Source organism: Corallibacter vietnamensis, from assembly GCF_039537875.1.
Taxonomy (GTDB): domain Bacteria; phylum Bacteroidota; class Bacteroidia; order Flavobacteriales; family Flavobacteriaceae; genus Corallibacter; species Corallibacter vietnamensis.
The window spans coordinates 1,755,313-1,812,469 of the sequence record NZ_BAABBI010000001.1 but is presented as its reverse complement, the minus strand read 5'-3'; the positions used below and the strand labels follow the sequence as shown (position 1 = coordinate 1,812,469).

The 57,157-nt window shown below is 32.1% G+C and carries 57 protein-coding genes and 2 tRNA genes (1 of these 59 cut by a window edge); 23 read left to right on the top strand and 36 right to left on the bottom strand.

Features of this window, described 5'->3' with window-relative positions; translation table 11 throughout:
• Positions 1-275 precede the first annotated feature (275 nt).
• The 4 genes from thrS to rplT all read left to right on the top strand — a co-directional run bounded on the left by thrS (position 276) and on the right by rplT (position 3,488).
• On the top strand, positions 276-2,213 hold the full coding sequence (gene thrS / locus ABD690_RS08395; RefSeq protein ID WP_344729257.1) for a threonine--tRNA ligase: 1,938 nt from the start codon (positions 276-278) through the stop codon (positions 2,211-2,213).
• A gap of 34 nt (positions 2,214-2,247) precedes the next feature.
• On the top strand, positions 2,248-2,796 hold the full coding sequence (gene infC / locus ABD690_RS08390) for a translation initiation factor IF-3 (protein ID WP_344729324.1): 549 nt from the start codon (positions 2,248-2,250) through the stop codon (positions 2,794-2,796).
• 60 nt (positions 2,797-2,856) lie between these two features.
• On the top strand, positions 2,857-3,054 hold the full coding sequence (gene rpmI, locus ABD690_RS08385; protein WP_344729255.1) for a 50S ribosomal protein L35: 198 nt from the start codon (positions 2,857-2,859) through the stop codon (positions 3,052-3,054).
• Between the two features lie 89 nt (positions 3,055-3,143).
• Positions 3,144-3,488 carry a 50S ribosomal protein L20 gene (gene rplT, locus ABD690_RS08380; protein WP_344729253.1) on the top strand — a complete coding sequence of 115 codons (345 nt, stop codon included), beginning with the start codon at positions 3,144-3,146 and terminating at the stop codon, positions 3,486-3,488.
• A 71-nt stretch (positions 3,489-3,559) separates the two neighbouring features.
• Here rplT and ABD690_RS08375 read toward each other — a convergent pair whose 3' ends face one another.
• The 9 genes from ABD690_RS08375 to tgt all read right to left on the bottom strand — a co-directional run bounded on the left by ABD690_RS08375 (position 3,560) and on the right by tgt (position 13,549).
• Positions 3,560-4,816 (bottom strand): asparagine synthetase B, encoded by a 1,257-nt coding sequence (locus ABD690_RS08375; RefSeq protein ID WP_344729251.1) that lies wholly within the window; start codon positions 4,814-4,816, stop codon positions 3,560-3,562.
• Between the two features lie 51 nt (positions 4,817-4,867).
• A complete protein-coding gene (locus tag ABD690_RS08370) occupies positions 4,868-5,605 on the bottom strand; it encodes a sulfotransferase-like domain-containing protein (protein ID WP_344729249.1) in 738 nt (245 codons plus the stop codon).
• On the bottom strand, positions 5,589-6,515 hold the full coding sequence (locus ABD690_RS08365) for an aminotransferase class IV (protein WP_344729247.1): 927 nt from the start codon (positions 6,513-6,515) through the stop codon (positions 5,589-5,591). Before ABD690_RS08365 ends, ABD690_RS08370 begins: the two co-directional genes overlap by 17 nt.
• 44 nt (positions 6,516-6,559) lie before the next feature.
• Positions 6,560-7,582: an AI-2E family transporter gene (locus ABD690_RS08360; protein WP_344729245.1), complete on the bottom strand. Its 1,023-nt coding sequence runs from the start codon at positions 7,580-7,582 to the stop codon at positions 6,560-6,562.
• Between the two features lie 51 nt (positions 7,583-7,633).
• Positions 7,634-9,175 (bottom strand): replicative DNA helicase, encoded by a 1,542-nt coding sequence (gene dnaB, locus ABD690_RS08355; protein ID WP_344729243.1) that lies wholly within the window; start codon positions 9,173-9,175, stop codon positions 7,634-7,636.
• A gap of 168 nt (positions 9,176-9,343) precedes the next feature.
• Entirely contained in the window at positions 9,344-10,297 is a 954-nt protein-coding gene (locus ABD690_RS08350) for an acetyl-CoA carboxylase carboxyltransferase subunit alpha (protein ID WP_344729241.1), read from the bottom strand.
• A 149-nt stretch (positions 10,298-10,446) separates the two neighbouring features.
• Positions 10,447-11,352 (bottom strand): DMT family transporter, encoded by a 906-nt coding sequence (locus ABD690_RS08345; RefSeq protein WP_344729239.1) that lies wholly within the window; start codon positions 11,350-11,352, stop codon positions 10,447-10,449.
• Positions 11,339-12,415 carry an LptF/LptG family permease gene (locus ABD690_RS08340; protein WP_344729237.1) on the bottom strand — a complete coding sequence of 359 codons (1,077 nt, stop codon included), beginning with the start codon at positions 12,413-12,415 and terminating at the stop codon, positions 11,339-11,341. The genes ABD690_RS08345 and ABD690_RS08340 overlap by 14 nt, the downstream gene beginning before the upstream one ends.
• A gap of 3 nt (positions 12,416-12,418) precedes the next feature.
• Complete coding sequence (gene tgt / locus ABD690_RS08335) at positions 12,419-13,549, bottom strand: tRNA guanosine(34) transglycosylase Tgt (protein WP_344729235.1); 1,131 nt, start codon at positions 13,547-13,549, stop codon at positions 12,419-12,421.
• A gap of 168 nt (positions 13,550-13,717) precedes the next feature.
• Between tgt and ABD690_RS08330 the strand changes: the two genes are divergently transcribed.
• From ABD690_RS08330 to ABD690_RS08315, 4 genes are read left to right on the top strand one after another with little or no spacing between them, the layout of a single operon-like run.
• Complete coding sequence (locus ABD690_RS08330) at positions 13,718-14,563, top strand: transketolase (protein ID WP_344729233.1); 846 nt, start codon at positions 13,718-13,720, stop codon at positions 14,561-14,563.
• Positions 14,564-15,253, top strand: a complete 690-nt coding sequence (locus tag ABD690_RS08325) for a hypothetical protein (protein ID WP_344729231.1) — start codon at positions 14,564-14,566, stop codon at positions 15,251-15,253.
• 27 nt (positions 15,254-15,280) lie between these two features.
• Positions 15,281-16,234, top strand: coding sequence for a transketolase family protein (locus tag ABD690_RS08320; RefSeq protein ID WP_344729229.1), 954 nt, complete (start codon positions 15,281-15,283; stop codon positions 16,232-16,234).
• Between the two features lie 47 nt (positions 16,235-16,281).
• A complete protein-coding gene (locus tag ABD690_RS08315) occupies positions 16,282-16,869 on the top strand; it encodes an outer membrane beta-barrel protein (RefSeq protein ID WP_344729227.1) in 588 nt (195 codons plus the stop codon).
• A 55-nt stretch (positions 16,870-16,924) separates the two neighbouring features.
• On the opposite strand, the gene ABD690_RS08310 is transcribed toward ABD690_RS08315, so the two are convergent.
• On the bottom strand, positions 16,925-17,989 hold the full coding sequence (locus ABD690_RS08310; protein WP_344729225.1) for an FKBP-type peptidyl-prolyl cis-trans isomerase: 1,065 nt from the start codon (positions 17,987-17,989) through the stop codon (positions 16,925-16,927).
• 82 nt (positions 17,990-18,071) lie between these two features.
• Here ABD690_RS08310 and ABD690_RS08305 point away from each other — a divergent pair, with 82 nt between their 5' ends.
• On the top strand, positions 18,072-18,443 hold the full coding sequence (locus ABD690_RS08305; protein ID WP_344729223.1) for an RNA-binding S4 domain-containing protein: 372 nt from the start codon (positions 18,072-18,074) through the stop codon (positions 18,441-18,443).
• 44 nt (positions 18,444-18,487) lie between these two features.
• Positions 18,488-18,991 (top strand): phosphoribosyltransferase family protein, encoded by a 504-nt coding sequence (locus tag ABD690_RS08300; protein ID WP_344729221.1) that lies wholly within the window; start codon positions 18,488-18,490, stop codon positions 18,989-18,991.
• On the opposite strand, the gene ABD690_RS08295 is transcribed toward ABD690_RS08300, so the two are convergent.
• Complete coding sequence (locus tag ABD690_RS08295; protein WP_344729219.1) at positions 18,983-19,501, bottom strand: shikimate kinase; 519 nt, start codon at positions 19,499-19,501, stop codon at positions 18,983-18,985. The two genes, ABD690_RS08300 and ABD690_RS08295, sit on opposite strands and share 9 nt — an antisense overlap.
• 195 nt (positions 19,502-19,696) lie before the next feature.
• Between ABD690_RS08295 and ABD690_RS08290 the strand changes: the two genes are divergently transcribed.
• The 5 genes from ABD690_RS08290 to ABD690_RS08270 all read left to right on the top strand — a co-directional run bounded on the left by ABD690_RS08290 (position 19,697) and on the right by ABD690_RS08270 (position 22,984).
• Positions 19,697-19,769, top strand: a tRNA-Lys gene (locus ABD690_RS08290).
• Between the two features lie 77 nt (positions 19,770-19,846).
• A tRNA-Leu gene (locus ABD690_RS08285) sits at positions 19,847-19,931 on the top strand.
• A 79-nt stretch (positions 19,932-20,010) separates the two neighbouring features.
• Entirely contained in the window at positions 20,011-20,643 is a 633-nt protein-coding gene (locus ABD690_RS08280) for a Crp/Fnr family transcriptional regulator (protein ID WP_344729217.1), read from the top strand.
• A gap of 73 nt (positions 20,644-20,716) precedes the next feature.
• Positions 20,717-21,508 carry a sulfite exporter TauE/SafE family protein gene (locus ABD690_RS08275; protein ID WP_344729214.1) on the top strand — a complete coding sequence of 264 codons (792 nt, stop codon included), beginning with the start codon at positions 20,717-20,719 and terminating at the stop codon, positions 21,506-21,508.
• 66 nt (positions 21,509-21,574) lie between these two features.
• Entirely contained in the window at positions 21,575-22,984 is a 1,410-nt protein-coding gene (locus ABD690_RS08270) for an MBL fold metallo-hydrolase (RefSeq protein WP_344729212.1), read from the top strand.
• A gap of 22 nt (positions 22,985-23,006) precedes the next feature.
• On the opposite strand, the gene ABD690_RS08265 is transcribed toward ABD690_RS08270, so the two are convergent.
• The 9 genes from ABD690_RS08265 to ABD690_RS08225 form a co-directional block, all read right to left on the bottom strand.
• Positions 23,007-23,561 (bottom strand): TlpA family protein disulfide reductase, encoded by a 555-nt coding sequence (locus tag ABD690_RS08265; RefSeq protein WP_344729210.1) that lies wholly within the window; start codon positions 23,559-23,561, stop codon positions 23,007-23,009.
• Positions 23,562-23,628: 67 nt separating this feature from the next.
• A complete protein-coding gene (locus ABD690_RS08260; RefSeq protein ID WP_344729208.1) occupies positions 23,629-24,507 on the bottom strand; it encodes an anti-sigma factor in 879 nt (292 codons plus the stop codon).
• Between the two features lie 61 nt (positions 24,508-24,568).
• Complete coding sequence (locus ABD690_RS08255; RefSeq protein WP_344729206.1) at positions 24,569-25,249, bottom strand: Crp/Fnr family transcriptional regulator; 681 nt, start codon at positions 25,247-25,249, stop codon at positions 24,569-24,571.
• Between the two features lie 124 nt (positions 25,250-25,373).
• Positions 25,374-27,635 carry an aconitate hydratase gene (locus ABD690_RS08250; RefSeq protein WP_344729204.1) on the bottom strand — a complete coding sequence of 754 codons (2,262 nt, stop codon included), beginning with the start codon at positions 27,633-27,635 and terminating at the stop codon, positions 25,374-25,376.
• A gap of 194 nt (positions 27,636-27,829) precedes the next feature.
• Positions 27,830-30,610 (bottom strand): bifunctional aconitate hydratase 2/2-methylisocitrate dehydratase, encoded by a 2,781-nt coding sequence (locus ABD690_RS08245; RefSeq protein ID WP_344729202.1) that lies wholly within the window; start codon positions 30,608-30,610, stop codon positions 27,830-27,832.
• A gap of 237 nt (positions 30,611-30,847) precedes the next feature.
• Positions 30,848-31,801, bottom strand: a complete 954-nt coding sequence (locus ABD690_RS08240) for an AAA family ATPase (RefSeq protein ID WP_344729200.1) — start codon at positions 31,799-31,801, stop codon at positions 30,848-30,850.
• An 8-nt stretch (positions 31,802-31,809) separates the two neighbouring features.
• Positions 31,810-33,264 carry a peptidylprolyl isomerase gene (locus tag ABD690_RS08235; RefSeq protein WP_344729198.1) on the bottom strand — a complete coding sequence of 485 codons (1,455 nt, stop codon included), beginning with the start codon at positions 33,262-33,264 and terminating at the stop codon, positions 31,810-31,812.
• Positions 33,227-34,084, bottom strand: coding sequence for a peptidyl-prolyl cis-trans isomerase (locus ABD690_RS08230; protein ID WP_344729196.1), 858 nt, complete (start codon positions 34,082-34,084; stop codon positions 33,227-33,229). The genes ABD690_RS08235 and ABD690_RS08230 overlap by 38 nt, the downstream gene beginning before the upstream one ends.
• Before the next feature lies 1 nt (position 34,085).
• The gene (locus tag ABD690_RS08225; protein WP_344729194.1) at positions 34,086-36,038 is read right to left on the bottom strand and encodes a peptidylprolyl isomerase; all 1,953 of its coding nucleotides are present in this window, start codon (positions 36,036-36,038) and stop codon (positions 34,086-34,088) included.
• A gap of 142 nt (positions 36,039-36,180) precedes the next feature.
• Here ABD690_RS08225 and ABD690_RS08220 point away from each other — a divergent pair, with 142 nt between their 5' ends.
• Genes ABD690_RS08220 through ABD690_RS08210 form a run of 3 tightly spaced genes read left to right on the top strand, consistent with a single transcriptional unit; the run spans position 36,181 to position 37,178 of the window.
• Positions 36,181-36,636, top strand: a complete 456-nt coding sequence (locus tag ABD690_RS08220; RefSeq protein WP_344729192.1) for an SRPBCC family protein — start codon at positions 36,181-36,183, stop codon at positions 36,634-36,636.
• A complete protein-coding gene (locus tag ABD690_RS08215; RefSeq protein WP_344729190.1) occupies positions 36,629-36,871 on the top strand; it encodes a hypothetical protein in 243 nt (80 codons plus the stop codon). The genes ABD690_RS08220 and ABD690_RS08215 overlap by 8 nt, the downstream gene beginning before the upstream one ends.
• Before the next feature lie 4 nt (positions 36,872-36,875).
• Positions 36,876-37,178 carry a DUF3784 domain-containing protein gene (locus ABD690_RS08210; RefSeq protein ID WP_344729188.1) on the top strand — a complete coding sequence of 101 codons (303 nt, stop codon included), beginning with the start codon at positions 36,876-36,878 and terminating at the stop codon, positions 37,176-37,178.
• On the opposite strand, the gene guaB is transcribed toward ABD690_RS08210, so the two are convergent.
• The 5 genes from guaB to ABD690_RS08185 all read right to left on the bottom strand — a co-directional run bounded on the left by guaB (position 37,179) and on the right by ABD690_RS08185 (position 41,993).
• Positions 37,179-38,651, bottom strand: coding sequence for an IMP dehydrogenase (gene guaB / locus ABD690_RS08205; protein ID WP_344729186.1), 1,473 nt, complete (start codon positions 38,649-38,651; stop codon positions 37,179-37,181).
• 73 nt (positions 38,652-38,724) lie between these two features.
• Positions 38,725-39,426 (bottom strand): Insecticidal toxin complex protein, encoded by a 702-nt coding sequence (locus ABD690_RS08200; RefSeq protein WP_344729184.1) that lies wholly within the window; start codon positions 39,424-39,426, stop codon positions 38,725-38,727.
• A 15-nt stretch (positions 39,427-39,441) separates the two neighbouring features.
• Positions 39,442-40,305, bottom strand: coding sequence for a hydroxymethylglutaryl-CoA lyase (locus ABD690_RS08195; RefSeq protein WP_344729182.1), 864 nt, complete (start codon positions 40,303-40,305; stop codon positions 39,442-39,444).
• Between the two features lie 51 nt (positions 40,306-40,356).
• Positions 40,357-40,974, bottom strand: coding sequence for a LysE family translocator (locus tag ABD690_RS08190; protein ID WP_344729322.1), 618 nt, complete (start codon positions 40,972-40,974; stop codon positions 40,357-40,359).
• A gap of 2 nt (positions 40,975-40,976) precedes the next feature.
• On the bottom strand, positions 40,977-41,993 hold the full coding sequence (locus tag ABD690_RS08185; protein WP_344729320.1) for a quinone-dependent dihydroorotate dehydrogenase: 1,017 nt from the start codon (positions 41,991-41,993) through the stop codon (positions 40,977-40,979).
• Positions 41,994-42,115: 122 nt separating this feature from the next.
• Between ABD690_RS08185 and pepT the strand changes: the two genes are divergently transcribed.
• Positions 42,116-43,360: a peptidase T gene (pepT, locus tag ABD690_RS08180; RefSeq protein ID WP_344729180.1), complete on the top strand. Its 1,245-nt coding sequence runs from the start codon at positions 42,116-42,118 to the stop codon at positions 43,358-43,360.
• Between the two features lie 66 nt (positions 43,361-43,426).
• Here pepT and ABD690_RS08175 read toward each other — a convergent pair whose 3' ends face one another.
• Complete coding sequence (locus tag ABD690_RS08175; protein ID WP_344729178.1) at positions 43,427-45,814, bottom strand: TonB-dependent siderophore receptor; 2,388 nt, start codon at positions 45,812-45,814, stop codon at positions 43,427-43,429.
• A 196-nt stretch (positions 45,815-46,010) separates the two neighbouring features.
• Here ABD690_RS08175 and ABD690_RS08170 point away from each other — a divergent pair, with 196 nt between their 5' ends.
• On the top strand, positions 46,011-46,595 hold the full coding sequence (locus ABD690_RS08170) for a YdeI/OmpD-associated family protein (RefSeq protein WP_344729176.1): 585 nt from the start codon (positions 46,011-46,013) through the stop codon (positions 46,593-46,595).
• A 57-nt stretch (positions 46,596-46,652) separates the two neighbouring features.
• Here the strand turns inward: ABD690_RS08170 and yajC are convergent, their stop codons facing one another.
• From yajC to ABD690_RS08150, 4 genes are all read right to left on the bottom strand, one after another.
• Positions 46,653-46,946 (bottom strand): preprotein translocase subunit YajC, encoded by a 294-nt coding sequence (gene yajC, locus ABD690_RS08165; RefSeq protein ID WP_344729174.1) that lies wholly within the window; start codon positions 46,944-46,946, stop codon positions 46,653-46,655.
• 4 nt (positions 46,947-46,950) lie between these two features.
• Positions 46,951-47,436, bottom strand: coding sequence for a DUF1573 domain-containing protein (locus ABD690_RS08160; protein WP_344729172.1), 486 nt, complete (start codon positions 47,434-47,436; stop codon positions 46,951-46,953).
• A 56-nt stretch (positions 47,437-47,492) separates the two neighbouring features.
• On the bottom strand, positions 47,493-48,437 hold the full coding sequence (gene nusB, locus ABD690_RS08155; RefSeq protein ID WP_344729170.1) for a transcription antitermination factor NusB: 945 nt from the start codon (positions 48,435-48,437) through the stop codon (positions 47,493-47,495).
• Between the two features lie 85 nt (positions 48,438-48,522).
• Positions 48,523-49,626, bottom strand: a complete 1,104-nt coding sequence (locus ABD690_RS08150) for a Leu/Phe/Val dehydrogenase (protein WP_344729168.1) — start codon at positions 49,624-49,626, stop codon at positions 48,523-48,525.
• A gap of 143 nt (positions 49,627-49,769) precedes the next feature.
• On the opposite strand from ABD690_RS08150, the gene ABD690_RS08145 reads away from it, so the two are divergent.
• Both ABD690_RS08145 and ABD690_RS08140 read left to right on the top strand, forming a co-directional pair.
• Positions 49,770-51,533 carry an ABC transporter ATP-binding protein gene (locus ABD690_RS08145; RefSeq protein WP_344729166.1) on the top strand — a complete coding sequence of 588 codons (1,764 nt, stop codon included), beginning with the start codon at positions 49,770-49,772 and terminating at the stop codon, positions 51,531-51,533.
• Positions 51,534-51,644: 111 nt separating this feature from the next.
• Complete coding sequence (locus tag ABD690_RS08140; RefSeq protein ID WP_344729164.1) at positions 51,645-52,031, top strand: PUR family DNA/RNA-binding protein; 387 nt, start codon at positions 51,645-51,647, stop codon at positions 52,029-52,031.
• A 73-nt stretch (positions 52,032-52,104) separates the two neighbouring features.
• Here ABD690_RS08140 and ABD690_RS08135 read toward each other — a convergent pair whose 3' ends face one another.
• From ABD690_RS08135 to ABD690_RS08125, 3 genes are read right to left on the bottom strand one after another with little or no spacing between them, the layout of a single operon-like run.
• Positions 52,105-53,139, bottom strand: coding sequence for a 1-acyl-sn-glycerol-3-phosphate acyltransferase (locus tag ABD690_RS08135; RefSeq protein WP_344729162.1), 1,035 nt, complete (start codon positions 53,137-53,139; stop codon positions 52,105-52,107).
• Entirely contained in the window at positions 53,139-54,047 is a 909-nt protein-coding gene (locus ABD690_RS08130) for a bile acid:sodium symporter family protein (RefSeq protein WP_344729160.1), read from the bottom strand. Before ABD690_RS08130 ends, ABD690_RS08135 begins: the two co-directional genes overlap by 1 nt.
• Positions 54,048-54,050: 3 nt before the next feature.
• A complete protein-coding gene (locus ABD690_RS08125) occupies positions 54,051-54,386 on the bottom strand; it encodes a tRNA-binding protein (protein WP_344729158.1) in 336 nt (111 codons plus the stop codon).
• 48 nt (positions 54,387-54,434) lie between these two features.
• Between ABD690_RS08125 and ABD690_RS08120 the strand changes: the two genes are divergently transcribed.
• Complete coding sequence (locus ABD690_RS08120; RefSeq protein WP_344729156.1) at positions 54,435-54,989, top strand: thioredoxin family protein; 555 nt, start codon at positions 54,435-54,437, stop codon at positions 54,987-54,989.
• A 34-nt stretch (positions 54,990-55,023) separates the two neighbouring features.
• Here the strand turns inward: ABD690_RS08120 and ABD690_RS08115 are convergent, their stop codons facing one another.
• The 3 genes from ABD690_RS08115 to recQ form a co-directional block, all read right to left on the bottom strand.
• The gene (locus ABD690_RS08115) at positions 55,024-55,749 is read right to left on the bottom strand and encodes a tetratricopeptide repeat protein (protein WP_344729154.1); all 726 of its coding nucleotides are present in this window, start codon (positions 55,747-55,749) and stop codon (positions 55,024-55,026) included.
• A 92-nt stretch (positions 55,750-55,841) separates the two neighbouring features.
• On the bottom strand, positions 55,842-56,774 hold the full coding sequence (locus tag ABD690_RS08110) for a peptidylprolyl isomerase (RefSeq protein ID WP_344729151.1): 933 nt from the start codon (positions 56,772-56,774) through the stop codon (positions 55,842-55,844).
• 74 nt (positions 56,775-56,848) lie between these two features.
• Positions 56,849-57,157: the 3' end of a DNA helicase RecQ gene (recQ, locus tag ABD690_RS08105; protein ID WP_344729149.1), read on the bottom strand. It continues 1,893 nt past the right edge of the window; 309 of the gene's 2,202 nt are visible here — the last part of the coding sequence; its start codon lies off the right edge, out of view; the stop codon is at positions 56,849-56,851.

The following is a 57,157-nucleotide window of genomic DNA, read 5'->3' as shown; positions in this document are numbered from 1 at the left end:
TTTAACCTTGACCATTAAAAACCTTGTTTACAACATGTTAATGATAAAGTTTTTTTAATCCTTTTTATATAGACCATAAACTATACTCCTTAAATCAACAAAAATCTTATACTACACTTTAAATCTATACCTCTATATATAGTAAACTACAAAACTAAAATGTTATAGGATGACATAAAATAACCTCTCTATTAAACAATTTATACATATATATATATTGTAGGTATGTAATTAACCTATTATCTTTGCGTCTTTATTAATACATATAATATATAATGGTAAACATCACATTGCCTGACGGCAGTATAAAATCGTTTGAAGGAGCTACATCTCCTATAGAGGTCGCTAAAAGTATTAGCGAAGGTTTAGCTAGAAATGTTATTTCAGCAAAATTTAATGATACAATAGTAGAAACAACAACTCCTTTAACGACCGATGGCGCTTTAACTTTATATACATGGAATGATGATGAAGGAAAGAAAGCTTTTTGGCACTCATCTGCTCATATCCTTGCACAAGCTATAGAATCACTTTATCCAGATGCAAAGTTATGGGTTGGTCCTGCAATTGAAAACGGCTTTTATTATGATATTGATTTAGGAGATGATGTAATCTCTGAAAAAGATTTTAAACGTATCGAGGATAAAATGCTAGAAATAGCTAGAGGGAAACATGATTTTAATATGCGTTCGGTTTCTAAAGAAGAAGCTCTTACATATTATAAAGGTAAAAATGACTATAAAGTTGATTTAATAGAGAACCTTGAAGATGGCACTATTACATTTTGCGATCATGATACTTTTACTGATTTATGTAGAGGCGGACACATTCCTAATACAGGTATTGTAAAAGCTGTAAAAATATTAAGTGTTGCTGGAGCTTATTGGAAAGGTAACGAAAATAACAAACAACTTACTCGTGTTTATGGTATTTCATTTCCAAAACAGAAAGAATTAACCCAATACCTAGAATTACTAGAAGAAGCAAAAAAACGTGACCATAGAAAACTTGGTAAAGAACTTGAATTATTTACTTTCTCTCAAAAGGTAGGTCAAGGTCTTCCGTTATGGTTACCAAAAGGAGCTGCTTTAAGAGAACGTTTAGAAAGTTTTTTAAAAACTGCACAAAAAAAAGCAGGTTATGAAATGGTTGTAACACCTCATATTGGACAAAAAGAACTTTATGTTACTTCCGGACACTACGCAAAGTATGGTGAAGATAGTTTTCAACCTATTCATACACCTAAAGAAGGAGAAGAGTTCCTTTTAAAACCAATGAACTGCCCGCACCATTGTGAAATTTATAACAACAGCCAATGGTCATATAAAGATTTACCAAAACGCTATGCCGAATTTGGTACAGTATATAGATATGAACAAAGTGGTGAACTACATGGATTAACTCGTGTAAGAGGCTTCACTCAAGATGATGCTCATATATTTTGTACACCAGATCAATTAGATAAAGAGTTTAAAGATGTTATTGATTTAGTACTTTATGTTTTTGGCTCTCTAGGATTTGAAAACTTCACAGCTCAAGTATCATTGCGTGATCCTGAAAACCCAGACAAATATATAGGTAGTCTAGAAAACTGGGAAAAAGCAGAACAAGCAATTATAAGTGCTGCAAAAGATAAAAACCTTAACTATGTAATTGAAACAGGTGAAGCAGCCTTTTACGGACCTAAATTAGATTTTATGGTAAAAGATGCTTTAGGTAGACAATGGCAACTTGGTACTATTCAAGTTGACTACAATTTACCAGAGCGTTTTGACCTAACCTATAAAGGTAGTGATAATGAACTTCACAGACCAGTAATGATTCATAGAGCGCCTTTTGGAAGTATGGAACGCTTTATCGCAATTTTACTAGAACACACTGGAGGAAATTTCCCACTTTGGTTAATGCCTGAACAAGTTATCGTGCTATCTATTAGTGAGAAATATGAAAAATACGCGAAAAAAGTTTTAAATTTGTTAGAAAATAACGAAATTCGCGCCCTAATTGACAATAGAAACGAAACTATGGGTAAAAAGATTCGGGAAGCCGAAATGAAAAAAATCCCATATATGATTATTGTCGGAGAAAACGAAGAACAAGAAGATAAAGTATCTGTTCGTCAGCACGGTGGAGAAGATCTTGGCATGATTAGTGTACAAGAATTCACAAACATTGTAAACGAAGAAGTAAAAAAATCTTTAAAACAATTTTAATAAGAAAAATAAGTTTAACTAAAATTTTATAGCCATAGCAATACGTAGAAGAAAACAAACCTCTAGAAGAGTCATTAAAGAGGATCAACACAGAATAAACTCTAAAATTAGAGTAGAAAAAGTCAGATTAGTAGGTGACAATGTAGAAGTTGGTATTTACCCAACCAAGCAAGCATTATCTATAGCAGATGAACAAGGATTAGATCTTGTGGAAATTTCTCCTAAAGCTGATCCTCCTGTATGTAAAGTTATGGACTACAAAAAGTTTCTTTATGAACAAAAGAAACGAGAAAAAGCTTTAAAAGCAAAAGCTAGTAAAGTTGTGGTTAAAGAAATTCGTTTTGGTCCTCAAACCGATGATCATGATTACGAATTTAAAAAGAAACACGCCGAGAAGTTTTTAAAAGATGGTGCAAAGTTAAAAGCATTTGTATTTTTTAAAGGACGCTCAATAGTGTTTAAAGAGCAAGGTCAAATTTTATTATTACGTTTAGCTCAAGATTTAGAAGAAATTGGTAAAGTAGAACAAATGCCAAAACTTGAAGGAAAACGAATGACAATGTTTATTGCTCCTAAAAAATAAATGAAACCTGAAAACCAGGTATACAATAATAAGCGAAATTAATAAACTAGGAAGAACAAGATGCCTAAAATGAAAACTAAATCTAGTGCCAAAAAACGTTTTAAGTTAACAGGTACTGGTAAGATTAAAAGAAAGCATGCGTTTAAAAGTCACATCTTAACAAAGAAGTCTAAAAAACGTAAGCTTGCATTAACTCATAGTACAACAGTACATGAGCATGATGAAAATAGTATCAAAGAACAATTACGTTTAAAGTAATTACGTTCGGTTAAAATTAATTACAAACCCTGGAGTTAGGCTCAATAAAGTATCGGTAACGATCGCCTACTACAAAAAAATTTAAAATTATGCCAAGATCAGTAAATTCTGTAGCAAAAAGAGCCCGAAGAAAAAAGGTTCTTAAACAAGCAAAAGGTTACTTTGGACGTCGTAAAAACGTTTGGACAGTAGCAAAAAATGCGGTTGATAAAGCGATGCAATACTCGTATAGAGACCGTAGAAACAAAAAGAGAACATTCCGTGCTTTATGGATTCAACGTATTAACGCTGGAGCTAGACAACATGGTATGTCTTATTCAAAGTTTATGGGTGCATTAAAAGCTAACAATATCGAATTAAACCGTAAGGTTTTAGCAGATTTAGCTATGAACAACCCTGAAGCTTTTGAAGCCATAGTAAACAAAGTAAAATAAGGCGTTTCGCCTATTGTATAACATATTTCGCTTATAAAAAATCCGACTCTTTCGAGTCGGATTTTTTTATTTTATGTTTTTTGCTTTTTCTTTTTTGCAGCAGGAAACAAAACATTATTAAGTATAAGGCGATATCCTGGTGATGTAGGATGTAGATCTAATTCTGTTCTTGGGTCTCCTACTCTATGTGTATAATCTTCTGGATCATGTCCTCCATAAAAAGTAAAAAAGCCTTTTCCTTTTATTCCGTGTATATATCTAGCCTCGCCATTTGTTTTGTTTTCTCCCATAACAAGCACGTTACTTTTTATTTCATCTCGTGTAAACGCCGTTGTTTGCCCCATAAACCCTTTTACTAAAGCTGTATGATTTTGGCATAACATTGTAGGAACAGGATCCCATTTTGCTGAAAAATCCATTAAAGTAAAATAATCTGTCTCTTTAGGAATTTGACGTTTCTGTGTCATATCAATAGAAGAAAACTCATAAACATTTGGGTTTCTTTCTAACGTATAATTTTTAAAAGCAAAAGTATGACTATAATCTATCTTACTTTGATAGTTTGGGCTACTTGCATCACCATCAAACATAGGTTCGCAAATATCAACACCATCTGCAGATAATGCAATATCAAAACTATCTGTTGCACTACACATAGCAAACATAAAACCACCTCCTATAACATAATCTCGTATTTTTTTTGCTACGTCAAGTTTTTCTAGAGACACTTTACTATAGCCTAATTTGGAGGCCAAAGCTTCTGCTTCCTTTTTTTCTTCTATATACCAAGCTGCTGTTTTATAATTTCTATAAAACTTACCATATTGTCCTGTAAAATCTTCATGATGTAAATGCAACCAATCATAAAGTAATAACGCATCATTTAGCACTTCTTCATCGTAAACAGTTTCATACGGTATTTCTGCATACGTTAATACCATAGTTACTGCATCATCCCAAGGCAGTTTTCCTTTTGGTGTATAAACAGCTATTTTAGGAGCTTTTTCTAAAACGACTGCTTCCATGTTTTTGCTAGGACTGCTTATTTCCTGAAGAATAGATTCGGTTTTAGAATCTGAAATAACTTCAAATGACACACCTCTAATCTGACATTCTCTTTGTATGTCTTCTGTATCTGGAAGTAAAAATGAACCGCCACGGTAATTAAGCAGCCACTTTACTTTTAATTGTTTTTCTAATGTCCAATAGGTAATTCCATACGCTTTCAAGTGGTTTTTTTGAGATTCGGCATCCATAGGAATAAGTATGTAAGATGCAAAACTGGGTAATGAAATTAATAAGAGTAATAATATAAGGGTCTTTTTCATAGTTGAAAGATACTCAAATTTTGTGCCTTTGATTTATGCTTTTAAACAATTTTAACCTATTGCATAAGGCAATAATCTGTTATAGTGAGGTAAACACTCTTGCAGTAATGGCTTTAAATATTCAGGAAATGGTTCAGTTTTGGGTTTATACTTTGAAAATCCTGTAGATTTATGTACATTATCATACCAATATTTTGCCCATATACCATCTTCTGGTCTTGCTCCTGCTTGCCATTGTAACATAGAATCATAAAATTGTATTTGCGCTTTTTCACATAATTTTCTTAATGTATTATCAGGATTTAATAACAATTTAGTAGAATCTAAAACTATAGGTGTAATTGCTTCCTTTTCAAAAAAATCTAACAAATTGCTATGATCTGCATAACCTATATCTTGAATTGTTGGGTTTGTAATAACTTTTGCAAAAGAAGGAATCATCTCTTTTGGGTGCCTTGTTAAGATAACATTTACTACATTTTTCATGAAATCACGGTTTAAATCTAATAAATGATGTGTCATGTTTTTAAAAAACAATATAGGCTTTCTGTCTTCATGCATCATTTTGTTTACTACATTTTCACCGTTATTGTCTAATGAATCTAAAATATCTTTTGCTCCAGGGTGATATTCTTTTGCTTTGGTATTTTTTAAATAATAACCATATAATGGTTCATCAAACACCAAAGTATCCTCTCGCTGGGCAAATGAATACATTAAAGCTGTTGAAATATTTCTAGGGCCAGACCACAGGCAAATTCTTGTGATGTTGTTATTTTTTGAGTTCATTATTTACACTTGCAATAATTAAATCTTGATATAAACCGCTTACTTTTCTAGTAAAATCACCATAAGATTTTGTACCAATGGTTCTTCCATCAATTTTTGTTACTGGAGTTAATCCGCCAAAAGTTCCTGTTACAAAAGCCTCATCGGCACCATAAACATCAAATAGTGAAAAGTTCTTTTGCTTACACACAATATTATTTTGTTTACAAACCTCTATCACCTTTGCTCTGGTAATACCATTCATACAATATTGACCTGTTGAAGTCCAAACTTCATTATTTTTAACAATAAAAAAATTAGTAGCATTACATGTAGAAACAAAACCGTTGACATCAAGCATTAATGCTTCGTCTGCTCCTGCTTCAATTGCTTGAATTAATGCTTGTACTTCGTGAAGCTTACTATGGCAGTTTAGCCTTGGATCTAAATAATCTGGAGAACCACGTCTGATAGTACTTGTAAAAAGTGTGATACCTTTTTCTTTACTTTCTTCTGATGCTTTTTTGTATTCTGGAATTATAACAACATTAGGCCCCGAAATAGTAAGCCTTGGGTCTTGTGAAGGTGTTTTTTTTATTCCTCTAGTAATCATAATACGCACATGAACATCATCATGCATATTATTATTTTGCAGTGTTTTTTTTATGTTTTGTACTAGCTCTTCTTTAGAAAAACCAAATGTCATGCCTACAGTTGCCGCGGATTCCCATAATCGGTTAAGGTGATCTTCTAGAAAAACTAGCACTCCTTTGTGAAGCCTTAAAGCTTCCCAAATGCCATCTCCTACTAAATAGCCACTGTCAAAAACAGAAATTTTGGCATCATTACGAGAAAAAAATTCCCCGTTTATGTAAATTTTAATATCATTATTACGCGCATCATCTAGCGCGTTATGGGTACCATGAACCATATCTTAATTAAGGTTTATAAATAAAACCGTAAGATACTTAAATTTTAGTTCTGGTTTGCAGAGAGTAATTTAGAAATTACTTTAGTATTAGGGAACTGTTCTAAAATTATTTTAACAAATACGGTAATAGGAATTGCCATAATTAAACCTGGAACACCCCAAATGTATCCCCATAGCATAAGCATAACTAAAACGGTGATAACATTTAAAGAAAAAGATTTCCCCATAAATATAGGCTCTAAAATAGATCCAAATAACACTTGAACTCCAGTAATTGACATAATAAAGAAGAATAATGTACTTGTAGGATCAAGCTCTATAATAGCAAAAACAGATAGCATCACTACAGTAATTATAGATCCAACCATTTGAACAAAATTTATCACAAAAGCGAACAATCCCCAAAAAATAGGAAAGCTTACATCAAAAAATAAGCAAGCTAAACCTGTTCCTATTCCTGTTGCTAGACTTACTAGAAATTTTACTTTAATAAATTTTATAAGATCTTTTTCTATTTTTCTGAAGGTTTTAACCGACGCATGTTTTCCTTTAAGTATTGTACTATTTAATACTTTTTGAAAGTTTATAGACTCTGCCAACCATAAGACAACAAAAAAAGCGGTCATTAAAATTGCCGTTAAAAATTTCCTGATAAAATCAAAAGTTGACCCTATATTATCTTTATGAATAACTTGAGATAATATATTTTTATCTGTGTCAATTTTTACTCCAAAATTATCTTGAAGTGATTTTGAAATAATCTCAAATTTTTCTTCAGCCTTAACAAAAAATTCAGAATCTGAACCTAAAATTTGTTTACTAGATAGCTCTATTAATTCAAAACCAACTTTAAGACCTCCAATAATTAGCAAAATAACAATAAGAATACTTACTGGTTTTGGTACTTTCTTTTTCCCTAACCAACGCATTAATGGTAAAAACAATAATGCTATAAACATTGAAAAAACTAATGGTACAAATATAAAAGACAGTTGTTTTAGTAAGTAAAACACTAAAGGTATAACTATTACTAGTAGTAATATATTTGTGGTTCTTCTTTGGTCCATAAACTAGATTAAGTACTTAAAAATATTTGGGAGTATATTTTTTAATTAAAACTAAAAAGGTACATCATTATCATCTGGCATTTCAGGAGCATCAAAAGCGTCTGAAGCCGATGGGAAATTACTTGACTTGAATGTATCGTCATTTGCAGCTGCATTCATTTTAGAATGAAACTCATTATCAAATGGTGAATCAAAATCATCAAGGTTGTCAAACTTACCTAAATGCCCTAAGAATTTAAGGCGAATGTTTTCAAGACCACCATTACGGTGTTTTGCAATAATAAACTCGGCTTGACCCTCTGTAGGAGAACGCTCTTCATCATCCCATTCATCAATTTTATAGTATTCTGGTCTATAAATAAATGATACAATATCTGCGTCCTGCTCAATAGCTCCAGATTCACGTAAATCTGAAAGTAAAGGTCTTTTACTACCACCACGTGTTTCTACCGCACGAGATAACTGTGATAAAGCTATAACAGGAACATTTAATTCTTTTGCTAATGCCTTTAAGTTTCTGGAAATCATAGAAATTTCCTGTTCACGGTTACCGCCATGACTATTACCTCCTGTCATTAACTGCAAGTAGTCTATCATGATAAGCTTTATGCCATGTTGTGATGATAAACGTCTGGCTTTTGCTCTTAAGTCAAAAATAGAAAGTGATGGTGTATCATCAATAAATAAAGGTGCTTTTTCTAAATCTTTTACTTTTACATTAAGTTGCTCCCATTCATGCTTTTCTAGTTTCCCTGTACGCAACTTTTCAGAAGATAATCCTGTTTCACTAGATATTAAACGCGTAATAAGCTGTACAGACGCCATCTCTAACGAGAAAAATGCTACAGGCATATTTTGATCTACAGCTATATTTCTTGCCATAGATAAGGTTAAGGCTGTTTTACCCATACCAGGACGAGCAGCAACAATAATTAAATCTGATGGTTGCCAACCTGATGTTAACTTATCTAATTTTGTAAATCCTGTTGGAATACCACTCAAGCCTTCTTTGTTAGATATTTCTTCAATTTTCTTTTTGGCTTGAATAACTAACTCTTGAGCTGTTTCACTAGATTTTTTTATGTTACCTTGTGTAACTTCGTATAGTTTTGATTCGGCTTTGTCTAATAAATCAAATACATCTTTTGTTTCATCGTAAGAGTCTTCAATAATTTCATTTGAAATTTTAATAAGACTTCGCTGAATATATTTTTGTAAAATAATACGTGCATGAAACTCAATATGCGCTGAAGACGATACCTTTTGCGTTAAAGAAATAAGGTAAAAATCACCACCTGCTAAATCTAACTTTCCGTTTTTCTTTAATTGGCTAGAAACGGTTAATAAGTCAATAGGTTCACTATTTTCAAACAATTGAAAAATGGCTTCAAATATATACTTGTGCGCATCTTTATAAAAAGCATCTGTGTTTAAAATATCAATAACCTCATCAACACCTTTTTTATCAATCATCATAGCGCCAATCACAACCTCCTCTAAATCAATTGCTTGAGGTGGTATTTTCCCTTTTTCTAAAGCGATAATTTTATTTTTATCTACTTGGTATCCCTGTATTTGGTTTGGTTGTTTCATTGTCACGAAAGTAAATAAAACAATGTTTACTTTTTACTTTTTTTAATGGTTCATTGTTAACCGTAAGTTAACAATCTAACTGTTAATAACTTAATTTTATTGTTAATAAGCATAAAAAAACTGAAGGTTATCCTTCAGTTTTTTATTAGAGTTGTTTGTTTAAAAGGATTACCCTTTATAAACTCCCATTTCAGTATATTTCTCCATACGTGTATTTACTAAATCTTTTGGTGATAAGTTTTTTAATTCATCGTAAGATTTAATAATTGCATCACGAACTGCTTTAAATGTAGTTTCTCTATCACTATGAGCGCCACCAAGTGGTTCTTTGATAATATCATCAATTACTTTGATACGCTTACTGTCTTTTGCGGTAAGTTTTAATGCATCTGCAGCTAGTTCTTTATGCTCCCAACTTCTCCAAAGTATAGAGGAACAGTTTTCAGGAGATATTACAGAAAACCAAGCGTTTTCTAACATTAAAAACTTATCACCTACACCAATACCTAAAGCTCCACCAGAGGCTCCTTCTCCTATTACAATACATATAACTGGTACTTGTAACCTAGACATTTCCAAAATGTTTCTAGCTATGGCTTCTCCTTGTCCACGTTCTTCAGCTTCTAACCCGGGATATGCACCAGGTGTATCAATGAAAGTTACTACAGGAACTCCAAATTTTTCAGCCGATTTCATTAAGCGTAGTGCTTTTCTATATCCTTCAGGATTTGCCATACCAAAATTTCTGTATTGTCTTGTTTTGGTATTATAGCCTTTTTGTTGCCCTATAAACATAAAGGTTTGGTCACCTATTTTTCCTAAACCGCCAATCATGGCTTTATCATCTTTTACATTTCTATCTCCATGAAGCTCTAAAAAAGAATCTCCACAAAGTGCTTTTATGTAATCTAATGTATATGGTCTATTAGGATGACGTGATAATTGTACACGCTGCCAAGGTGTTAGGTTTTTATATATTTCCTTTTTTGTTGCTTGAAGTTTTTTCTCTATTTGCTTACAAGTTTCAGATACATCAACATCACTCTCTTCTCCAATAACTTGACATTTTGTTAATTGTTCTTCAAGTTCTTTTATAGGTAATTCAAATTCTAAATATTCCATCGGAATTGATAGTTTTTAATTTCAGTTAGCTCACAAAATTACATATTTTATTTCGTTTAGAATTTAGTTTCAAATTGAAAAAAAATATAATTTCTAAAAAGGTTATTAACATTCTCTACTTAAGGTGGTAAATATAAAAACTTTATAAACTAATTAGCCATAAGCTTTTCGTTTTTCATTTTATTCATGTTTTTTATTATACCATTCATTAACACAACACCAATAATAATAAAGGCTCCCACATAAAAAGATGTACTCATATGTTCCTCTTCAGGAAAGATTATTAAAGCTAATATGATACCATAAATTGGCTCTAAATTATAAGTAAGCACTACGGTATAAGGACTAATATGTTTCATGACATGAACAGAAGCAATAAATGCATAAGCGGTACAAATAGATGCTAAAATGAATAGATATGAAAAATCAGATATGCTTAATGAAAAGAAATTTTCTGGGATTCCTGAATTCATTACACCTATAAATAATGTTATAAAAATGACTCCGTATATAAACTCATAAAACGATATAACTGTTGCTGTGTGAGTTTGCAAAAACTTGCCATTTAACACAGAAAATAACGATGATAAAAAGGCAGAAACGATACCTAAAATGATTCCGTATAAATAGTGTATTTCACTTTGGGTTATGATGAAAACTCCTATTATAACAATAATTCCAAAAATGATTTCATAAGGGATAATTTTGCGTTTATATATAATAGGTTCTATTATAGAGGCAAAAAAAGCTCCTGTAGAAAACATGGATAAAGCAATAGATATATTTGCTGCTTTTATTGAGCCAAAAAACGTAATCCAATGCAAAGCAATAATTATACCTGCTATTGCAAATTTAAGTAGTGTTTGTTTGGTTACTTTTATATTTATTTTGGAAAACACAATGTAAAGTCCCATCAAGATGGTAGCCATGAGCATTCTAAACCATACCAATGAAACAGCTTCTATAGATATTAATTCTCCTAAAATTGCAGTAAATCCGGCAATAAAAACTAATAAATGAAGATGTAAGTAGTTCTTAAACTTATCGTTTTGCATTGTATAAAAGATATATGGCTAATATACCAAATATAACATTTGGAAACCATACAGCAACCAACGGAGAAAAGTCTGACTGTGAAGCCATAACACCAAATATTTTATCAAAAAACACAAAAACCATAGCAATACAGATACCAAAGGCTAAATTTACACCCATTCCACCACGACGTTTTATAGATGATACTGCCACCGCTATAATGGTTAAAATAAAAACAGATACAGGCAAACTCCACTTTCTGTATTTTACCAGCTTATACCTTCCTATATTTGATGACCCTCTTTTCTCTTCTTTCTTTATAAACTTATTTAGTTCATTATAAGATAATGTTTCTGCAATATATTCTACAGGTGTTAAATCCTCTAAATCAAAAGGAAAAATGGTATCTTTTCTTCTTGTCATCTCTAAAATATCGTCGCGTTCTCCAACTTTTCGTTTTACATAAGATAGTAACCTATATGTAGAATCTTTCTCATTATATCTTATGGTATTGGCACTTATTTTATAAACCATTTTATTGTTTTCAAAATGTTCTATAGTAAAGTTTGTACCTCGCTTTTGTTTTATATCAAAATTACTTACATAAATATAATCGTTATCATTTATTTGTCTGTAAACGTTTTTTGTATCTACAGCAGTTTGACCTTTCTTTAAATATTTATAAGTAAAATCATTAAAACCTTTACTTGCTTCTGGAGCTAAATACATACCTAAAGCTAATGCTAATAAGGATACTATAAAAGCACCTATTAGGTAGGGTCTTAAAAACCTTGTGAATGACACACCAGAACTTAAAAAAGCAACTATTTCTGTATTGTTAGCTAACTTTGAGGTAAACCATATAACTGAAAGAAATAAGAATAAAGGAAATAGCAAATGAGCAAAGTAGATTGTAAAATCTAGAAAATACAATAAAACCGCATCAAGAGGCGCATTGTTTTCTAGTATTTTTCCTATTTTTTCTGCTAAATGAACTGTAATTCCTATAGGTATAAACAGTAGAAGCATTACAAAAAATGTAAACAAGTAACGCTTAAGTATGTACCAATCTAATATTTTCACAGTTTATAAACGCTTATCCATTTGTTTTACCATCATATCTTTCCAGGTTCTAAAATCTCCTGCTAATATATGCTTTCTTGCTTCTCTAACCAACCATAAATAAAACCCTAAATTATGAATGGTTGCTATTTGTGCACCTAAACGTTCGTTTACACTAAATAAGTGTCTTAAGTAGGCTTTAGTATAATCTGTATCAACATAGGTAATTCCCATATCATCTATAGGAGAAAAATCTGCTTCCCACTTTTTATTTTTGATATTAATTGTACCATGAGCAGTAAACAGCATACCATTTCTAGCATTTCTAGTTGGCATAACACAATCAAACATATCTACACCCAGTGCTATATTCTCTAAAATATTAATTGGTGTACCAACACCCATTAAATATCTTGGCTTATCTTCAGGTAAAATCTCACACACAACATCTGTCATGGCATACATTTCTTCTGCAGGTTCTCCTACTGATAAACCTCCTATAGCATTACCTACAGCGCCAGCATTTGCAATATACTCGGCAGATTGTTTTCTTAAGTCTTTGTATGTACTTCCTTGAACTATAGGAAAAAAGGCCTGACTGTAGCCATACTTAAATGGTACTTTTTCTAAATGGTTAATACATCTATCTAGCCATCTATGCGTCATATGCATAGATCTTTTCGCATAGTTATAATCACAAGGATATGGTGTACATTCATCAAAAGCCATGATAATATCAGCGCCTATTGTTCGCTGAATTTCCATAACATTTTCTGGTGTAAATGTATGATAACTACCATCTATATGCGATTTAAACTTAACACCTTCTTCTTTAATTTTTCTATTGGCCGAAAGTGAATATACTTGGTAACCACCCGAATCAGTAAGTATATTTCTATCCCAATTCATAAACTTATGCAAACCACCAGCTTTTTCTAAAATAGTTGTTTGTGGTCGTAAGTATAAATGGTAGGTATTACCTAAAATAATATCTGGGTTGATATCATTTTTAAGTTCTCGTTGGTGCACACCTTTTACTGAAGCCACTGTACCTACAGGCATAAATATTGGTGTTTCTATAACACCATGATCTGTGGTAATTACACCAGCTCTAGCTTTTGATTGTTGATCTTTTCCTTTTAATTCAAATGTCATATCCTAAAGTCATCAGTTGGCAAATATAATTAACAAAACGTGATGAACTTCTTAATAAAAACAAAATTGTTAGCAAATGCATGATTTTAGTTAATAAAAGCCTCTTAACTCTTTCCTTAAATATATATAAAGCACTATTTTTGCAACGGAAAAATTAACAACTTTAAAATGCCAAACACACAACAACTAGAAGATTTAACTACTCAAATACGTAGAGATATTTTACGTATGGTACACAAAGTAAACTCTGGACATCCTGGAGGTTCTTTAGGCTGCGCTGAATTTTTTGTAGCGCTTTACAACGAAATCATGACCACAAACGACACATTTGATATGGATGGAATTGGTGAAGATATTTTCTTTCTATCAAACGGTCATATTTCACCAGTTTATTATAGCGTATTAGCTAGAGCAGGCTATTTCCCTGTTGAAGAGCTAAACACTTTTAGAATTATAAACTCTCGTTTACAAGGACACCCAACTACTCATGAAGGTCTTCCAGGAATAAGAATTGCTTCTGGATCATTAGGTCAAGGAATGTCTGTAGCACTTGGTGCTGCACAAGCAAAAAAACTAAATAACGATTCTCATTTAGTATATAGCTTACATGGTGATGGCGAATTACAAGAAGGTCAAAACTGGGAAGCTATTATGTATGCTGCTGCCAAAAAAGTAGATAACATTATTGCTACTATAGACTTAAACGGACAACAGATTGATGGTTCTACAGACGATGTATTACCAATGGGAAGTGTAAAAGGTAAATTTGAAGCTTTTGGTTGGACTGTTGTAGAAATAGAAGAAGGAAATAACATTGAAGCTATTTTAAAAGGAATGGCTGATGCTAAATCTAAAACTGGACAAGGAAAACCTGTTTGCGTATTACTAAAAACAGTAATGGGTAATGGTGTAGATTTTATGATGCATACTCATGCTTGGCATGGTAAAGCACCTAATGACGAACAATTAGCTATTGGATTAGAACAAAACCCTGAAACTTTGGGAGATTATTAAATGACAAGAATACTTTTAATAGTATTAGCTTTTTTAGCCATAAACTCCTCTTACTCTCAAGATTTGGAGAGGAATTATCATTTTGATTTAGTCACTATTTCAAACGTTAAAGATTACTCACATGGGTTTATGGGAAAAGTTATTGATTTTATAAACCAAAAAGATTCGACTTACAATCTTTTTATTAAAGTTAATGGCTTAAATAATGAAGCAACATTAAATGATCGAAAAAAGAAACAGATTATCAAATTTGATGTGGATGAAGATTTTGATTACAAAACTATCGATGATCTTAATAAATTAAGTAACTCTAAATTATTTACAGTAGTTGTACACAGTAAACATAAATCATATAAAAATTCTACTGAAGATTTTGAATATGAATTAGATTCCATCAACAACAAGACAATTGTTCATTTAACCCGTTTTAAAAACAAAAAAAGAAAGAAGATTATTTCTGAGCATTATCATTTTTTAAGTGTTAATAATATTTATGATGGTACAAGTAGTTCTAATTATAAAAACTATATTTTAGAAAATCATAGTTTAAGAATTGCTGATAATCAAGAATTAGAAAAAATATTACACTTGAAAGATGGTAAAATATGGCTTGAAACTCAATATATATCTAAAAAGATAGTTGATTTCAATTTTAAATTTAAAATTGATGAAGTCTATCCTAAAAGATAAAACAACACAACATAATCATATTAAACAATGAAAACATACACAAATACAGGAAGTAAAGATACGCGTTCAGGCTTTGGAGCAGGATTAACAGAGTTAGGAAAAACTAACGAGAATGTCGTTGCTCTTTGTGCCGACTTAATTGGCTCTCTTAAAATGGACGAATTTAAAGCCAATCATCCAGAACGTTTTTTTCAAGTAGGAATTGCAGAAGCTAATATGATAGGTCTTGCAGCTGGTTTAACAGTAGGCGGTAAAATTCCTTTTACAGGAACCTTTGCTAACTTTTCTACTGGTCGTGTTTATGACCAAATTCGCCAAAGCGTTGCTTACTCTGATAAAAATGTAAAGATTTGTGCTTCACACGCTGGTTTAACTCTAGGTGAAGATGGAGCTACTCATCAAATACTAGAAGATATAGGCTTAATGAAAATGCTACCTGGTATGACTGTTATAAATCCATGTGATTACAATCAAACCAAAGCTGCTACAATTGCTATAGCAAAACATCATGGTCCTGTATACCTACGTTTTGGAAGACCTAAAGTTGCAAATTTCACTCCTGAAGATCAAACATTTGAGATAGGTAAAGCTATTCAACTTACTGAAGGTACCGATGTAACTATTGTTGCTACTGGACATTTGGTATGGGAAGCTTTAGAAGCATCAAAAGCATTACATGAACAAGGTATCTCTGCAGAGGTTATAAATATACATACTATAAAACCTCTTGATGAAAAAGCCATTATTGATTCTGTTTCTAAAACAGGGTGCATTGTAACTGCTGAAGAGCATAACTACCTTGGCGGTTTAGGAGAAAGTGTAGCAAGAACTTTAGCTACTCACAAACCAACTCCGCAAGAGTTTATAGCTACCAATGATACATTTGGAGAATCTGGCACTCCTGCTCAACTAATGGAGAAGTATGGTTTAAATAGCGATGCTATTGTAAAAGCCTGCCAAACTGTTATAAAAAGAAAATAATTACTTTAATTATTCGTTTTATAAATATCAATTTAAAACGATTAATTATGAAAAAAGTCCTCATTAGCGCTATCGCAATCCTATTAACTACAATAGGATTGCAAGCGCAAAATGCCAATGGTTTTGGCTTTAAAGCTGGTTTAAACTATAACGGCAATGGCAATTACTACGAATCTGCAATAAGTAATGCCGAACATCCTGACAGAAACATAGGTTATCATTTTGGTATCTTTGGAAAAATTGGTAAAAATGTATTTTTTAGACCAGAATTAGTCTTTACAAATACCAAAAGTGATTACGTAAATAACAGTTTTACTATGCAAAAACTTGATGCTCCTCTATTGGTTGGTGTCAATTTCTTAAAACTATTTAATGCTTTTGTTGGTCCTTCCTTTCAATATATTATAGCTTCTGATTTTGAAAATAGAGTTTTAATATCTGATGTAAAAAATGACTTTACTGTTGGTCTAAACTTCGGAATTGGCGTTAGCTTTAACCGCATAGGTATAGATTTACGCTATGAGCGAGGTTTTAGTAATAATGAAGCCACTTTTATCAGTAATAATGGCATAGGTATAAGTAGATTAGATACTAGGCAGGAACAGCTTATTTTGGGCGTTTCATTAATTTTATAATAAAAAAAAGCCACTTATATAAACAAGTGGCTTTTTTTTTACTTTAAATATATTATTAGTTCACAGAACTATCTAAATAATCTGGAGTTCCATCATTGTTAGAATCTGTCAAAACTACCGTGTTAAGTGTTATTATAGTGCCATCATTACTCTCTACAATACTAACAAAATACTCATTTGCTTCAGCATTGTTGTCAAAGTAAGTTTGAGCATCTGCTTGAGATGCAAAAGGAGTCATAGTCTCATCTTCAGTATAAGACTTCACTTCTACTTCATCAATAGTTAAAACACCATCTCCATCATCATCGTTATCAATAAAATTTGCTACTAAATCGCCATCAGTATCATCAGTATAGGCATCATCATCTGCATTTAAATCTTCTAAATATGATGGTACTCCATCAAAATCATAATCTGTATGCACAGATCCTTTTAATCCAATTTTAAAGATTAAAGATGAATATGCCGGTATTGTTGTTGTTGGAGAAGAAAAATATCCTAATCCTGAAGGAATAAATATAGCGCCTATTCCAAACCCTCTATATGCATCTGTTCCGTCTCCGTTATCTGATACTTCTGTAGCTGTTTTAAACTCTGTTAACCCTTGTCTAAAACCATCAATTACACCTGTTGTTGTTGTACTTACAGTTGTTAAGTTTAAAAGTGTTGGGTTAGCTGTGCTATCAAACACATATCCATCTGTAAGTCTTGAACCTTCATAATCTAAAAAGGCTTGGTCTGTTGGATATAATTCCTTGCCTTGCCCTTCTCGAACTTTAAGATAGTATAGTCTATACGCTATTTCGTCACTATAAGAAAAGGCAACTTTATAACCTACTTGATCTATCAAAGGTGTTTTGTCACTATTATCTCCTGCTATAGTATCAAATACAATTTCAAAATCATCATTAGCTACACCGTAAGGATCAGAAAAATCGAAGTCTTCATAATTATAAAAGTGTGTTTGTAAATACTCTTCTATTTTTGCAATATCTTCGTTATAAACTTCTGTTCTATCTCTATCTGGCACTGTGTAATAGGTTTCATCATCGTCATTATTACAAGATATAACAATAGTTATTATAGAAAGCGTTGCTAACGTTAGTTTTCTTAAATTCATTTTTGCTTATTTTTGAGCCGGCAAGATACAATATAAAAATAGTTTTGCACAAAAAGATTAACGTAGTTTTTACAATTATTATATGCGAATAGACAAGTATTTATGGTGTGTTAGGTATTTTAAAACCAGAAGTCTGGCTACTGCAGCTTGCAAAAAAGGTCACATAAAAGTAAATGGTGATTCAGTAAAGCCTAGTAGAGAGGTTTTTCCTACTGACACTATTGAAGTTAGAAAAGATCAAATCAACTACAAACTTACTGTTAATGATATTCCTCCTAATCGTGTTGGCGCAAAACTGGTAGATATTTATCGTATTGACACAACTCCAAAAGAAGCTTTTGATGCTCAAGAGTTACTAAAATACTCAAAAGATTATTACCGCAAAAAAGGAACTGGTAGACCCACCAAAAAAGACCGAAGAGATATTGATGATTTTTACGATGAAAATGAATAAGTATTAAATTTCTCCTGTATCTTTGAATTAAATCTATTATCACAATGAGTGCTACAAAAAATATTATCTTAAATCACGAAGAAATAACTCACAAAATAAGACGCATTGCTTATCAAATATATGAAAGTAACGTTAATGAAAAGGAAGTTATTCTTGCCGGAATAGATAGTAACGGTTATATTTTAGCTAAAAAACTGAAGCTAATGTTATCAAAAATTTCTGACATAAAGCCCATTCTTTGTAAAGTAGAAATTGATAAAAAGAATCCTAGAAACATTATTAAAACCTCTATTGCTCCTAGTGATTACGAAGGCAAATCTGTTGTACTAATAGATGATGTTTTAAACTCTGGAACAACCCTAATTTATGGTGTAAAACATTTTCTAGAAGTTCCTTTAAAACAATTTAAAACCGCTGTTTTAGTTAATAGAAACCATAAAAAATATCCTGTTAAAGCTGATTTTAAAGGTCTTTCTTTATCAACATCTCTACATGAGCATATAGATGTTGTGCTAGAAGGAAAAACCTTTGAAGCATATTTAGAATAACATCATAACTAACTTTTCTAAAATTGTTTTTTGATCTTTATTAGCATCTATAACAACTTCTGATTTATTATAAAAAACAGTTCGCTCAAACAAATGTTTCCCTACAAACTCTTGCATTTCTTCTAACGAGTTTATGTGAGATATTAAAGGTCTTGACGCTTTACCTATCAATAATCTATCTGCAAGTTCTTTAACAGATACATTTAGGTATACAGTTTTATAGCTTGTGTTATTAAACAGTAGCTTTTCATTATTTATAAAGCAAGGTGTACCGCCACCTAAAGATAAAACCATAGGTCCATCTGCTTGTAATAACTCTTTTAAATAAAAATGTTCTTGCTTTCTAAAATACACTTCACCTTTAGTTTTAAAAATGTCGTGTATGGTTTGTTTTTCTTTTTCTTCTATATAACTATCTAAATCTACAAAAGGAATATTAACAAGCAAGCCTAGCGCTTTTCCTATGGTAGATTTTCCAGAACCCATATATCCTATTAGTATAATTTTCATAACAATTACTTCATTTAAGCAGTGCACAAATAAAAATAAAGCTACAATTAAAAAAAAATTTTTATCGCTATAAATTGATTATTAAAAGGATAGCCGTCTGATTAAAAAAAAATTAAAAAATTATTAAAAAAAAGTATTGTTTAATTGAATAAAGCTCTTATATTTGCACCCGCAAACGCAAACAAAGCCTTGCAAGACCGGGTAGCTCAGTTGGTAGAGCATCTCCCTTTTAAGGAGAGGGTCCTGGGTTCGAGCCCCAGCCCGGTCACAAAAAACCTTGTTAATTTTAACAAGGTTTTTTTTTGCCTAAAATTATATTAAACTCTACTTTTAGCAATTATAAAAGCGCACGTGGCGGAATTGGTAGACGCGCTGGCTTGAGGGGCCAGTATCCGTTTAGGATGTGGAAGTTCGAATCTTCTCGTGCGCACTTTTTTATTTTATATCTTTTTCCACGAATACTTCTATTATTTTACAATCATACCTATGGAAAATAGTATATTCGTTTCATGATTGAGAAGCTACAAGAAAACTACGGTCATCTTTTAGAAAAAGATTTAATATCTGAACTAAACCAAGTTGGTATTTACAAAAAAATTCCTGAAAATTTTCAGCTTATTGAAATTGGTCAATATATCAAAAGTATGCCTTTACTTATATCTGGTGCTATTAAGATATTGCGAGAAGACCATGACGGAAATGAACTTCTACTCTACTTTCTTGAAAAAGGAGACACATGCGCCATGACACTCACATGCTGTTTAGGACAAACTAAAAGCGAAATAAGAGCCATTTCTGAAAATGAAACCGAACTTATTATGATTCCTATTGAAAAAATGGAGTTGTGGTCTGCTAAGTATAAGAGCTGGAGAAACTTTGTGTTTAAAAGCTACCATGATAGGCTCAACGAAATGCTAGAAACTATTGATAACATTGCTTTTTTAAAAATGGATGCCCGACTTCTTAAATATCTTAATGATAAATCAAAAATTAATAACAGCAATACAATACACAATACACATCAAGAAATAGCCTATGAGCTAAACACTTCTCGTGTTGTTATTTCAAGACTATTAAAAAAACTTGAAACCCTCAATAAAATAGAACTACATCGTAACCATATAATTTTAAAAGAACTTTAAGCTTTGTAACATAAGTTACTTTTTATGTGCTAACTCGTATTTACCTTTGCTTAAAAATTAACAATAACACCAAATGAGTTTAATTGACATTTTAGGATATGTAGGCGCCTTAATTATAGGAATTGTTCTAGGACTTATTGGCGGCGGTGGTTCTATATTAACAGTGCCTTTAATGGTTTATTTACTAGGATTTAACCCAGTTGTTGCTACAGCCTATTCTCTTTTTGTTGTTGGGTCATCGTCTATTATTGGTGTTTTTCAAAAGCATAGAAAGCAATTAGTTGATTTTAAAACAGGATTTGCATTCTCGTTTCCATCGTTTTTAGCAGTTTATATCTCTAGACGCTATTTTCTTCCTCTTATTCCTGAAAATCTTTTTGAAGTTAATGGATTAGTGCTAACAAAAAATATGGCTATTATGATATTCTTTGCCATAGTTATGTTCTTTGCATCTATATCAATGATAAAAGGAAGAAAAGAGATTGAGACACCAATAACCAAACAATCATATTACAAAACGTTTATTCAAGGATTAGTTATAGGAACCATAACCGGGCTTATAGGAGCCGGTGGCGGCTTTTTATATGTTCCTGCACTAGTACTTTGGGCTGGATTACCTATGAAAAAAGCCGTAGGCACATCTCTTGTAATTATAGCTATAAACTCACTGATTGGTTTTTTAGGCGATGTACACCACTCTGAAATGCATTGGGGTTTCCTACTAACATTTTCATTAACAACCGTAATAGGAATCCTTATAGGTGGTTATTACTCAAAATATGTATCTAACAAAAAACTTAAAAAAAGTTTTGGATGGTTTATCATGATTATGGCCATCTATATTTTAATAAAAGAGATTATTTAAAAATCACAATACATATAGTATTTTTGTATTGTTAAGATTGATGTTGAAGTTAAAAAAAGTAAGATTATGAAAATTGAACAAATATACACAGGTTGTTTAGCTCAAGGCGCTTATTATATTGAAAGTAATGGAGAAGTTGCTATTATTGATCCATTAAGAGAAGTAGAACCTTACATTAAAAAAGCTGAAAAAGCTAACGCAAAAATCACCTATATTTTTGAAACGCATTTTCACGCTGATTTTGTTAGCGGACACGTAACACTTTCTAAAAAAACCGGAGCTCCTATTGTTTACGGCCCCATGGCAAACCCCGCTTTTGATGCAATTATAGCAAACGATGGACAAGAATTTAAATTAGGCAACATAACCATAAAAGCCATTCATACACCTGGCCATACTATGGAAAGTACCTGCTATTTACTTATTGATGAAAATGGTAAAGACTATGCGCTTTTCAGTGGAGATACGCTATTTTTAGGTGATGTAGGACGTCCAGATTTAGCTCAAAAAGCCGCTGACATGACACAAGAAGAATTAGCAGGCACACTTTATGAAAGCTTAAGAAATAAAGTAATGACACTAGCTGATGATGTGATTGTGTATCCAGCTCACGGTGCTGGCTCTGCTTGTGGTAAAAATTTAAGCAAAGAAACCGTTGGCTCAATTGGAGAACAAAAAAAGACCAATTACGCCCTTAGAGAGAACATGACAAAAGATGAATTCATTCAGGAAGTCACTGACGGTTTACTGCCACCGCCTCAATATTTCCCGCTTAATGTAAAAATGAACAAAGAAGGTTACGATGACATAGATGATGTTTTAGAGCGCGGTACTAGAGCTTTAAGCCCTGATGAGTTTGAAGCTATAGCAAATGATTCTGGAGCCATTGTACTTGATGTTAGACATCAAAAAGATTTTGTAAAAGGACATATTCCTAGATCTATTTTTATTGGTATAGATGGTGGGTTTGCTCCTTGGGTTGGTGCTTTAATAGCCGATGTTCAGCAACCTATTTTATTAGTTACACCAGAAGGTCGTGAAGAAGAAACCGTTACAAGGTTATCTCGCGTTGGTTTTGACAACACTTTAGGTTATCTAAACGGCAGTTTTGATGCTTGGGAAAAAGCAGGAAAAGATATTGATACAATCGAATCTATTTCTGCAGAAACATTTAAAGAAGCTCTTAATAATGATATTCCTGTTTTTGATGTAAGAAAACAAGGTGAATACCTTTCTTCTCACATTAAAGATGCACATTTAACGCCTTTAGATTTTTTAAACGATCATTTAGCCGAATTCCCTAAAAATGATACTTTTTATGTGCACTGCGCTGGCGGATATAGAAGCGTTATTGCTGCTTCAATTTTAAAAAGTCGTGGTATCCATAATTTAATAGATGTAGCTGGAGGATTTGGTGCTATAAAAAAAGTTGGAATCCCGGTTACTGATGAAGTTTGTCCTTCTACTTTAAAATAAAATAAGCCTAGTTGTCTATAAATTAATCTAAAAGTAATTTATCTATTGTTGATGTAATTGCTTTACTATTCCAATTTGCGGCACCAGTCTTATCAACCACTACCATTCCTTTTTTGTCTATTAAAAATGTTCTGGGTATAGAACTCACTTGAAACACACTAGGAATGGTAGTTTTTGGTTGAAATGTTGGAATCTGATATTGATGCTTTCTTAAAAATTTTGTTGTAGTATCTACTGACTCATTAGAAACAAACAAAAACACTACTTCATCTTTATAATCTTCATATAACGCATCTAGACTTGGCATTTCAGCAATACATGGCGGACACCAAGTAGCCCAAAAGTTTACAACAACCACTTTGTTTTTAGCATCATTAAAATTATATATTGCTCCCGTGGCATCCAGCAACTCCCAGTCATAATTATTTACAGAAGCTCTTTCAGAAACTTCAGTTACAGATGGACTAATCATTGCTAATCCTTTGTTTAAAAAAACTTGAATGGGCTTTCGCGTTTGAGGAACTATTAATAATAGAATAACAATTATTAATATAATATTACTTGTTTTTAATTTCATTTTTTAAAATATTAAAGCACAACCACCAGTAAGGTGATCATGCTCTAAAACTAACAAAAATTTACTTTTATCTAGTCACCATTCCTGTTGGAAGTGAATTTAAATTTTGCATAAAATTATGTGTTGATGGTGCTGTTTCCATTCCTGCTGTTCCTAATAATGGTTTTATAGAAAATGGTGCTGGAGAATTATCAGGAACTGGTTCTACTGAAATAACCACCGTTCTGTTTCTTATATCTAAAGGAAACGTCTCTCCCATTGGTGCATTTATAAAGAAATCTTCTCCTGGTATTGGAGGTCCAGCTTGTAATGTTTCACTAAATGGCGCACTATCATCTGCCATATTAAATACGTTAAATCGTCCTGTTGTTAATGGCCCTGAATCGCCAACAACCCAACCTTCATAAGCCCAACCATCTGGAAGCTCTGGCAAATTAAAATTAGAAACTGGAGGCATTCCTGGTGTTCCAAACCAGACACCATACTGATCGTTACCATTATTTGTACCTGTTTCATCTGTTGGAGTTCTTAAAAAGAAAGCTCCTGCTGCGCTAGAAAAATCTCCTACAATACCAGAATTAACATTTGCAGTATCTCCTGAAAAATCACCAACTAAAATTTTTGTATCTGCTGGTGCTGGATCTAAATCTATTGCTGGCTCTATGGACAACACAAAAGTTGTAGCTGCATTTAATTGCGCGGTGTTTACTGAAAACGTTTGTGGAAAAGTTACACTTGAAAATGTACCTGTTGATACAGGTTCTCCATCTACAATTATCCAGCCCTCATAAACAAAATCGTCACCTAAAGTTTCTAGTCCGTTTAAGTTTAAAGTTAAATCTGATGTTTGTGCTCCTGGTAATAAAACTAAAGTATCGTCGTCGCTACTACAAGATGTTATTAAGGTTGATAGCGCTACAACTGAAAAAATCATTTTTTTAATCATTGCTTTTATTTTTTAAAGTTCTTTATCAAAAGTATTTTAAAGCAACAACTAAAAATGTTAGCTAACTAACATTACGCATTTTTTTTAAAATTCTGATTTCTTTCCTGTTGAAATCAATAATATGAGCATCTTTTAATTCGTTCATTAAAATATTTAGTGTTGGTCTAGATGTTCCTATTAAAGAAGCAATATCCTTTTGAGTATATGGATGTTTTATAATTTGATTTCCTGTTTCTTCACAATTATAACCATACTCTGTACATAATTCATTTAAAAACTCTAAAAGTCTCGTTTTTGAGTCTTTAAAAAGTAGTAATTGTAATCGCCTTTCTAACTTTTTAAACTTAAAGCCTATAAACTTGTATATTTTAAAACTAAATGTTTGATTATCTCTCATTAATTCGTGCATGGTATTTACACCTATAGGACATATTGATGTATTATTATCCAGTGATTGAGCAAATTCGTCTCGCTTTTCTACGCCTAGAATGGCTTTTTCTCCAAAGAGCTCACCTTTTGTTAAAATTGCTTTAGTTACCTCTGTACCATCATCATTATAGTAACCAATTTTAACCTTTCCTTTTTCTATGAGATATACTTTATTTGCAGAGTCTTCTTCAAAATAAATGTAATCTTTCTTTTTATAAGCATCAAAAGTGTGTTGTTTTTTGTAGGTTTTAAATTTGTGAGGGCATAAGACTGTAAAAAGATTTACATCTTCAAAAAACCAAAGAGATTTCATTTTTAAGAGTTTTTGTTAGCTATATAAACTGTCGCTAAATAGAAAAACGCCTTACAATTTATGCAATAAAAAAAGCCCTTAATCTAAGGGCTTTTTCATTATTATCCTCTTATATATTAAGATATTAAGCATTTTCAGCAGCAATTAAATTTAGTGCCGAACCTGCTTTGTACCATGCTATTTGAGCATCATTATAAGTATGATTAACTTTTATTTCATCTTTACTACCATCTGCATGAACCAGCTCTATTGTTAGAGGTTTATCTGGTGCAAATTCATTAAGGTCTAAAAAGTTGAATGTATCGTCTTCTTGAATTAGATCGTAATCATTTTCATTGACAAAAGTTAGACCTAATAATCCTTGTTTTTTAAGATTTGTTTCATGAATACGAGCAAATGATTTAACAATTACAGCGGCAACACCTAAATGTCTAGGCTCCATAGCTGCATGCTCTCTTGATGACCCTTCGCCATAATTATGATCACCTACAACTACAGATTTTACACCTGCTGCTTTGTAAGCTCTTGCCGTATCAGGAACACCTTCATATTCACCAGATAACTGATTCTTGACAAAATTTGTTTTCTTACCAAAGGCATTTACAGCACCTATCAAACAGTTATTAGAAATGTTATCTAAATGCCCTCTAAAACGTAACCATGGTCCTGCCATACTAATATGATCTGTAGTACATTTTCCAAAAGCTTTTATCAACAGCTTCGCGCCTTTTATTTCATCACCAATTGGTTCAAAAGGTGTTAGTAATTGTAAGCGTTCTGATTTAGGATTTACTGTAACTGTAACACCACTACCATCTTCTAATGGCTCAACATAACCAGCATCTTCCACCTCAAAACCTTGTGGTGGTAACTCTATTCCTTGTGGCTCATCTAGTTTTACTTCTTCTCCATCTTCATTAATTAATGTGTCATGCATTGGGTCAAAATCTAAACGTCCAGAAATTGCAATTGCAGCAACCATTTCTGGAGAACCAACAAAGGCATGCGTATTAGGGTTTCCATCTGCTCTTTTTGAGAAGTTTCTATTAAATGAATGTACAATGGTGTTTTTTTCTTCTCCTTTTAAATCACTTCTATCCCATTGTCCTATACATGGTCCACAAGCATTTGTAAATATAGTTGCATCAAGATCTTCAAAAATCTTTAAAATACCGTCACGTTCTGCTGTATAACGAATTTGCTCTGATCCTGGATTAATACCAAAATCAGCTCTTGATTTAATTTTTTTATCTACCGCCTGTTTTGCTATAGATGCTGCACGCGTTAAATCTTCATAAGAAGAATTGGTACAAGATCCTATTAATCCCCAATCAACTTTTATTGGCCAATCATTTTCTTTTGCTTTCTTACCTAATTCACCAACTGGTGTTGCTAAATCTGGTGTGAAAGGTCCATTTAAATGTGGTCTTAATGTATCTAAATCTATTTCAATAACTTGATCAAAATATGATTCAGGATTAGAATAAACTTCATTATCTCCAGTTAAGTACTCACGAATTTCATTAGCTGCATCTGCAATATCACTTCTATCTGTTGCTCGTAAATAACGCTCCATTGAATCATCATATCCAAATGTTGATGTTGTTGCTCCTATTTCGGCTCCCATATTACAGATAGTTCCTTTTCCTGTACACGATAAGTTTTTTGCTCCCGGCCCAAAGTATTCAACAATAGCTCCTGTTCCTCCTTTTACCGTGAGAATACCAGCTACTTTTAGAATAACGTCTTTAGCAGAAGTCCAACCGTTTAAGCTTCCTGTTAACTTAACACCTATGAGTTTTGGAAATTTCAACTCCCAAGGCATACCTGCCATAACATCTACAGCATCAGCACCTCCTACTCCAATAGCAACCATTCCTAAACCACCAGCATTAACTGTATGAGAATCGGTACCAATCATCATACCTCCTGGAAACGCATAATTTTCTAACACCACTTGATGAATAATTCCTGCTCCTGGTTTCCAAAAGCCAATACCATATTTATTAGATACTGAAGCCAAGAAATCAAATACTTCATTACTTGTTTCATTTGCTCTTTTTAAATCAGGTGCAGCACCTTGCTTTGCTTGAATTAAATGGTCACAATGCACCGTTGTTGGCACTGCTACTTTTGCTTTACCTGCTTGCATAAACTGCAACAAAGCCATTTGTGCTGTTGCATCCTGACACGCTATTCTATCTGGTGCAAAATCTACATAATCCTTGCCTCTAACAAAAGCTTTTTCCGGATTACCATCCCAAAGATGTGCGTATAAAATCTTTTCTGAAAGTGTTAATGGTTTACCTACAACCTTTCGCGCTTTATCAACACGTTCTGCCATTTTAGAGTAAACGTTTTTTATCATTTCAATGTCAAATGCCATATGATTAGTTTTTTGTTTTTTTATGTATTAAATTTATTAAAAAAAAGCGATAAAGTACTGTATATACTATGATATCACTGTAATTTAGACTTGTTATAAGTTACTAAAATATAACTCATACTATCATAAAAAAAGGTTAATAAAAAAGCCCGAATTAAAAAATTCGGGCTTTTCATTATAAATTATTAAGACTTTTATGCCATTACTAATTGTTTTTGAGATGGCTTAAACTTGGTTAATACGATACCATCTACTGCAGCTTCGTATTCTTCCATAGTTGGTGTACGACCAAGAATAGTTGATAATACTACAACTGGTGTTGATGATAATAATGATTCTCCTTTTTTACCATCGGCATCTTTTACAACACGACCTTGGAATAAACGTGTAGATGTAGCCATTACTGTATCTCCAGGTTCAGCTTTTTCTTGATTACCCATACAAAGGTTACAACCAGGACGCTCTAAATACAACATGTTTTCGTATTTAGTACGTGCAGCTGCTTTTGGTGCGTCGTCGTTAAACTCGAATCCTGAGTATTTTTGTAATACTTCCCAATCACCTTCAGCTTTTAATTCATCAACAATATTGTATGTTGGTGGCGCTACAACTAATGGCGCTTTAAATTCTACTTTACCGTGTTGAGCTTCGATGTTTTTTAGCATTTGTGCTAAAATTTTCATATCTCCTTTATGTACCATACAAGATCCAACGAAACCTAAATCTACTTTTTTAGTTCCGCCATAGTATGATAATGGACGAATAGTATCGTGTGTATAACGTCTTGAAGGATCTTCGTTGTTTACATCTGGATCTGCGATCATTGGTTCTGCGATTTCATCTAAATCGATAACCACTTCTGCATAATATTTAGCATCTGCATCTGGCTTTAATGCTGGCTTAGAACCAGATTTAAGCTCTTCTATTCTGTTGTTTGCTTTATCTACTAAACCTTGTAACATTTGCTTTTCGTTATCCATACCCTTTTTAATCATGATTTGGATACGATCTCTAGCAATTTCTAAAGACTCGATTAACGTTTCTTCTTCAGAAATACAGATAGACGCTTTCGCTTTCATCTCTGCAGTCCAATCTGTAAATGTAAAGGCTTGATCTGATGTTAATGTACCAATGTGTACTTCGATAACACGACCTTGGAATACGTTTTCGCCATCAAATTGCTTTAACATTTGTTGTTGCGTTGCATGTACCACATCACGGAAATCCATGAAGCTTCTCATGTTACCTTTAAACGTTACTTTTACAGACTCTGGAATTGGCATTGTTGCTTCACCAGTTGCTAAAGCTAATGCTACCGTACCTGAATCGGCACCAAAAGCAACACCTTTAGACATACGCGTATGCGAATCTCCACCAATAATGATATCCCAATCGTCTACGGTAATATCGTTTAATACTTTATGAATTACGTCTGTCATTGCGTGATAATGACCTTTAGGATCACGACCAGTAATCAAACCGAAATCGTTCATAAATTTCATTAAACGCGGAATGTTAGCTTTTGATTTATCATCCCAAACTGAAGCTGTATGACAACCAGATTGGTAACCAGCATCTACAATTGGTGAAATTACCGTTGCTGCCATCATTTCTAATTCTTGAGACGTCATTAAACCTGTAGTATCTTGAGAACCTACAATGTTTACTTCTACACGAACGTTAGATCCAGCGTGTAATGTTTTTCCTGGTGTCGTACCAACAGCGTTTTTATTAAAGATTTTTTCTACTGCTGTTAATCCTTGGTTTTCTACAGTAATTTCTTTAGATGCTGCGTACACTTGAGGAATTTCGATACCTAAAGCTTTACAAGCAAAGGTTTGTAATTTTTTACCAAAAACCACAGCGTAAGATCCACCAGCTTTGATAAACTCCATTTTTTGTGGTGTTAATGCTGTAGAAATATCTTTAAGCTCTTGGTCTCCGTTATATAATTTTTTCTCTTTTGTATTAATTGTTAAAACCGTACCTGTTTTTACAGAATATACCTCTTTTAAAATAGGTTCGCCATCGGCATCTACAACTGTGTTACCGTTTTCGTCTTTTTGTTTTACCCAATTTTTAAGGTCAATTCCAATTCCTCCAGTTACACCAACTGTAGTTAAGAAGATTGGTGCAATACCATTTGTTCCTGCGATTACAGGTGCAATATTGATAAATGGTACATAAGGTGACGATGGAATTCCTGTCCATAATGCCACGTTATTTACACCAGACATACGAGATGAACCTACACCCATTGTTCCTTTTTCTGCAATAAGCATAATACGCTTATCTGGATGTTGCTCTTTTAAAGCTAACACTTCTTGTTGCATATCTTTGTTATGCTCAAAAATAGATTGACCATGTAACTCACGATCTGATCTTGAGTGCGCATCTGCACCTGGTGATAATAAATCTGTTGAAATATCACCTACACCAGCAACATAAGTTACTACTTGAATTTCTTCTTGAACTTCTGGAAGTTTTATAAAAAATTCTGCTTGCGCATAACTCTCGATTATCTCTTTTGCAATCGCGTTACCAGCTTTCATTGCTTGTTCTAAACGTTCGGTATCTGCTTCGTATAAAAATACTTGTGTTTTTAATACTTTAGCTGCAGCTTCAGCAATTGCTTTATCTTCACCTAAAGCTAAATCTAAAAGTACTTCTACAGAAGGTCCACCTTTCATGTGAGATAATTGCTCGAAAGCAAATTCTGAAGTAATTTCTTCTACTTTAGTTTCTCCTAAAATAATTTCTTTTAAAAAGTCTGCTTTGACACGTGCAGCACTTGTAGTACCTGGTAAAACGTTATATATAAAAAAGTTTAAAGAATCTTTTCTATGCTCGTTATTTTCATCTTTTATTTGCGTTATAATTTCGCTTAATAATTCTGCGCCATCAATAGGCTTTGGATGTAATCCTTGAAGTTTACGAGCTTCAATTTCTTTAAGGTAGTCGTTGTATGTTTGCATAAAAGTTATTTTGCTATTAATAAATAAACTGCCATTATGAAAAATAAAGGCTCACAAAAATACAAATTATAAAGAGTATTTAAAAATATGTAACAAAATAGTAATATCAATGAATAATATTCAATAAAAAAAGATTTTTTGATAATTATTTTACAAAATACTCAATTCTGATGTTTAAAAAATAATAAATTAACAATTAATTACTCTTAAATTATCAATACCACTATTTAGAACGGTTTAAAATAGACTTTCTATGATTTTTTCTATAGAAATTCCTTCGGCTTCAGCCTTATAGTTTTTAATAATTCGGTGTCTAAAAATGCTTGTTGCTACTGCTTGAACATTTTCAATATCAGGAGAGAATTTTCCTTGTGTTGCTGCGTGAGTTTTTGCAGCCAGAATTAAATTTTGGGAAGCTCTAGGACCAGCACCCCAATCTATATATTGTTTTACTAAATCTGATGCTGTTTCAGTATTAGGTCTTGTTTTGCTTGTCATGCGCACAGCATATTCTATTACATTATCTGCTACAGGTATGCGTCTTGTTAGTTGTTGTATCTCAACAATTTCTTTTGCTGTAAACAAAGCATTGATTGTTGGATTGTTTACAGATGTTGTAGACTTTACAACTTCTACCTCTTCTTTAAAGCTAGGGTATTCAAGGTTTACAGAAAACATAAAACGATCTAATTGCGCTTCTGGTAACGGATATGTTCCTTCTTGCTCAATTGGGTTTTGTGTTGCTAAAACAAAATAAGGTAAATTTAGTTTATACTGATGTCCTGCTACAGTAACAGCGCGCTCTTGCATAGCTTCTAATAAAGCAGCTTGCGTTTTTGGAGGTGTTCTGTTAATTTCATCAGCTAAAACTATATTAGAAAATATTGGACCTTTTATAAACTTAAACTGCCTGTTTTCATCTAAAATTTCGCTACCCAATATATCACTAGGCATTAAATCTGGTGTGAATTGAATTCTTTTAAAATCTAATCCTAAAGCTTGAGCAATGGTATTTACCATTAAGGTTTTTGCCAAACCAGGAACACCTACTAAGAGTGCATGACCACCCGAAAAAATAGAAATCAAAATTTGATCTATTATATGATCTTGGCCAATAATGACTTTGGCTATTTCAGATTTTAAAGCTTGGTATTTTTTTACAAATGTTTCAACTGCAGCGACATCAGACATATAATAGTTTATTTTTTTAACCAGTTGTTTGTGAATTCACAATCTCTGTATTCTCCGTTTATTTTAATATAAGTATCTAAAATTTTCTCTGTTTGCCACTTGTCAATAGCTTTAAATCTTTTTTCGTTTAAGGCTAGTTCTTTTATTTTTAAATAGTCTCGAGAATAGTCTGCTACATGCTCATCTACTCTATCTGTTACACGTAAAATTTGAAATTTCACATTACCTGTATGATCTCTGTCGGTTTGTATTAAACTAATTTCTCCTTCTTTTAAGTTTTGAATTTGCCCGTATAACTCTGGGTCCATTTTTGTTAATTCAAAATTGTAATCTTGTGTTACAGGGTTTATCAAGAAACCTCCTTCACTTTTTGTTTCTTTTTCATCGCTATATTCTCTAGCTGCATCTTCAAAAGTAATTTCGCCATCTGTAATACGTTGTCTTACACGCTCAAGTTCTTCTTTAGCTGCTAATACTGCAGATTCTGCTACTTTAGGTATTAATAAAATGTGTCTTACATCATATTCTTGTCCTCTTATTTTTTCTAAAAAGATAATATGATAACCAAAATCTGATTTGAACGGTTCTGATATTTCTCCTTCTTGTAATGAAAAGGCTACATCTCTAAACTCTTTAACCATTCTTGGTTTTTTTCTGTTTAATGTATACAAACCTCCATTAGGAATTGAGGCTTTGTCATCAGAATATAATACAACTTTTGACCTAAAGCTAGATCCGTTTTCAAGAACGTCAACTCTAAATTGTTTAAGCTGGTCTATAACACGTTGTTCTTCTTCTTCAGAAGTTTTTGGCTCTATGACTATTCTTGATACTTTTAGTTCGGTTCCGAAAGTTGGTCGTTGATCTTCAGGGATTCTGTTAAAAAACTGCCTTGTTTCTTCTGGTGTTACTTCAATCTCATCAACAATTTTGTTTTGCATTTCGCTAGCAAGTTTGTTGCTTTTATTGATTTCGTACATTTCCTCTCTGAAACTTCTTTCATCTGGTTTATTATAGAAAGCAAGAAGCTCATCCATACTTTTACCTGATTGTGCTAAAAATTGCTCAACTTGATAATCTACATTGGCACGAATTTCAGCATCTGAAACAACAATACTATCTTGTATTGCATGGTGCGCATACAACTTATCTTCTAAAAGTTTACCAAATAGCTGGCAACGTGTTACACCTTCTATTGATGCTCCTTGAGCTTTTAATTGTAGAATTGTACGATCTATATCTGTGTCTAGAATTACAAAATCACCAACTACAGCAGCAACACCATCTATTTTTTTGGCTCCTACAGTTTTTAAAACACTGTCTGATGTTTTTGTTGCATCTTTTACTTCATCGTTTATAATTTCTTGAGCAGAAAGATTGCTTGACAAACAGCTTATAAGACTTAATGCCATTAAGTGTTTGGTATTAATTATAGATTTCAAATTGTTTATTTTTAATAGCATCTTTAGTTATATCTTTTTCTAATTCTTTTATGAGTTCGAGTTTTCGTTTATTAATAACGATTTGATCTATAGTAGGCTTAACATACTCTAATGGTGCCGTACTATTACGTAATAAAACATCGTTAATTTGCATCAAATATAATCCTAATGAATCTTTGAGTTGTATAAAATTAGATTTTTTTAACAATTCATCTTTATTTTCATTATTAATCACTTGTATTTTACTTATAATTTGGTTTGTTTTTATCCAAATTGAATCGTTAAGTGAGTAGGATTTAAATTGTATTGCAATAGAATCTAGCGTTCTTTTGTCTTTATTATTATAACGCTTGAATTGTTCTTTTACTTGAGAAAAATCTAATCTGTTTTCATCTATATTTATATAACGAAATTTTACTAAATCTTCATTGAGTTTAAAGATTTCTTTGTTTTCGTCATAATAGGCTTTGGCTTCTTCTTGTGTTACAACAGTATCAATACTTCTTGCTACTAAAGCTTCTAGGTAAGCCGTTGCATATAAATCGTTTTTATACTCTTTTGCTAATTTATTAAACTCGTTTTGGGTATTCTCGGCCAAATTACGTTCTGCTCCTGCAACTAATAGCTGTTGTGTAGCCCATCTGTTTATAAAATTAGTAACTTTTACAATACTGTCTTCTTTAGAGATAGCATCCTCTTTAATGAGATCTTTAATATCATCATGATAAAGATAACTCTCATTTACTCTGGCAATAGGAACTCTGTCATCATCCTGTTTATAGAAATATGTACAAGATGTAAGAGATACAAGCGCTAATAATATGTAGTATTTGGGTTGCAATTTATTGTTTATTGATTTGAGTTTTTACTTTTTCTAAAACAGATTCATTTATAGTAACTTGATATTTTTTGTGTAAACCATCAAGCCATAAAGCTTCTTTATAAGATTGGTAATCGCTAATAATATTTCCTTTTGCTTCATCAAAGGTTTTAAGAGTTCTTGGTAAAACCTTATTAACTTTTACTATACTAAAGGCATTGTTGTGCTTGTAAATACCAGATAATCCTTCTTTAAACTCAAATGTTTTTGGTAAGGCTTGGTGTTCTTTATCCATTATTTCTGAAGTAAAAATGACATTAACCTTTCCGTTTGTATTTAAACTTTCTTTTATAGTTTCTGGAGATTCTCCCTTTTTAAGAAGCTTTGCTACTTTTTTTATTGTTTTTTTATCAGCTGAAGAAGCAACCACTGCATCGGCTCTTTTATTCCAATAGTAGTCTTCTTTATGAGCATTGTAATACTCTTGAATTCCCAACGAATCTGTTTTTGAAGTATTCCATATTTGGGTTTCCATTAAATCAAAAAGCAATAAACCATCTCTGTATTCTGAAACTATATTGGCGTAATCTTCATTTTCATTTTCTAAATTTTCCTCACGATATTGTATTAACTCTTGCCCTAAAAAAGCATCATATTTTTCAGCTATAATTTTATTTAAAGGCTCAACTGGTTTGCTTCTTTGTTGTGTTTTTAACAAGTAGTTTCCAAAATCTGCATTAGTGATTTTTTTATCGTTTATAACCGCCAATTGCTCTGTGGCTTTAAAGTTTTCTGGTAAACTCCATGTTCCATTATAATAATCATTGGTTAATATATGCTCAAAATAAGTCAATCCTTCTGGTTTTTGAGAAGGGATTTTATAGTGTTCTTTTAAATCGTTTACAATAGAGGTGTTGATTATTTGAGATCTTGAGTCTCTTTTTACTTTTACTTCAAGTTCAGATTTCATTTCATCAAATGAAGGAACTGGTTTTATATCATAAAGTTTTATAATATGCCAACCAAAAGCTGATTGTATTGGTTTTGATACATCTCCAACATTTTTTAGAGCAAATGCTGCATCTTCAAATTCAGACGAGCTTAATTGTCCTCCACTAAAAGGTGCTAATTTCCCGCCCACTTTTGCAGAACTTGCATCTTCAGAAAATTGCTTTGCTAAAGACTCAAATGCTTCGCCTTGCTTTAATTTTGCATAAATATCATTAATACGGGTTTCTGAACTTTCTAATTTCGGGTCTTTTTTATTACTTATCATAATATGACCAACGGTGCGTTCTCCTCTAGATTCTCGCTTATCAAAAACTTGAACAATGTGATACCCAAATCGAGTTTTAAAAGGCATAGAAATATCTCCTACATTAGTATTATAAGCAGCATTTTCAAACTTATAAACCATTTTAAAGCCATTAAAATACCCTAAATCTTCAGCATAAACAGTTCTACCATTATGAACATCTTGTTTTACTTTATCAAACCCTTCATTTTTAACGCGTTCTCTTAACTCTAAAAGTTGATTATAGGCCTTTATAGTATCTTCTGGTTTGGCAGCTTCATCTAGCCTAATTAATATGTGACTTGCTTTTACTTCTTGCTTTATGCGGTTATATGCCTCACGAACTAAAGCGTCAGTTACTTTATTATCTGTTAAATAATTTTTAGCTAACTGTTTTTTATAGCTTTGTAATTCTATTTTATAAGACGACTTTTCATCTAGTTTTAAGGTTTCAGCTTCTTTTAGTTTCAATTTATAGTTAATAAATAGTTTTAAATACTCATCAACATCTTTTTGAGACTCATCTTTTACTAGGTCTATATTTTTATTAAAAATTCTGACAAATTCATTAACATAAACAGGACTTTCATTTACAGAAAATAATACTTCAGATTTTTTTACTTGCGCATTACCCAAATAAAAGGTTGCTAAAAAAACAAATGCAAAAAAATATTTAACCATTGTGTAATAGAATTTTATTTTTGAATAGAAGCAAAAATAGGAATATTAAACCATAATACAAGTTGCATTAACAAACGCTTATTAAAGTTTTTTAGTATCTTTAATTTTGCATTAACAATAATGCTTTGTAAGACATATAATTATGAAATACACCACTGAAATAATTATAAAACTCTCTTTAAGTGAGTTTATTAAAAAGTTAAACTCACCAGAAAACATGAAACATTGGCAAGAAGGATTAATAGATTATGAGCATATTTCTGGCACACCAGGACAAATAGGCTCTAAAATGAGATTGAATTACAAATTAGGAAACCGTAGTATGGAACTTGTTGAAACAATTTTACACACAAAACTTCCCAATGAATTACATTTAACTTATGATGCTAAAGGCATGCATAACGTACAAGAAAATTATTTTGAAGAGACTTCAGATGGTTTTACAAAATGGACTTCTAAAAGTGAATTTATTCCAACAACATTTATGTTACGAATGGTAACTCTTGTCATACCAAGTGCTTTTAAAAAACAAACTAAAAAATATATGCAAAACTTTAAAAATTTTGCTGAAAATGGAATATCTGTAGCTAATGCGTAAATTGAAACTTATATGGGATTTTCGTGGCCCTGCTGCTTTAAACACTGCAAAACACCATGAAATTCATCTAAAAGATTATATAAAGATTGAAAAAATAGCTTGTAACATCACAGGTTTTGAACCTCTTTCTGAAATGCATGCCATAGCTTACATGGTTGTTGATGAAAGTGATATGAAACCTATTAGAGACGCTTTAAAACCACATAGAGGTCAAGTTTATAACGAAGAAGTGTGATAGTATGATTTTTACCGCAACCTTATTTATACTTATAGGAATAGCTATTAAGCACGGAAAAATGTACAACTTAATAGCTGGCTACAACACTATGTCTCCTGAAGAAAAAGCCAAATACAATATTGAAAAAATAGCGACTTTATTTAGGAATGTTATGATAGCTATGGCAGTAGGAATACTTGTAAGCTATGGTTTTGCTAGTTGGCTTAACATTCCAAAGATAAAAGTCTTTGGAATGTTTGCCTCTATTTTAATTGGACTACCCTATCTTTTAATTATGAGTAATTCTAAAAAGTATAGAAAATAATTATCTAGAATAATTAGGAGCTTCTTTAGTAATAGTTACATCATGTGGGTGGCTTTCATGAATACCACTTGACGTTATTTTCACAAACTTTCCTGTTTCTTTTAAAGTCTCAATATCTTTTGCTCCACAGTATCCCATACCTGCACGTAAACCTCCAATAAATTGGTGAATACTTTCAAATAATTCACCTTTATAAGGAACGCGACCTACAATACCTTCAGGTACTAACTTTTTGATATCATCTTCAACATCTTGAAAATAGCGATCTTTACTACCTTGTTTCATAGCTTCAACAGATCCCATTCCGCGGTAAGATTTAAACTTTCTTCCTTCGTAAATAATCGTTTCTCCTGGACTTTCTTTTGTTCCTGCAAGAAGCGAACCTAACATTACACTATCAGCTCCTGCTGCTATGGCTTTTGGAATATCTCCGGTATAACGAATGCCTCCATCAGCAATTACAGGAACACCAGATCCTTTTATGGCTGCTGCTACTTCAAGAACTGCAGAAAATTGAGGAAATCCTACTCCTGCCACAACACGCGTTGTACAAATAGAACCAGGCCCAATTCCTACTTTTACGGCATCTGCTCCAGCTTCAACTAAATATTTAGCAGCGTCAGCAGTAGCTATATTTCCTACTACAACTTCCAGGTTAGGGAATTTAGATTTTACCTCTTTTAAGACAGCTACAACTCCTTTTGTATGCCCATGAGCTGTGTCAATAATAACAGCATCTACTCCTGCATTAACTAACGCTTCTGCTCTATCAACTGCATCGCCTGTTACGCCTATGGCAGCTGCAACACGTAAACGCCCATATTGATCTTTATTAGCAATAGGCTTTTGTGTTAGTTTTGTAATATCTCTGAAGGTAATTAAACCTATAAGCTTATAGTTATCATCAACAACTGGTAATTTTTCAATTTTATTTTGTTGTAAAATTACTTCAGCATCTTGAAGTGAAGTTCCTTCTCCTGCTGTAACAAGATTTTCTGAAGTCATAACCTCAATTATAGGTCTGCTATTGTTTTTCTCAAAGCGTAAGTCTCTATTTGTAACAATACCTTTTAGAGTTCCTGACTCGTCAACAATAGGAATACCACCAATACTATGTTCAGCCATGTTTTGCTTTGCATCTTGTACGATTGCTGTAAGTGGTAATGTTACAGGGTCTATAATCATACCGCTTTCAGCACGTTTTACTCGACGTACTTTTGTAGCTTGCTGCTCAATAGTCATGTTTTTATGCAAAACACCAATACCACCTTCTCTAGCAATAGCTATTGCCATTCTACTTTCTGTAACCGTATCCATTGCTGCTGATACGATTGGAACATTAAGCGTGATGTTTCTTGTAAATTTTGTTTGAATACTTACTTCGCGTGGTAAAACTTCTGAAAAAGCTGGTACTAAAAGGACATCGTCATAAGTAAGTCCTTCTCCTAGAATTTTATTGTCGTGTGCTGTCATGATGCAATTACAGTTATAATTGCATGCAAATATACGATTTTATATGCTATAATAATTTTAAGTTACTGTAAAATTACTTAAAATATGATTTGCAGTAAATACGCAGTGTGGATAGCGCATACTTATAACGCTCATCTTGATTAGAAATATCACCATGAAATCTAATCGCTTTAGGCACTACTAACTTATAAAACCCTTTTCCTTTTGCCATTCTAGAAATTGTTTTTAGTGTTTTATCGCCTACATCATTATAAATATCTTGAAGCCAATAATATTGTTCTTGATAAAGCATGTTTTTATCCCAATGCAAAGCCTCTTTATCTTTTAAAACGTTACCATAATAAAGCTGATTTAGGTAAGCAAATGCTTCATCAAAAACTGTTACACTTCCTTTATAAGCATACAATTTCACATCTTTTGTAGTAAAAACACTATAGGGAAATGCTTTTGTAAGACGTAGTTTGTTAGAAATATAATACGCCATTTTTGGCCACATTACTTCAAATCCTTTTTCTTCTAAATCTTTATATAGCCACTCATAAAAATCACGTCGCTGTTTTATAGTTTCGTATTCGTGTGGACGATTGTTTTGTAAATTAAAAAGGTTTGCTTTTTGCCAAGTTAGTGTATTTTTTTTCCGATCATGTTTTAACCAATCTGAAGGCTGTAAAGTTGTGAGGCCTGTTTCTTTTTGATATGATCTTAAGCTATTCCATTCTTTAGCAGATACAGAAAAACAACTTGCAAATAACACAAAACAGACAAGGTTTTTCATCACATGTTTTTACTATTAATGGTATGTACTAAAAATTTTTGTTGCTTCGTTATAAGCACTTTCAAAGCTCATCGCTTGCAAATCAGATGCTTTTTTACTTGTCATGTAAGATAATAATTTTTCGGTAGGCATATTACCTGTAAGGTCATCTTTTGCCATTGGGCAACCTCCAAAACCTTGAATTGCACCATCAAAACGCCTACAACCTGCATTGTAAGCTGCATCTACTTTTTCAAACCAAGTAGTTGGTGTTGTATGCAAATGTGCACCAAACTCAACATTAGGGTATTTTGGTATTAAATTAGAAAACAAATAATCAATATTTTCAGGATTTGAGGTTCCTACAGTATCGCTCAATGATAGAATTTTTACTCCCATATTAGCAAGTCGTTCTGTCCACTCACCTACTATTTCTACACTCCAAGGATCTCCGTATGGATTACCAAAGCCCATTGAAATATAAACGACAACTTCTTTATTAGACTTATCAGCTATTTCTAATATTTCTTTTAAAGTTACTACAGACTGCGCTATGGTTTTATGTGTATTACGCATTTGAAAGTTTTCAGAGATAGAAAACGGATATCCCAAATACTGTATTGGCTTATGCTTTGATGCATCTTCAGCTCCTCTAACGTTGGCAATAATTGCTAGTAGCTTACTTTTTGTATTACTTAAATCTAATTGAGATAAAACATTTGCGGTATCTACCATTTGCGGTATCGCTTTTGGTGATACAAAACTTCCAAAGTCTATGGTATCAAAACCAACACGCAATAACGATTGGAGGTATTGTACTTTTTTTTCTGTAGGAATAAAAGCCTTAATGCCTTGCATAGCATCTCTAGGGCATTCAATAATTTTTACTGTGTTGCTCATTACTGCCAAAGATAGTAAAGAAAAACATGAACGAAAACGTTTTCTTTAAAACTAAATTAAAATCAAAATGGCTATTGCAATAAAAACAACAATTTGTAACCATTTTAAAATATCTCCTATGTGTTTGTGCGATTTTATATAACTTGATATATGTCCAGAAAGTATTGCTATAGCTGAAAATACAAGTAATGAAACACCCATAAAAAGAAATCCTAAAACATAAAACTGAATTACTGTACTTAATGTATTACTAAATAAAAACCCCGGAAAAAATGCTAAAAAGAATATGGTTACTTTAGGGTTTAACACATTCATAATAAACCCTTGTTTAAACAACTGTGTTGTTGTTTTTTTAGGAACATTATCATCTGACACTTCTAGGCTACCATCAGATTTATATACTTGATAAGCCAAATACACTAAATACAAAGCACCTAAAAGCTTGATAGCAAAAAACAAACTTTCACTTTGTTTGATAATTGCTGAAACGCCAAAAGCTAAAAATGTTGTGTGTATTACACATCCAGAGATAAGCCCTGCAACAGTTGCTAAACCATACTTTTTGCCATGAGCAACACTTTGTATTAAAACATAAATATTATCAGGTCCTGGCGATATAGCCAAAGCTGCTGTAGCAAAAATAAACGATATGAGTATCTCGTAGTTCAGGTTTATCTTTTTAATAATGCTTTATTGATATCTCGTATCAGTTTAGGCCCTTCATAAATAAAACCTGTATAGAGTTGTACTAAATCTGCACCAGCATCTATTTTCTCTAGCGCATCTTTTGCTGAATGAATTCCTCCAACACCTATAATAGGAAATGCCTTATTACTTTTTTCTGATAAAAATCTAATTACCTCTGTAGACCTGTTTGTTAATGGTTTTCCACTTAAGCCACCAATTTCTTTTTTGTTTTCAGATTTCAAACCTTCTCTAGATATTGTTGTATTGGTTGCTATAACACCATCTATTTTAGTTTCAGCAACAATATCAATAATATCCATTAATTGATCATCACTTAAATCTGGAGCAATTTTTAGCAAAATAGGTTTTGGTGTTTCCTTTTCCGCATTAAGATTTTTTAATGTTTGTAACAACTTTGTTAATGGCTCCTTATCCTGAAGCGCTCTTAAATTAGGTGTATTAGGAGAGCTTACATTTACAACAAAATAATCTACATAATCAAATAAAGCTTCAAAACATATTTTATAATCTTCAACAGCGTGTTCATTAGGTGTTACCTTGTTTTTTCCTATGTTTCCGCCTATTAAAACACCCGAATTATTCTTTAAACGTTCTACAGCTTCAAAAACACCACCATTATTAAACCCCATTCTATTTATTATAGCAGCATCAGCCTTAAGTCTAAACAAACGCTTTTTAGGGTTTCCTGATTGCGGTTTTGGTGTCAATGTTCCTATTTCTACAAAACCAAACCCTAAATTTCCTAACTCATTAAATAGTTTTGCATCCTTATCAAATCCTGCGGCTAATCCTACAGGGTTTTTAAACGTTAATCCAAAAAGTGTTTTTTCTAAACGTTTATCTTTTACCGTATATAAGCTTCTAAAAAGACTCGGCATAAATGGTAATCTATTTAAAAAACGAATAAGAGAAAATGTAAAATAATGAATACGCTCTGGATCAAAAAGAAAGAATACTGGTCTTATAAATAATTTGTACATAATTGGGTTGTGTTGTGGTGCAAAAATAGGATGTATTTCATGAATAATGCTAACATTAGTTTTATAAATTATTGGTATTTTTGAATACATTTATTAACAAATATTGCCTAAAAAAAAGACTAATGATAAATAAACAAGAGATAATAGACCGATTTATAAGCTATGTAACTGTTGATACAGAAGCAGACCCAAACTCTGAAACAACGCCTAGCTCTGCCAAGCAATGGGATTTAGCTCGCGCTTTAACCAAAGAGCTTATTGCTATAGGCATGAAAGATGTTACCATAGATAATAATGCTTACATTATGGCTACACTACCTAGTAATGTAGATCACAAAGTACCTGCAATTGGATTTATTTCACACTTTGATACAACACCAGATTTTACAGGAGCTAATGTTAAACCTCAAATTATTGAAGATTATGATGGGAAAGACATTGTGTTAAATGCCGAAGAGGATATTATATTATCTCCTGATTATTTTGAAGACTTGCTTTTATACAAAGGCCAAACCATTATTACAACAGACGGAACTACACTTTTAGGTGCTGATGACAAGGCTGGTATTGCTGAAATAATTACCGCTATGAAATACCTCATAGACCACCCTGAAATAAAACATGGTGACATAAAAGTTGGTTTTACACCTGACGAAGAAATAGGTCGTGGTGCACACAAATTTGATGTAGAAAAGTTTGGTGCTGATTGGGCTTACACCATGGATGGCAGCCAAATAGGAGAATTAGAATACGAGAATTTTAATGCCGCTGGTGCAGTGGTCACTATAAAAGGGAAGATAGTACACCCTGGTTACGCAAAAGGCAAAATGGTAAATTCTATGTACATTGCTACAGAGTTTATAAATTCACTACCAAGACTTGAAACACCAGAACACACTGAAGGCTACGAAGGCTTTTTCCATTTATGTGCTATTAATGGCGAAGTAGATAAAACAACACTAGAGTATATAATTCGTGACCATGATAAAGAACATTTTGAAGCTAGAAAAGAAGTTATGCAAAAACTAGCTTTTGAATTAAACTCTCAATACGAACGTGAAGTAATTACAATAGACATAAAGGATCAGTACTTTAATATGAAAGAGAAAGTAGAACCTGTAATACATATTGTTGACATTGCTGAAGAAGCCATGAAACAATTAGATATTAAACCACTTATTAAAGCTATACGTGGTGGTACTGATGGTTCTCAATTAAGCTACATGGGGCTACCTTGTCCTAATATTTTTGCTGGCGGACATAATTTTCATGGACGATATGAATATGTGCCTGTAGAAAGCATGATAAAAGCTACAGAAGTAATATGTAAAATAGCTGAACTTACTGCTGAAAAATATAAAAAATAATCACTTTTATATATCATAAAAAAAGCCGCTCTGATGAGCGGCTTTTTTTATGACTAATTATTTAATTTAAAATGTGTATGTAAGCACACCTGCAAAATTGCGTGGATCTGTTTGGTTTATATAGCGTGTTCTATATGCATTATAGCCTATTTCATCAAATATATTATTTAGTAATACTCTAAAATTCCAATTGTCATTAAAGCGATAAGCAACTTGAGCATTTACTAATGTGTAGGCATCAACTTCAAATGGCTTCTGGTTAGGAACAATACCTTCGTGTGTTACTGCTCCTGCGCTCCAGTCATTTATTGGTCTTTTTCCTGTGTAGTATGCTCCTGCTCCTACAGATAAACCTTTAAGAGCATTATTAAAACTATAATTTACATAAGTATTAAAAGTGTGAGATGGTGTATTTAATGGTGCTGACCCATATACAAACGATGTATGCTCCTTATATTGTGCATCAATATATGAATACCCAGTAATAACTTCTAGGTTTTCTAAAATGCGCCCACTTAACTCAATTTCTACACCTTTACGTTCATCGTTTCCGCCTTTTTGGTAAAAACCAGTTGCTACCCAGTTTTCATCATAAACAGGTAAATTAATATCTTTATTATTTATTTTAAAGAAAGTAAAATTAAAACGCAGTCTACTATCAAACCAATTTGTTTTTATACCTGCTTCTATTTGGTCAAATCGTTCATTCCCTAATTCTTCACCATTGATATCTAATCGAGTAGCTGTACGTGGGTTAGAACTATTGGTATAAGAAGCAAAGACATTAATATTCTCTATTGGAGTTATAATGACTCCTGCTAAAGGGTTGAAAGCATCACTCTCTGTTGTTTGTGTATCAGCATCAGTTTGAGTTTTACTATATCGAATTCCTAAAAAGGTTTTTAACCACTTGTTAAAAGTTACAACGTCTTGCGCCACAAAACCTATAGCTCGTGAACTTGCTCCACCTATATTTGGGTCTCCAAAGTTTAACTCGCTATTCCCTGGTAATATTCTAGTGTTTGGAGCAAATACATTTATAACATCAACTGAAGAAGCGCTTCTTGAGTATGTATCATACGTTGTGGTTCTATAATCAAAACCTACTTGAAATGTATGAGAGATACGGCCTGTTTTTACTTCTTCTCCAACTACATCAAACTGCAATACAGCATTATTATCCTTTCTTGTAGATATTGCATAGCCTCTTGATCTTAAATTATAAATAGGGTCTCCTGTTATATCATCTACAATTACTCTTCCCAAACTTGCTCCTTTATCATCTAACTCTAGGTTAGACTTGTAAAAGGCAGCCTTTAAGCTTAATTTATCATTTAACTGTCTATTAAATCGAATAGAATATGTTGTGTTTTTTGTTAATGATTTATCATTTTCAAAGCCTAAAAATTGATTGTACGGTAAATCATAAATAGCTTTTGTATCGTTTTCAGCTAAATTTACAGTTCCAACATCTGGTGTACGACTATCATCAAAGTAATCCATTTCTAATGTTAGTGTAGACTTGTCATCAATCTTCCATTCTAATGAAGGATTTATATAAAAACGCTCTGAAGATATACCTGTTCTATAACCATCGGCGCGTTCTAATGCTCCATTTATTCTAAAGGCAACATTTTCGGTCTCTGTTAATGGGCCGTAAACATCAAAGGTTGCACGACCTTGACCAAAACTTCCAACTCTTAAAGATGCATTACCACCAAAATGATATTTAGGTGTTTTTGTAACAATATTAATAACGCCACCTGGACTTCCTAAATCTGTTGCTACTCCTTGTGTTATAGCTGAAGATCCTTTTAAAACCTGTATGTTATCAACACCTTGCATATCGGTTAAAATTCCTGTTCCTCTAAAATCTGAATGAACTCGAACACCATTTTTAAGAATTGGAATTCCTCTAAAACCACGAGATGACATACTTTCTCGTTTATTTCCATAAGTTGCAAAAGTATACACGCCTGGTACATTTTTGGTTGCATCTGATATTGTTAAGTTACCTTGCTGAGTTATTAACTTATCAGAAATAATGGAAACACTTTGAATTTGTTCATAGGGCTCTAATGGTAATCTGGTAATAGCCTCTATTTTATCTGGATGTTTATATCTATTACCAAAAACTTCAACTTCATCAAGTTCTGCGTCATTTGTTAATTGAAAAGTCAAGTTTAAAACTTCATTATTTTTCACATAAACATCTTTGAATAATGTTTTAAAGCCTACAAATGATATTGTAATTGTATAAGCACCAGGTGTTATACCCTCTAATTCAAAATAGCCATTTTCATTTGTTGAAGTTCCAGTATTTGTACCTTGCAATAATACATTAGCATTAGCAACTGATTTGCTGTTTTCATCAACAACGGTTCCAGTAATTTTTGTTTGAGCGAAAGTAAACTGGCAAGCAATCAAAAATAGTAAGTATAGTATTTTTTTCATTATAGCGGTATTTAGATTTAATATAAATAAAGTGCAAATATAACTTTGGCTTACATAATAAAAAAGCTTATTTAGACTAAATTGAAATAATTTTTCATATAATATTGAGATACAAAACAATAGCTTTTGATTATTATAAAGCCCTGAAAAAGGTGTATTTTTACCAGTATAATTATGATTTATTAAGAAAAAAAATATGGATGTTGACAAGTATATAGAAAGCCAAGTAAAATATAAAGATTCCTTAATTTTATTAAGAAATATTTTATTAAAAACAGAATTAGAAGAGAGCTTGAAATGGAGCGCTCCTGTTTATACTATAAATGGTAAAAACGTTATAGGTTTGGCTGCTTTTAAAAATCATTTTTGCATTTGGTTTTTTAATGGTGTATTTCTAAAAGACGAAAAAAAGCTACTCGTAACTGCCCAAGAAAAGACCAAAGCTTTACGTCAAATGCGTTTTGAATCTATAAATGATATTGATGAAGATACTGTATTGGCTTATGCTAAAGAAGCTATAGAAAATCAAAAACTTGGAAAAGAATTAAAACCTACAAAAAAAGGAAAGACAGTTAATATTCCTGAAGCTCTGAATGCAAAATTAAAAACAAACAGCGATTTAAAAGCTGCCTTTAGCGCATTAACACCAGGCAAACAACGTGAATACTGCGAGCATATAGCAAGTGCCAAACGTGAAGCTACAAAAGAATCTCGTCTTGAAAAAATAACGCCTTTGATATTACAAGGTGTTGGCTTACATGATAAATATAAAAACTGCTAATAATAAAAAAAGCCATTCTTTTAAAGAATGGCTTTTTTTACTGAATTTATAAAACTTTTATTTTGTTTTAGCAGGCTCGTTTAATTTTTTACTCATTTCCATAGAAATGGCAGAACGATCAAACTTAATTTTACCAGCTAAAGTTTCAATAACGCAGCTTTGATCTTTATCATTAAGGTCTACAATTTTACCGTGCATACCACTTTTGGTAATTACTTTGTCACCTCGTTTTAATTCGGCTGCAAATTTCTTTTCTTGTTTTTGACGTTTCATTTGTGGAGCAATCATAAAAAAATAAAAGACCACAAATATTAAAATAAACGGCAAAAAACTTCCTAGTCCTTCTCCCATGAAATTACTTTACTTGAGGAGCAGCAGCTTGAACTGGTGCATTAGGATCTGGCTTAACAAAAGCTGTAATCTTAACAGTTTCTTTTCCTTTTTCTGTGTTTGCTGTAACAGTAATAGTTTTAGAAACTTTGTTCTTTCCTGATCCGTTATATTTTACTGTAAACTTACCTGTTTCTCCTGGTTGTAGAGGCTCTCTACTCCAATCTTTTGGTACAGTACATCCACAAGTACTTTTTATATCAGTAATTACTAATGGAGCTTCACCTGTGTTAGTGTAGTTAAATACGGTTTCTACTTGAGTGTTTTTCTCAATTTCACCAAAATCATGCTCTGATTTTTCAAAAGATAGTACTGGAAATTTAGAAGCATTTGCATCTCTTTGTGCCGCTTCTGCTACATTTTTGTCATCAATTTTTTTTGAAGCATCTTCCTTACAAGATGTTAAGGCAATCATACATAGAGCTGTTAACCCTAATATTACTTTTTTCATAATAAATTATTTTTGTAAAATTTTATTTTAATTGTAAAAATAGTAATTATTTCTTACTACATCAACCCTCTTCCTGTTTTATTTAATTTATCCTCGTCATGATATTCTTTTACTAACTTATCTAAAATACCATTAATAAAAATACTACTTTTTGGTGTTGAGTATTCTTTGGCTATCTCAAGGTATTCATTTATAGTTACTTTTACAGGAATTGACGGGAATTTATTAAGCTCACAAATACTCATTTGTAATAATACAAAGTCTATTGAGGCTATACGATCAGAATCCCAATTTTTTGTTTTACCAGAAATTTCTTCGTTTAAGGCCGTTCTGTTAAGCAATGTTTTTTTAAACAATTCTATAGCAAACTGCTTGTCCTCAATATCTTTATACAGCTTTGGCACAAAGTAATTTGAAGCTACTGATGGTTTAGATTTTCTAATAAGCTTTAGGATAGCTGTATTTACTAATGGTAAGTCGTCTACCCAAGTTAGGTTTTTGTCTTCTATATAGTCAAACAGCTTATCATTAGGAGCTACAATTTCTTTAAAAACATCGACTATAAAATTTCTATCTTCTTTAAAATCTGATGTTTTTGTTTGCATGTATTCCTTATACAAATCACTAGCAAGTATGTTTTTAAAAATAACATCAACATACTCATCATCTAGCTCCCAGTTGGTGATCTTGTATTGGTTTAAGGCGTCTTGTAATGGTTCGTTATTTTTTAATAGTAATAAGAACTCATTATTTACAAGTTTTTTGTTTGGGTTTTTCTCTTCTTTGGTTGCTAAAAGTTTGTTACGTGTTTTTTCTAAGCGGTCTTCGGCTTTTTTTTGTAACTCTATAAGCAGTGATAGTTGTAGTAGATACAAATTGTACAAGTTGTCTAAGCTAAAAAGTAAAAACTTTTGCTCTTTATCAAAACTATCACTTTCGCCGCCTTTAAAGGCATAGATAGCTTGCATAACTTTTATTCTAATATGTCTTCTATTTAGCATGTTTACAAAGAACTTTTTATTTAATTAAAGAGGCGAAAGCTTGTAAACTTTCGCCTCGCAAAAATACTATTATTTTAAAAAAGTATTAGTTTGAATTCTCTTTTTTTCTTTCTTCAATTCTATTTTGAGCGATATTTAATGCAGCATGGTTTGTTGTGATGTTATTTTTTTCTGCACTATCTAAAATCTCTAATGTAGTATTGTAAATGTTTTCTGTTTTACGCATGATTTCTTTTTTATCATATCCTTCTAACTCTGCATAGACATTAATAATTCCTCCTGCATTTATTAAAAAGTCTGGTGCGTAAACAATACCTTTTTCCTGTAAGATTTTACCATGTTTCTCTTCGGTTGCTAATTGGTTATTAGCTGCTCCTGCAATTACTTTTGCTTGTAATTTGTTTATGGTATCATCATTTATTGTAGCTCCTAAAGCACATGGTGCATAAATATCCATAGATTCAGAGTAAATATCGCTTCCTCCATAAATAGTAACACCGTATTTTGAACGTACTTCTTCTAATCGCTCCTGGTTTATATCTGCTATAAACACATTAGCTCCTTCATCTACTAAATGCTCAACTAATGATTCACCAACGTGCCCAATTCCTTGAACAAATATTGTTTTATCTTCTAAAATATCACTACCAAATTTATATTTAGCTGCAGCTTTCATTCCCATAAACACACCATAAGCTGTAATTGGAGATGGGTTTCCTGCACCACCTTTTGATTCTGATATACCTGTAACATATGGTGTAACTTCACGAACTAAATCCATATCGGCTGTTTCCATACCAACATCTTCAGCAGTAATGTAACGACCACTTAAAGAATGTACAAACTCTCCAAACTTTTTCATAAGCTCTGGAGTTTTTTGTGTTTTAGCATCTCCTATAATTACAGCTTTACCACCACCTAAATTTAAGCCCGTAATAGCTGATTTATAAGTCATTCCACGAGATAATCGCAATACATCATTTAGAGCTTCCCACTCATTAGCATATTGCCACATTCTTGTACCTCCAAGTGCAGGTCCTAATACCGTATTGTGAATACCTATTATTGCTTTTAATCCTGTATCTTTGTCATTGCAAAACACGACTTGCTCGTGATTATCGAATGAAAGTTGACCAAAAACAGGATTTACTTTATGAAGATCTTTTGCACTTATAATATCTGAAACCATGTTATATCTTTTTATAATTATGATATGTGTTTTAAATAATTTTAAAAAACAACGCGCAAAATTAAACTAATATTAATGTTTAAACAATAATAATGTTGTAAAAATATTAATTTATCAAGAACCCAAGCCATATTAGCTCTTAAATGAAAGCATTACAACACCTCAATAAATATTTTTTAAAATATAAGTATCGTTTAATTGTAGGTATATTAATTACCATTATTTCTAAAATTTTCCTTTTGTTTACGCCAGAGCTTATTGGCTCTTCTATTGATGTGGTAAATGAATATAGACTAGGAACTATTACCGATATATCCATTGTAAAACAGGAACTTCTTATAAATATCGCTTACATAATTGGTGCTGCTCTAATAACGGGCATACTAACCTTTTTTATGAGACAAACCATTATAAATGTATCTCGTTATATTGAGTATGATTTAAAAAATGAAGTTTATCATCAATATCAAGTTTTAGCACTAAATTTTTACAAAAAAAATAGAACTGGTGATTTGATGAATAGAATAAGTGAAGATGTAGGTCGTGTAAGAATGTATGCAGGACCAGCCATTATGTACAGTATAAATACAATCACTCTTTTTATTATTGCTATTGGTTTTATGTATAAACAAGCTCCTATGCTTACACTTTACACAGTGGTACCATTACCTATTCTATCGGTAATTATTTATAAATTAAGTAAAACCATTCATAAGCGCAGTACAATAGTTCAGCAATACCTTTCTAAATTATCATCATTTACGCAAGAGTCATTTAGTGGTATTTCTATCATAAAAGCTTATGGCATGGAGTCTCAAGTATCTAGCAATTTTAATGAACTTGCTGCAACCAGCAAACAAAAACAGTTAGACTTAGTAAGAGTAAATGCTTTTTTCTTCCCTATGATGATTCTATTAATAGGTATAAGCAACATTATTGTTATTTATATTGGTGGTTTACAATACATGGCTGGAGAAATAAGTTTGGGTGTTATTACAAAATTTATCATTTATGTAAACATGCTAACTTGGCCAGTAGCTACAGTTGGTTGGGTTACATCTATTATTCAGCAAGCAGAAGCTTCACAAAAACGTATTAATGAGTTTCTAGATATTACACCCGAAATTAAAAACAACCATGTTGAGTCTACAAATATTATTGGCAACATTGAATTTAAAAATGTATCATTTACTTATGATGACACTAATATTCAAGCCTTAAAGAATGTGTCTTTCAACATAAAACAAGGAGAAACTTTAGCTATTATTGGAAAAACAGGCTCTGGAAAATCTACTATTTTAGATCTAATAGGGCGTTTATATGATGTTAACTCTGGAGAGATCTTAATAGACAACACACCTATTACAAGTGTAAACCTTACCAGTTTAAGAGAGCAAATAGGCTACGTACCGCAAGATGCTTTTTTATTTTCTGACACCATAAATAATAATATTAAATTTGGTAAAGAAGACGCTACAGATCAAGAAGTTATAGAAGCAGCAAAACAAGCTCAAGTACATAAAAATATAATAAAATTCTCTAAAGGATATAATACTGTTTTGGGAGAGCGAGGAATTACCTTATCTGGCGGACAAAAACAACGTGTATCTATAGCTAGAGCCATCATTAAAAATCCTAATATTTTATTATTTGATGATTGCTTATCAGCCGTTGATACAGAAACTGAAGAGAAAATCTTAAAGAACTTAAAAAAGGTTTCTACAGGGAAAACCACCATTATAGTTAGTCACCGTATATCATCTGTTAAAAATGCAGACAAAATACTTGTTTTAGATGACGGAAAAATCACACAAGCCGGCTCTCACGAAACGCTTGTAACCATAGATGGTTATTACAAAAGTTTATATTTAGAACAAATTAGTGATACGACAAATCCTAATTCTTAACAACAAAACAAGAGCAATTACTCACTAAAAGAAATGTAATAATTTGTTGGTTGGTAATTCTTTTTTTTAGATTTTTGATGCAACAATAAAATCTTAAAATAAAACACGACTATGAATTCTAATGACATGATGGAGAAAGAAGAAATTTATTCAAAAGTTTTAAGAGCTGGAAGAAGAACCTATTTCTTTGACGTTAGATCTACAAAAGCAGGTGACTACTATTTAACAATTACAGAAAGTAAAAAGTTTACAAACGATGATGGTTCTTACCATTATAAAAAGCATAAAATCTATTTATATAAGGAAGATTTTTCTGAATTTAATAGCATTTTAGCTGAAATGACTGATTATATCATAAGCGAAAAAGGAGACGAAGTAATTAGTGAACGTCACCAAAAAGATTTCAAAAAAGAATATGATCAAACAACCGATGAAAATGTTCATACTGAAACACCTTCTGCTGAAAAATTTACTGATATCGATTTTGATGATATTTAAAAACAATAAATCAAAAAAGCCTTTACATTTTGTAAAGGCTTTTTTTTATTGTAATAGTTTTAAAAAAAGCAACCTATAATTTTACTGCAAGTAAGGCTAAACACAGACTAACAGCCACAAATAAAACAGCTATATATAAACCACAAGTAACTGCTAGAGTAAACCCTAACAACAATAACCAAATAGGGACTAAAGTAATTACAATAGCAAACCTAAATGTCGCCACAAATTCAGGTTCTTTTATTTTAGGATACACCTTAAATTTCCATATCAAATAAGGACCAAACAATGTAATAATCATTAAAAACTTAAAGACTTTTTTTATTGCTACAAACCTAGGTGTTTGTTGCAATTCACAGTTTTTGAAGTTTGATGAGATACAAGCATTCACATTTTCAGGATGCAGAAAATTCACTTTATTTAGTGTCAACTCATTAAGAACTGCATCATAACCATCTGACGGAATATGAGTTGTTAAAGTTGAGAGTTGCTGTTGTACATCTCTTTTTAAAACTCCAATTGCAGCATTCTCATCATCAAGCAAATAATTTTTAGCATCTATTGGTTTTCCAAAATAAATAGAAACACTATCTCCAAAAGCTACAGCGTTTTGAAAATTAAGCCCAATAGGTACTATTTGTAAATTAGTATCCGGATACAGCTTAAGTGTTTTAAAAACTATACGTGTAAATCCTTTACTTAAATTTCTAACTGTGCGCTGTAAACTATGGTTTCCTTCTGGAAAAAGTGCTACTGCTTTGCTCTCATAGAGTAATTTAGCACATTTAGAAAAAACTAAATTGTTATTAGATATCGTTTTCCAGCCGTCACGCACACGATATACCGGAAGCATTTGTAAACTTTTTAAAAACTTATCAGTGAACGAACCTGAAAACACGCTTGCTCTGGTTAAAAAATAGGAGAATCTACCTGATTTTGTAGCAATTAAAAGCGCGTCTATTAATGCGTTTTGATGGTTAGACAACAACAAGACTGCTCCTTTTTTGGGAACATTTTCTTTGTTTACAACACGAATCCTTTTGTAATAAAAAAAAAGGCCTAATTGTAAATAACACCGAATAGTATGTAACCAAAGTTTGTGTAGCATTATTGTAATTTAGTTTTCTTTTGGTAGGCCCAAAACAATGATAATATCAAGCCCGATATAATATGCCAAATACCCCAAAAAGCTGCTATAATTGCCATACCTCCCAAGCCATTAAAAAACATAAATATAAGCAATAGTCCTAATCCTGAATTTTGAATTCCTGTTTCAATAGCTAATGTTTTTTGGTTTTTGAATGATAACTTAAAAGCTCTCGCTATAAAGAAACCTAATATAAGTGCTAATAAATTATGCATAATTCCAATTCCTAGAACATGATGTATATAATTATTAAACACATCTATATTATTAAAAAGAGCAATTACAACAATCGCTATAAATACTATAATTGAAAATGGTTTTAATACGCGTGATAGTTTTTCTGAAAATGCACTAAAATAATATCTCATGAGCATTCCTAAAAGCAATGGCACGCCAAGAACTAACAAAACAAGCTTTACTAACTCATACGGACTTAATGCTACTTGTTTAAGCAAACTTGCTGTAGGCACATATAAATGCCCATAAAACTCAAAATTAAAAGGAGTCATAATCATTGCCAAAAACGTAGAAAAAGCAGTTAAACTAACTGACAAAGCTGTATTTCCTTTTGCCAAATGCGTCATGAAATTAGATATATTTCCACCAGGACAAGCAGCAACCATCATCATACCTAATGCAATACTTGGCTGCGGATTTACTAAACGTATAACAACATAAGTTAGAAATGGCAACAAAACAAATTGAGACAACAGCCCTACAATAATAGGTTTTGGTTGTTTTTGTAGTTGTTTAAAATCGTTTAGAGTAATACCTAAAGCAACTCCAAACATAACCACTGCAAGCGCTATGTTTAAGACCCAAAGATTATTGGCATCAAAATGAATAGTAACATCGTCAAGTTTTAGCATAGACTACGCAACTGTAGAGCCGTTTTTTACGACTTGATCCGGATTTAATAAAATAACATCTTTTCCATTTACAGCTCCCAAAACAAGGCATTCGCTCATGAAATTAGCTATTTGTTTTTTAGGAAAATTAACAACAGCTACAATTTGCCTGTTTAATAATGCTTCCTTATTATAAAGTGTTGTAATTTGTGCTGATGTTTTTTTTACACCTAAAGCACCAAAGTCTATAGTTAGCTGGTAAGCAGGTTTTCTTGCTTTTGGAAAATCATCAACTGCAATAATAGTTCCGACACGAAGATCAACTTTAACAAAATCTTCAAAGTTTATAGTAGAATTCATTTTTTAAAAGTACTAATTTTAACGAACATTAATAAAATACGACATATCATGGCACAAACACCATCAAACATGCTTCCGTTAGGAACAAAAGCTCCTGAATTTTCATTGCTAGACACTGTTTCTAATAAAACACTATCTTTTAACGATTTAAAAGGAATACATGGTACTATTGTAATGTTTATTTGTAATCACTGTCCGTTTGTTAAACATGTAAATAGTGAGCTTGCCAAGTTAGCAAAAGATTATAAAAGTAAAGGTATTAATTGCATTGCAATTTCTAGTAATGATGCTAAAAACTACCCACAGGATGCTCCTGATAAAATGAAAGCTAATGCTATTGAGCAAGCGTTTATTTTTCCGTATTTATATGACCAGACTCAAGAAATCGCTAAAAAATACGATGCTGCATGTACACCTGATTTTTACATTTTTGATAAAGAATCAAAGTTAGTATATCGTGGCCAATTAGACGACTCAAGACCTGGAAATAATATTCCTGTGACTGGCAGCGATATGCGTCATGCTTTAGATTGTTTGCTTAACGACAAAGAAAACTCAAACCCTCAAAAACCAAGTATTGGTTGTAATATTAAGTGGAAATAACATCAAGTAACAAAGATGTTTTAATAAAACCTACCTAGTTATTAGCTTTATAAGTCTCTACAAACTTTTTAGCGCGTTTGTTACCACTATTTAGTTGTAACGCTTTTTCATAGTTTGTATATGCTTGCAAGCTATCTCCTGACTGTAAATATGCTTCTGCTAGACTATCATAAACATTATCACTTTCCGGATGCAGTGCTACATTCATTTTAAATATTGCAATGGCATCTTTGTGTTCCTGTTTACGTAAGTGCGAATAACCCAAGCTATTAAATGCACGCTCGTCTATGAATGTACTTGTTGAATCCTGTTTTTGAATTGCTAAATAACCTTCAAGTGCTTTATCATAAACTTTATCTTTTAAATACATACTTGGCGTTCTAAATGTATCAGATACCTTTAAATAATCATAGGTTATTGATGAGTCACCACCATCTTCTGGAATAATAGATAAATAGCGTTTTTGGGTTTCAGGGTGCTTAACAAACTGTAATTTTTGATACATATCTGCTACGAAGAAAGTGTTCTCATCTAGCGCAACTGGCTTTATTTGCTCTGCGCCTTTCCATTTTAAAAAAAGGTTATTGTCCTTATAATACACTTCTATTAACTCTTCTTGATTATACAAATAGCGTCCAGATGTTTCTTTTATATGTTGGGTTGTATAGTTGATATTTTTAGAACAGCTTATTGTTACTAATGCCAAACAAACTAGGGCTAGTGTTGTACGTAAATATTGATGTCTCTTAAAAAAATTCATATATAAGTTTTTCATTTAATAAAAATAAGGACAAAAAAAAGTCTCATTAATTAATGAGACGATTTTTTATAAATTTTGTTACGTTCTTTATGTTATTTAACATCCACAAGTTCAACATCAAAAATCAATGTTGCATTTGGAGGAATAACACCACCAGCACCTCGGCTACCATAACCTAAATCACTAGGGATTACTAAACGTGCTTTATCACCAACATTTAAAAGACAAATACCTTCATCCCAACCAGCAATAACTTGTCCCATTCCTACAGGAAATTCTAGTGGTTGCTTACGCTTATAAGAAGAATCAAAAACTGTTCCGTCAGCTAATTGGCCTTTGTAATGTACGGCTACTGTTTTTCCTTTTTCAGCTTTAACTCCTGATCCTTTTTGTAAAATTTGGTAGCGTAAACCACTGTCTGTTTTTTCAAAACCTGCAGCTAATTTATCTAATTCAGCTTCACGTGCTTCTTTTTCTGCTGCAACGCGTTTTTCTCTAGCTCCTTCAAATGTTCTAAAGGCTTCTATAGCATTAAAGTTTTCAGCATCTGCTCCTACTCTAACTATTTCTAAACTATCGATAACATCGCCTTGAGCAATTGCATCAACAACATCTTGACCTTCTACTACTTTACCAAAAACTGTATGATTACCATCTAACCAAGGTGTTTCTACATGTGTAATAAAAAATTGACTTCCGTTAGTTCCTGGACCTGCATTTGCCATAGATAATACACCTGGACCATCATGTTTTAAATCTGGATGAAACTCATCATCAAACTGATACCCTGGATTTCCTGTTCCTGTGCCTTGAGGGCAACCTCCTTGAATCATAAAATCTGGGATAACACGATGAAATTTTAATCCGTTGTAATAAGGTGTTCCTTGTTTTTTTGCTGAATTTTCTAAATTCCCTTCTGCTAAAGCGACAAAGTTACCTACTGTTCCTGGTGTTTTTTCAAACTCTAGAGCAACAAGAATGTTACCTTTTGTTGTATTAAATTTTGCGTATAAACCGTCTTGCATTGTATTATTTTTTAATAAAGTGCAAAGATACGGAATGATTTTAGAAAGAAGAATTTAAACCTTTATATAATTTATTAATTGGCCACTTCACTAATAAACTTAATACGGTATAGGCGCAGTTCTTCATCATCATAGTCTCCATCAAACTCTTCTATAGCGACATCTATTTTATCGGTTTCAGCCTCCATAAAATAATCATGAATTTCTTCTTGCTGATCTTCATCTAAAATTTCATTAATCCAATAATCAATATTTAATTTGGTTCCAGAAAAGACTATGGCTTCCATTTCTTTTATAAAATCTTTCATCTCCATACCTTTTGCTGAAGCTATATCATCAAGAGGTAATTTTCTATCAACATTTTGAATGATGTATAATTTTAT

What these genes read in the sequence shown, in the direction of transcription:
- thrS (WP_344729257.1), top strand. Translation starts at nt 276, where the DNA reads ATGGTAAACATCACATTGCCTGACGGCAGTATAAAATCGTTTGAAGGA.
- rpmI (WP_344729255.1), top strand. Translation starts at nt 2,857, where the DNA reads ATGCCTAAAATGAAAACTAAATCTAGTGCCAAAAAACGTTTTAAGTTA.
- rplT (WP_344729253.1), top strand. Translation starts at nt 3,144, where the DNA reads ATGCCAAGATCAGTAAATTCTGTAGCAAAAAGAGCCCGAAGAAAAAAG.
- ABD690_RS08375 (WP_344729251.1), bottom strand. Translation starts at nt 4,816, where the DNA reads ATGAAAAAGACCCTTATATTATTACTCTTATTAATTTCATTACCCAGT.
- ABD690_RS08370 (WP_344729249.1), bottom strand. Translation starts at nt 5,605, where the DNA reads ATGAACTCAAAAAATAACAACATCACAAGAATTTGCCTGTGGTCTGGC.
- ABD690_RS08365 (WP_344729247.1), bottom strand. Translation starts at nt 6,515, where the DNA reads ATGGTTCATGGTACCCATAACGCGCTAGATGATGCGCGTAATAATGAT.
- ABD690_RS08360 (WP_344729245.1), bottom strand. Translation starts at nt 7,582, where the DNA reads ATGGACCAAAGAAGAACCACAAATATATTACTACTAGTAATAGTTATA.
- dnaB (WP_344729243.1), bottom strand. Translation starts at nt 9,175, where the DNA reads ATGAAACAACCAAACCAAATACAGGGATACCAAGTAGATAAAAATAAA.
- ABD690_RS08350 (WP_344729241.1), bottom strand. Translation starts at nt 10,297, where the DNA reads ATGGAATATTTAGAATTTGAATTACCTATAAAAGAACTTGAAGAACAA.
- ABD690_RS08345 (WP_344729239.1), bottom strand. Translation starts at nt 11,352, where the DNA reads ATGCAAAACGATAAGTTTAAGAACTACTTACATCTTCATTTATTAGTT.
- tgt (WP_344729235.1), bottom strand. Translation starts at nt 13,549, where the DNA reads ATGACATTTGAATTAAAAGGAAAAGATCAACAATCAAAAGCTAGAGCT.
- ABD690_RS08330 (WP_344729233.1), top strand. Translation starts at nt 13,718, where the DNA reads ATGCCAAACACACAACAACTAGAAGATTTAACTACTCAAATACGTAGA.
- ABD690_RS08325 (WP_344729231.1), top strand. Translation starts at nt 14,564, where the DNA reads ATGACAAGAATACTTTTAATAGTATTAGCTTTTTTAGCCATAAACTCC.
- ABD690_RS08320 (WP_344729229.1), top strand. Translation starts at nt 15,281, where the DNA reads ATGAAAACATACACAAATACAGGAAGTAAAGATACGCGTTCAGGCTTT.
- ABD690_RS08315 (WP_344729227.1), top strand. Translation starts at nt 16,282, where the DNA reads ATGAAAAAAGTCCTCATTAGCGCTATCGCAATCCTATTAACTACAATA.
- ABD690_RS08310 (WP_344729225.1), bottom strand. Translation starts at nt 17,989, where the DNA reads ATGAATTTAAGAAAACTAACGTTAGCAACGCTTTCTATAATAACTATT.
- ABD690_RS08305 (WP_344729223.1), top strand. Translation starts at nt 18,072, where the DNA reads ATGCGAATAGACAAGTATTTATGGTGTGTTAGGTATTTTAAAACCAGA.
- ABD690_RS08300 (WP_344729221.1), top strand. Translation starts at nt 18,488, where the DNA reads ATGAGTGCTACAAAAAATATTATCTTAAATCACGAAGAAATAACTCAC.
- ABD690_RS08295 (WP_344729219.1), bottom strand. Translation starts at nt 19,501, where the DNA reads ATGAAAATTATACTAATAGGATATATGGGTTCTGGAAAATCTACCATA.
- ABD690_RS08280 (WP_344729217.1), top strand. Translation starts at nt 20,011, where the DNA reads ATGATTGAGAAGCTACAAGAAAACTACGGTCATCTTTTAGAAAAAGAT.
- ABD690_RS08275 (WP_344729214.1), top strand. Translation starts at nt 20,717, where the DNA reads ATGAGTTTAATTGACATTTTAGGATATGTAGGCGCCTTAATTATAGGA.
- ABD690_RS08270 (WP_344729212.1), top strand. Translation starts at nt 21,575, where the DNA reads ATGAAAATTGAACAAATATACACAGGTTGTTTAGCTCAAGGCGCTTAT.
- ABD690_RS08265 (WP_344729210.1), bottom strand. Translation starts at nt 23,561, where the DNA reads ATGAAATTAAAAACAAGTAATATTATATTAATAATTGTTATTCTATTA.
- ABD690_RS08260 (WP_344729208.1), bottom strand. Translation starts at nt 24,507, where the DNA reads ATGATTAAAAAAATGATTTTTTCAGTTGTAGCGCTATCAACCTTAATA.
- ABD690_RS08255 (WP_344729206.1), bottom strand. Translation starts at nt 25,249, where the DNA reads ATGAAATCTCTTTGGTTTTTTGAAGATGTAAATCTTTTTACAGTCTTA.
- ABD690_RS08250 (WP_344729204.1), bottom strand. Translation starts at nt 27,635, where the DNA reads ATGGCATTTGACATTGAAATGATAAAAAACGTTTACTCTAAAATGGCA.
- ABD690_RS08245 (WP_344729202.1), bottom strand. Translation starts at nt 30,610, where the DNA reads ATGCAAACATACAACGACTACCTTAAAGAAATTGAAGCTCGTAAACTT.
- ABD690_RS08240 (WP_344729200.1), bottom strand. Translation starts at nt 31,801, where the DNA reads ATGTCTGATGTCGCTGCAGTTGAAACATTTGTAAAAAAATACCAAGCT.
- ABD690_RS08235 (WP_344729198.1), bottom strand. Translation starts at nt 33,264, where the DNA reads ATGCTATTAAAAATAAACAATTTGAAATCTATAATTAATACCAAACAC.
- ABD690_RS08225 (WP_344729194.1), bottom strand. Translation starts at nt 36,038, where the DNA reads ATGGTTAAATATTTTTTTGCATTTGTTTTTTTAGCAACCTTTTATTTG.
- ABD690_RS08220 (WP_344729192.1), top strand. Translation starts at nt 36,181, where the DNA reads ATGAAATACACCACTGAAATAATTATAAAACTCTCTTTAAGTGAGTTT.
- ABD690_RS08215 (WP_344729190.1), top strand. Translation starts at nt 36,629, where the DNA reads ATGCGTAAATTGAAACTTATATGGGATTTTCGTGGCCCTGCTGCTTTA.
- ABD690_RS08210 (WP_344729188.1), top strand. Translation starts at nt 36,876, where the DNA reads ATGATTTTTACCGCAACCTTATTTATACTTATAGGAATAGCTATTAAG.
- guaB (WP_344729186.1), bottom strand. Translation starts at nt 38,651, where the DNA reads ATGACAGCACACGACAATAAAATTCTAGGAGAAGGACTTACTTATGAC.
- ABD690_RS08200 (WP_344729184.1), bottom strand. Translation starts at nt 39,426, where the DNA reads ATGAAAAACCTTGTCTGTTTTGTGTTATTTGCAAGTTGTTTTTCTGTA.
- ABD690_RS08195 (WP_344729182.1), bottom strand. Translation starts at nt 40,305, where the DNA reads ATGAGCAACACAGTAAAAATTATTGAATGCCCTAGAGATGCTATGCAA.
- ABD690_RS08185 (WP_344729320.1), bottom strand. Translation starts at nt 41,993, where the DNA reads ATGTACAAATTATTTATAAGACCAGTATTCTTTCTTTTTGATCCAGAG.
- pepT (WP_344729180.1), top strand. Translation starts at nt 42,116, where the DNA reads ATGATAAATAAACAAGAGATAATAGACCGATTTATAAGCTATGTAACT.
- ABD690_RS08175 (WP_344729178.1), bottom strand. Translation starts at nt 45,814, where the DNA reads ATGAAAAAAATACTATACTTACTATTTTTGATTGCTTGCCAGTTTACT.
- ABD690_RS08170 (WP_344729176.1), top strand. Translation starts at nt 46,011, where the DNA reads ATGGATGTTGACAAGTATATAGAAAGCCAAGTAAAATATAAAGATTCC.
- yajC (WP_344729174.1), bottom strand. Translation starts at nt 46,946, where the DNA reads ATGGGAGAAGGACTAGGAAGTTTTTTGCCGTTTATTTTAATATTTGTG.
- ABD690_RS08160 (WP_344729172.1), bottom strand. Translation starts at nt 47,436, where the DNA reads ATGAAAAAAGTAATATTAGGGTTAACAGCTCTATGTATGATTGCCTTA.
- nusB (WP_344729170.1), bottom strand. Translation starts at nt 48,437, where the DNA reads ATGCTAAATAGAAGACATATTAGAATAAAAGTTATGCAAGCTATCTAT.
- ABD690_RS08150 (WP_344729168.1), bottom strand. Translation starts at nt 49,626, where the DNA reads ATGGTTTCAGATATTATAAGTGCAAAAGATCTTCATAAAGTAAATCCT.
- ABD690_RS08145 (WP_344729166.1), top strand. Translation starts at nt 49,770, where the DNA reads ATGAAAGCATTACAACACCTCAATAAATATTTTTTAAAATATAAGTAT.
- ABD690_RS08140 (WP_344729164.1), top strand. Translation starts at nt 51,645, where the DNA reads ATGAATTCTAATGACATGATGGAGAAAGAAGAAATTTATTCAAAAGTT.
- ABD690_RS08135 (WP_344729162.1), bottom strand. Translation starts at nt 53,139, where the DNA reads ATGCTACACAAACTTTGGTTACATACTATTCGGTGTTATTTACAATTA.
- ABD690_RS08130 (WP_344729160.1), bottom strand. Translation starts at nt 54,047, where the DNA reads ATGCTAAAACTTGACGATGTTACTATTCATTTTGATGCCAATAATCTT.
- ABD690_RS08125 (WP_344729158.1), bottom strand. Translation starts at nt 54,386, where the DNA reads ATGAATTCTACTATAAACTTTGAAGATTTTGTTAAAGTTGATCTTCGT.
- ABD690_RS08120 (WP_344729156.1), top strand. Translation starts at nt 54,435, where the DNA reads ATGGCACAAACACCATCAAACATGCTTCCGTTAGGAACAAAAGCTCCT.
- ABD690_RS08115 (WP_344729154.1), bottom strand. Translation starts at nt 55,749, where the DNA reads ATGAATTTTTTTAAGAGACATCAATATTTACGTACAACACTAGCCCTA.
- ABD690_RS08110 (WP_344729151.1), bottom strand. Translation starts at nt 56,774, where the DNA reads ATGCAAGACGGTTTATACGCAAAATTTAATACAACAAAAGGTAACATT.